Raw genomic sequence first — 55,072 nt, 5'->3', positions numbered from 1 at the left:
ACGAGCATCTGATACGACTGCTCGTGATCCGGCGAGGTGACGATGTTCAACCCGAGCGAGGACTTCTTGTCGGCCGCCTGGATCGCCTGCTCGTTGGTGGTGCCCTTGGTCACCACCACGGTCTTGCCCTTCAGATCGGTCAACGACTGGACCTTTGACGCCTTCGGCACCATCAGCTTGGTACCGGCGACGAACATCAGGGGAGAGAACGCGACACGCTTGGCGCGCTCGGCATTGGCCGTGGTCGAGCCGCATTCCAGGTCGATCTTGTTCTGGAGCACGGCGTCGATGCGGTCGTCCGAGGTGACCTTGACGTAGTCGATCTTGAGATTGGGATCATCGACCTCGACGCCGATCTCCTCGACGATGGCCTCGCAAAGCTCGAGGCTGTAGCCGATCGGACGACCCGACTGGTCGAGGAAGGAGAACGGCGGCGAGCTCTCGCGATAGCCGAGCCGCACGACATGCGCTTTCTTGATCGCCGACAGCGTCGGGCTGAGCCCTTCGCTCCCGGTCTGGGCGGACGCGGTGGTCGCGAGCAACGATGCCGCGAGCCACAGGCAGCCGCCGATCACTGACCTTGTCAGTGTCTGGCCCATGATGTGCTCCTAACCATGGCCGGCCATGGCGGGCACTTCGCCCGGCACCATGTCATCAGGCACGGCGTCGCCGGGCCCCATCGCATGCTCGGGCCCAAGCTCGCCTTCCCACTTCGCCACGACCGAGGTCGCGAGCGTGTTGCCGATCACGTTGGTGGCGCTGCGGCCCATGTCGAGGAAGGTGTCGATGCCCATGATCATGAGCAGGCCGGCCTCGGGGATGTTGAACTGCGCCAGCGTCGAGGCGATCACGACGAGGGAGGCGCGCGGCACGCCGGCGACGCCCTTGGAAGTGATCATCAGCGTCGCCAGCATCGCGAGCTGCGTGCCGAGCGGCATGTCGATGTGATAGCTCTGCGCGATGAAGACGCTCGCGAAGGTGCAGTACATCATCGTGCCGTCGAGGTTGAAGGAATAGCCGAGCGGCAGCACGAAGCTCGAGATCCGCGAGGAGGCGCCGAAGCGGTTGAGGCCCTCCAGCGTCTTCGGATAGGCCGCTTCCGAGCTCGCGGTCGAGAACGCGATCATCAGCGGCTCGCGGATCAGCTTCAGGAGATGACTGTAGCGCGGCCCGATCACGATGAAGCCGACGATCACCAGGATGGTCCACAGGATCGCCAGCGAGAGATAGAAGCCGCCCATGAACACGACGAGCTTCCAGAGCACCAGCAGGCCGTTCTTGGCCACCGTCGCGGTGATCGCGGCCCACACCGCGAGCGGCGCGAACAGCATCACATAGCTCGTCACCTTGAGCATGATGTGGCCGATATCGTCGATCAGCGCCAGGATCGGCTTGGAGCGCTCGGGCATCGCGCCCATCGCCACCGAGAAGAACACGGCGAAGATCACGATCTGGAGGATTTCGTTCTGCGCCATCGCATCCGCGATCGAGGTCGGGATCAGATGGGTCAGGAATTTCTCGATGGAGAAGGCCGAGACCGGCAGGCCGGTCGATTGGCCTGCCGCAGGCAGCGTGCCGGGGAAGTTCGCGCCGGGCTGGAGCAGGTTGACCATCACGAGGCCGAGCAGCAGCGACACGAAGGAGGCGCTGATGAACCAGCCCATGGTCTTGGCGAAGATGCGACCGAGCTTGGAGCCCGAGCCCATATGGGCGATGCCGCCGACCAGGGTCGCGAACACCAGCGGCGCGATGATCATCTTGATCAGGCGCAGGAACATCATGGCGATCAGGTTGATGGACGAGGCCCAGTCGGCGCGCGTATCTGGCAGGAAGTTGTAGATCGCCGAGCCCATGATGATGCCCAGCACCATCGCGCCCAAAATGTATTGCGTAAACCTGTTCGACATTGCTTACCCCCACATACACCGGCGCTTCATGATGTCGCAGATATGACGGCTGCGCAACACGCTTGGCGGGTGGCCGCGTTGGCCGGATGTTCCCGTTGTGAAACTGCTCCCCGCGATCTAGCCTTCATGCAGCGCACAACGAATGCGGCCTGCACGTTTTCTTTGCGGCGGCTGCATCAATAATCGTCAAACAAACGAAGAGGGAAACGCCATGAGCGGCAACATCAATCGCCAGATTCTTTTGGTGGAAAAGCCCAGCGGCAAGCTCGGCCCCGAGCATTTCAAGATGGTCGATGGCGCGATGCCGGAGCCGAAGGACGGCGAGGCTTTGCTGCGCGTGCGTTACATCTCGCTCGACGCCGCCAACCGCGCCTGGATGCATGGCGCCACCTATCGTTCAGCCGTCGAGGCGAACAGCGTGATGGCCGGCGGCGCCATCGCCGAGGTCGTCAGCGCGAAGGCGCCGGGCTTGGCTGCCGGTGACATCGTGTTCGGCGACACCGGCTGGCAGGAGTTTGCCGCGGTGCCGGCCAAGCATCTCACCAAGATGCCGAAGCTCGAGCCGATGACGCATCTGCTCAGCGTGTTCGGCATCGCCGGCCTCACCGCCTATTTCGGCCTGCTGGAGATCGGCAAGCCCAAGGAGGGCGAGACCGTCGTGGTCTCCGCGGCGGCGGGCTCGGTCGGGTCGATCGTCGGGCAGATCGCCAAGATCAAGGGATGTCGCGTGATCGGCATCGCCGGCGGCGCCGACAAGTGCAACTGGCTGACCTCCGAGCTCGGCTTCGATGCCGCCGTCGACTACAAGGACGGCGCGGTGTTCAAGGCCCTGCGCGCGGCCGCGCCAAAAGGCATCGACGTCTATTTCGACAATGTCGGCGGCGACATTCTGGAAGCCTGCCTGCCGCAAATGAACAATTACGGCCGCATCGCCTGCTGCGGCGCGATCTCGCAATATGATGGCGCGCCATCGGCGCACGGTCCGCGCGGCGTGCCCGGCCTGATCGTGGTGAAGCGGCTGGTCATGCAGGGCTTCATCGTGATGGACTACATGAAGGACAGCCAGCGTGCGCTCGCCGATCTCCAGGGCTGGGTCAAATCCGGCAAGCTGAAGGTGCAGGAGGACATCATCGACGGCCTCGCGAACACGCCGAAAGCGCTGATCGGATTGCTCGCCGGCGAGAACCGCGGCAAGCGCATGGTCAAGCTCTGACGACGTATTGTTTGAGCATGATCTCCGCGCAAACGCGTTCCGCGTTTGTCGCGAGGGAAAACCGCTGCACACTTTTCCGGATCATGCTCTAGTTACGTCGCAATTGCGCCGGCATTATCTACTTGCGGTAGAGGCCAAAGCGTCCAAAGATATCGCGCGCGAGACATCACTCGCGACGATTGCGCTTGCATCACATTTGAAAACCGTCGGCACTCCCGACAGGGCAGGAATTCACCCAGATGTTCAACACGTTGAAACATGCATCAACGCGCACGGCGTTGCTCGCGGCAGCGCTCTTCGCAACTGCAACAGGCGCCTTCGCGCAAGCACCGACCGACGCGCAGAAGAGCGCCATGCGGTCCGCATGCAGTTCGGACTTCATGGCGCACTGCGCGAGCGTCACGCCCGGCGGCGTGGAGGCGTATCAATGTCTGGCGAAGAACATGTCCAGCCTGTCGCCAGGATGCCAGACCGCGGTTCGCGCGGTGGAGCCCGCTGCGGCTCCGAAGACCGAAGCCGCTCCCGCCGCACCGAAGAGCGAAGCTGCTCCCAAGGCGGAGTCCAAGACGGAGACGGCGCCTGCGGCGCCGAAGGCTGAATCGGCCCCCGCTGAAAAGCCTGCCGCCGCACCGGCGCCAAAGGCAGCTGCCGCCAAGCAGCCGAGCAGCGCGCAGGTTGCTGCGGTCAAGAGCGCGTGCCGCGCTGACTATCCCAAGGTCTGCGCCGGCGTGCCGCCGGGCGGCGCCCCCGCGCTCGAATGCCTGGAGAAGAACAAGGCCAAGGTTTCGCCCGCCTGCGAGAAGGCCCTGAGCGCCGCGGCCGGCGGCGGTGCGGCAACAACGGCAGCGCCTGCGGGCGCGGCACCTGCAGCGGCGGCAGCACCGGCGGCCGCGCCAGCCGTGATCGTTCTGCGCCCGCTGCGGCCGCGTGAGGAGCTGTTCATCGTCCGATCGGCCTGCGGCGCCGACATCCGCACGCTGTGCGCCGGCGTTGCGCCCGGCGGCGGCCGCATCGTGCAATGCATCTCCAGCAATGCCGCCTCGCTGTCGCCCGCGTGCAAGGAAGTGCTGGCGCCATTCGCGGCGCGATAAAGGCAGCGCACGCCGACGCGCCAAGGCGCACGACACTGATCGGCGGCGTGCGCGAGTGAATTTTCGCACGCCTGCCGCGACAAATCTTTGCGGATATCGATTTCGATCACGACAAGACAGAGAGGACAACATGCGTTCATTGCTGCTCGTTGCTTCTGCGCTCCTCGCCTTCGGGGCGACCATGACGATCGAGGCCACCGATGCCAACGCGGTCGTGTGCGCCCGCGGCGTCTATCGTGCCGGTTGCGCCGGGCCGAACGCCGCCGTCGTGGTCCGCAAGCCGGTTCCAGTGGTCCGCTGCACCAGGGTGCTGGTGAACGGGGTCTACGTGAAGCGCTGCGTCTGATCCCCGGGTGGCCAAGCCGGCGCGCTTTGGCTATGGTTCGCGCCTAACGGTTTCGGACGCACGTAAAGCGCGTGTCCGGAAGCGGGTTTCGGCGTGGCATGCCCGGCCAATAATTCCGCTGGCGCCGGCCGCCGGAGCACATTAGTCTACCCCTAGATAGTAAGTATACTGTCAATTAGGGAGGCAGACGTTGCGGATCGCCGTGATTGGCGGGGGGCCCGGCGGGCTCTACTTCGCCTATCTCTGGAAGAAGCGTCACCCCGAGGATCAAGTCGACCTGTTCGAACAGAACCCGGCCGACGCGACCTGGGGCTTTGGCGTCGTGTTCTCCGACCAGGCCCTGGAGTTCCTGCGCGCCGACGACCCCGAGACGGTCGACGCGATCGCGCCGCACATGGAGAGCTGGGAGAACATCACGCTCAACCTGCGTGGTGGCAGCGTCGCCATCGACGGGGTCGGCTTCTCCTCGATCGGGCGGCTCGAGCTTTTGCAGTTCCTTCAACAGCGCGCGCTCAATGCCGGCGTCGCGCCGCGCTTCGACACGCAAATTCTCGGAATCGACCAGCTCAACGGCCACGACCTGATCGTCGCCGCCGACGGGCTGAATTCGCTGGTGCGCCGCGCCTTCGAGGGCGATTTCGGCACCTCGCTGTCCTATTCCTCGAACAAGTTCGTCTGGTACGGCACCTCGAGGCGGTTCGACACGCTGTCGCAGACCTTCGTCAAGACCGACCGCGGCGCCTTCAACGCCCACCACTACCGCTATTCGTCGACCATGAGCACCTTCCTGGTCGAGTGCGACCACGCCACCTGGCAGGCTTATGGTTTCGCCTACAAGGACGTCGAGCAGTCCAAGGGCGTCTGCGAGGAGGTGTTTGCGGATACGCTCGGCGGCCACTGCCTCGTCTCCAACAAATCGGTGTGGCGCAATTTCCCCTGGGTCTGGAACGAGCACTGGTCGTTCAAGAACATGGTGCTGATCGGCGACGCCCTGCACTCGGCGCATTTCTCGATCGGCTCCGGCACGCGGCTCGCGATCGAGGACGCGATCGCACTGGTCAAGGCCCTGGAGTCGGATGCGCATCTTTCGACCGCGCTGCAACGCTACCAGGCCGCGCGCAAACCGGTCGTGCAGAAGCTCGTCGACGCCGCACGAACCAGCGCCTCCTGGTACGAGAACTTTGCCCAGCACATGCAGCTCGACCTGATGGATTTTGCCTACAGCTACATCACCCGCTCCGGCCGCATCGACGATTCCCGGCTGCGGGCGATGTCGCCGGCCTTCATGGCGCGTTACGAGGCCGAGAGGACCAGCGGAGACGCGGCATGAGCAACGAGATTCGCGACCAGGTGCCCGCGGACAGCGCGGGCGCACGCGAGATCGGCTTTGCCGTTCCGCAAACCTACAACGCCAGCCGCGTGCTGTTCGACAATCTCGCCAGGGGATATGGCGACAAGCTCGCGCTCATCGGGCCGGCGGGCACGCGCAGTTATGCCGAGCTCTGCGCGGAGGCTTGCCGCTGGGGCAACGGGTTCATCTCACTCGGGCTGAAACGCGGCGACCGCGTGCTGTTGTTCCTCGACGACACGCCAGCTTATCCCGCCTCCTTCTTCGGCGCGGTGCGCGCCGGCCTCGTGCCGCTCCTGATCAACACGCTGACGCCGCCGGATCTCCTGCAATTCTATCTCGCCGATTCCGGCGCGACCGTCGCGGTGGCCGAGTCCGAATTCTGCGCACGCTTCAATGCGGAGGCGTGCAAGGACACGAGCCTGCGCATGCTGGTCGTCGTCAATGGCGAAACGGGCGAGCATGCTGCGCCTGCGGCGGTCGCGGCGGCAGGTTGGCTTGCGCAATTCCCGGCCGAGCTGGCGGAAGCGGACACAAATCGCAACGAGATGGCGTTCTGGATGTACTCCTCCGGCTCGACCGGCCGGCCCAAGGGCATCGTGCATCTCCAGCACGACATGGCCTATAGCGAGATGGCCTTCGCGCAGAACGTGCTGAAGCTGACGCCCGACGACATCTGCTTCTCGGTGCCGAAGATCTTCTTCGCCTACGGTTTCGGCAACTCCGTCACCTTCCCGTTCTCGGTCGGCGCGACGACGCTGCTGCTGCCGGGACAGCCGAAGCCGGCAACGATCTTCGCGGCGATCGAGCAGTACGGGCCGACGGTCTTCTTCGGCCTGCCGACGCTTTACACCTCCCTGACCAAGGCCGAGGGCGCGCAACAGACGAACTTCTCGTCGCTGCGCATGGCGCTCTCCGCGGCCGAAGTGCTCTCGGCCGACGTCTTCAACGGCTGGAAGACGCTCACGGGGCTCGAAATCGTCGAAGGCCTCGGCTCGACCGAGGTGCTGCACATCTATCTCTCCAACCGCCCCGAACGGAAGAAGCTCGGCGCCGCGGGCCTGCGCGTGCCCGGCTACGAGGTCGCACTGCGCGACAAGGACGGAAGCGAGGTCGGCGACGACGAGGAAGGCATCTTGTGGGTGCGCGGCGATTCCAACACGCCGCTGTACTGGAACCGGCCGGACAAGTCCGCCGAGACCATCCGCGAGGGCGGCTGGATCTATACCGGCGACCGCTTTGTGCGCGATGCCGACGGCTTCCACTTCTTCCGCGGCCGCGCCGACGATCTCATCAAGATCTCCGGCCAGTGGGTCTATCCGCTCGAGGTCGAGCTGTGCCTCGCCGACCACCCCGACATCCGCGAATGCGCGGTGTTCGCCGCTGAGCTGCCCGACCGTCGCATGACGCTGAAGGCGGTGGTGGTGATGAATAGCCGCGCCGCCGACCAAAGCGAAGCGACACGGCGGCTACAGGATTACGTCAAGGGCAAGCTGCTTCCCTACAAATATCCACGCGAGGTGATCTTCATCGACGAACTGCCGAAGACGGGCACGGGGAAGATCGACCGGCAGGCGTTGCTGCGGATGTGAGGGGACCGGGCCAATTTCTCGGTGTCATCGCCCGCGAAGGCGGGCGATCCAGTATTCCAGAGGCAGCTGTGATTAAGCCGAGAGGCCGCGGCGTACTGGATTCCCCGCCTTCGCGGGGAATGACAGCGGAGATTGAGGCGGCGGCGTCACCACACCCTCAGTGTCGTCCCGAACAAGCGCGCAATTGCGCACGGGGGGCCGGGACCCATACGCCGAGGCAGCCGTGTGGCGCGAGATGGTCATTGCCTGTCTTCGCCAAACCAAGATTCGTGGTTATGGGTCCCGGCCTTCGCCGGGACGACACTGAGAATGAGGTGCCTGCACAGCCTTACAGGCACCTACCCCTCACCCGCCCTTCCCCAGATGCTCCAGCGCGTCCTCGGCCCGCAGCGGCACGCGCGAGACTTCGTTGTTGAGATCGACGAGCTGCACCAGAAGCCCCATCAGCGTCTTGCGGTCGGCGGGCTTCAGCGGCTCCAGCATGCGCGCCTGGGCGCGTTCGACGGCGGGGATGATCTCGCGCAGGATCGCGGCGCCCGACTTGGTCAGATAGAGCAGCTTGATCCGCTTGTCCTCGGGCGCAGGCTTGCGCTCGATATAGTCCTTGGCCTGGAGCCGCTCGATCACGCTGCCGAGGGTGGAGCGGTCGAACGCGATCACCGCCGACAGCCGCGTCGCATCGATGCCGGGATGAGTGTGGATCGCAATCAGCGCCCCATATTGCACCGGCGTGAGATCGAACGCCTTGCACTCCTCCATGAAGATCGAGACCGCGATCTGCTGCATACGCCGGAACAGATAGCCCGGCGCGGCATAGACCGCGTCCATCGTGATCGGAGGGGGAGGCTTACTCGGCATCGGGCTGCTTCTCCGGTGCCGCATTGGCGAATGCCGGCAACGCCTTCGCCGCGGCCTCTGCCTTGAGAAGGCGCGGATAGGCCGAGACATCGACGCCAAAGCGGCGAGCATTGGCAAGCTGGGGCACGAGGCAGAGATCGGCGAGCGTCGGCGCATCGCCGAAGCAGAACGGCCCCGGCTCGTCCCTGATCAGCGTTTCGCAGGCCGACAGCCCCTCGCGGTTGACCCAGGCGGCCCATTCCTGGACCTTCTCTTCCGCAAGGCCAAGCTCGCGCAGCCGCGCCAGCACCTTCAGATTCTGCACCGGATGGGTGTCGCAGGCGATCGCCAGTGCGAACGCCCTCACCTTGGCGCGCCGCAGCGGATCCTTCGGCAGCAGCGGCGGATTGGGGTGCGTCTCGTCGAGCCATTCGATGATCGCCACCGATTGGGTCAGCACGGCGCCGCCATCGCTCTCCAGCGTCGGCACCAGCCCTTGCGGATTGATGGCGAGATAGGCGGGCGCGCATTGCTCGCCCTTGCGAAGATGATGCGGCAGATGCTCGGCGCCGAGCCCCTTCAGATTCAGCGCGATCCGCACGCGATAGGCGGCACTGGAGCGGAAATAGCCGTGCAGCTTCATCGAAAACCTCCCTCTTATTCTCTGTCATTCCGGGGCTCGCGAAGCGAGAGCCCGGAATCCATACTCCCGATCGTGGTTATGGATTCTCAGGTGCGCAATTGCGCACCATAGCTCGACGCTGGCGCGTCGCCCCGGAATGACGGCAACTCGCCAGCGTTGACGCTACCTAGATCGTCAGTATACTGTCAATCAACAAAACGACGGGAGCGCCACCATGGAAGCCGTGACCAAGACGCCGGAACGCGAGGCGTTCTACAAGAAGATCGACGGCGAAAATCTCACCGCGCTGTGGACGGTGATGAGCGATTTGATCACGCCGGAGCCGAAGAGCGCCTGCCGGCCGCACCTCTGGAAATTCGACGTCATCCGCGACTACATGACGGAAGCCGGCAAGCTGATCACGGCCAAGGAAGCCGAACGGCGGGTGCTGGTGCTGGAGAACCCGGGCCTGCGCGGCCAGTCCAAGATCACGACCTCGCTCTATGCCGGCGTGCAGATGGTGGTGCCCGGCGACGTCGCCCCCGCGCACCGGCACAGCCAGTCGGCGCTGCGCTTCGTGCTCGAAGGCAAGGGTGCCCACACCGCCGTCGATGGCGAGCGCACGGCGATGGAGCCCGGCGATTTCATCATCACGCCGTCGATGACCTGGCACGACCACTCCAACGAGACTGACGAGCCGATGTTCTGGCTCGACGGCCTCGATATCCCGCTGGTGCAGTTCTTCGACTGCTCCTTTGCGGAAGGCTCGAAGGAGGACCAGCAGAGGATCACGAAGCCCGCCGGCGACAGCTTTGCGCGCTACGGCCACAATCTGCTGCCGGTCGACGTGAAGCGGAGTTCGAGGACCTCGCCGATCTTCAGCTATCCCTATGCCTACACCCGTGAGGCGCTGGAGAAGGCTCGCGCGAGCCAGGAATGGGACGCCTGCCACGGGCTGAAGCTGAAGTTCAGCAACCCCGAGACCGGCGACTTTGCGATGCCCACCATCGGCACGTTCATCCAGCTGCTGCCGAAGGGGTTCAAGACCGCACGCTATCGATCAACGGATGCGACGGTCTTCTGTCCGATCGAGGGGCGCGGCCGTAGCCGCATCGGCGATGCCGTATTCGAATGGGGCCCGCGCGACCTGTTCGTGGTGCCGAGCTGGCACTCGGTCACGCACGAGGCCGATGACGACGCGGTGCTGTTCAGCTTCTCGGACCGCCCGGTGCAGCAGAAGCTCGACCTGTTCCGGGAAGATCGCGGGAACGCGTGAGGTTGGGCTGCTATAGCCTTACATTCGGTGTCGTCCCGGCGAAGGCCGGGACCCATACCGCGTGATCTATCGGGGAACGGCGGCATTCGTACCGACGAAAGGTAACTACGGGTCTTCGCCAAACCCCTCCCTGGGGTTATGGGTCCCGGCCTTCGCCGGGACGACGGCAGGGTTGTGGCCCGCGCCTCCATCCACATCACCATTGCTAACGTGGCTACCGCCAGTGCAGCAACCGCGTCTCCAGCAGATTGATCACCTTCCCCACCACCAGCCCGAACACCGACAGGATCACCACGCCCGCGAGCAGCTGGTCCGTCTGCATCAGATTGCCGGCCTGAAGCACGAAGGCGCCGATGCCGTATTGCGCGCCGATCATCTCGGCGCTGACGACGAGCAGCAGCGCGACGGAGGCGGTGATGCGGAAGCCGGCGAGGATTGCGGGCAGCGCGCCCGGCCAGATCACCTTGCGCACGATGGTGGCGAAGGGGACGTTGAAGCTCTGCGCCATGCGGATGAGGTTGCGCGGCACCGCATCGACGCCGCTATAGACCGAGATCGCGGTCGAGAAGAACACGCCGAGCGCGATGGTCGCGATCTTCGGCTCTTCGCCGATGCCGAGCCAGAGGATCAAGAGCGGCAGCAGCGCGATCTTCGGAATCGGAAACAGCGCCGAGATGAAGGTGATGCCGACGCTGCGCGCGAGCCGCGACAGGCCGATGGCAAAGCCGACGGCGACGCCGGCCGCCGTTCCCAGCAGCCAGCCGACGCCGATGCGCAGCAGCGAGGCCGAGAGGTGCTGCCAGAGCGCGCCTGACATCGCGAGCTCGTAGATTGCGCGCACGATCGCTGACGGTGCCGGCAGGAACAGCGGATTGACGAGACCGACGCTGCCGGCAGCCTGCCAGAGCGCGATGACGAGCGCGAGCGCGATCCAGCCGCCGAACCGGCTCGACGCGGGCACGAAGCCGGCGCCGCGGAAGCGGACGCGCCGGGTCGCCTCGCTCTTTACAGGTGTCTCCGCCGACGGTGCGCGATCAAGCATGCTGGACCTCGCGCTCGGCATCGATCGCCTCGTGGCGGATGAGCGACCAGATCTGGTTCTGGAGCGCCAGCAGCTTTTCACGCGCCGCCGTTTCGCCGCGCTCAGTGCGCGTCATCGGCACGGTGACGACCTCGCGGATGCGCCCGGGCCGGCGCGACAGCACCACGATGCGGTCGGCGAGCCGCGCCGCCTCTTCGAGATTGTGTGTGACGTAAACCGCGCCCATGCCGCCATCGGCGAGCAGGCGGACGAAATCCTCCATCAGCAGTTCGCGCGTCTGCGAATCCAGCGCCGAAAGCGGCTCGTCCATCAGCAGGATGGCGGGCCTGACCGCAAGCGCGCGCGAAATGCCGACCCGCTGGCGCATGCCGCCAGAGAGCTGCTTTGGATAGGTCTGGCGGAAATCGGTCAGGCCCGTGCGGCGCAGCGCATCCTCGACCAGCGCGCGGCGCTGCGCCGCCGAGAGCTGGGCGTGCAGCAGCGGGAATTCGACGTTCTCCTCGACCGTCGCCCAGGGCAGCAGCGCAAAATCCTGGAACACGAAGGTCAGCGGATTGAGACTGTCAGCCGGCGGCGCCCCGCGCAGCTCGGGCGCGCCCGATGTCGGCTGCAACAGCCCGCCGAGGATCGACAGCAGCGTGCTCTTGCCGCAACCGGAGGGCCCGACGATCGCCACCACCTCGCCGGCACCGACGGTGAACGAGACGTCGTCGAGCACGGCGAGATCGCCGAAGCGGTGGGTGATGTGGTTGGCGATCAGGTCCATCTCACGCTCTCACCTTCGATCCGTCATCCTGAGGTGCTCGACTTGCGGCACGCCGCAAGTCGAGCCTCGAAGGATGTGCGGCCGGGATGCCGCTTGGCCGTTCATCCTTCGAGGCTCTCATTGCGGTGCATTTGCACCGCAATGCTCGCACCTCAGGATGACGGGGATGATTTGAAGCGCGCAGCATCAATCCGCCTTCACATAGTCCTTGGCGATGATCGCATTGGCATCAAAGCCCTTGTCGGCAAAGCCCTGCTCCTGGAGCCATTTGATCTGGTTGTCGACGTTCTTGACGTCGAGCTTGCCGTCGGGATCGATGTAAGCGCAGTTGCCGACCACCTGCTCGACCGGCAGATTGGTGTACTTCGCGATGATCTCCAGCAGCGGCTTGGTCTGCTCGTTGATCGGCGCCACGCCGTCCTTCATCGCGGCGAGGATGACGTCGTGATACTCGCGGTCGGCCTTTGCCAAGGCGCCGAGCAGCTTGGTCACCAGCACCTTGTTGGTCAGCGTCTTCGGCGCGGCGAACACCGCGCCCAGCTGCCACGGCGTCTCGTCGCCGACCCAGCCGAGGAATTTCGCACCGCCCTCGTCCATCAACTTGCGCGCCGTGGAGATCGGCAGCAGCGCCGCATCGACGGTTTCGCCCTTGAGCGCAGCCGCCGCGTTCGACAGCGACTGCAGCGGAACGATCTTCACGTCCGCGAGCTTGAAGCCGTATTTGTCGGCGAGCAGGCCGAGTGAATAATGAAAGGATGATCCGACCTGCGTCATTGCCACGCGCTTGCCCGCGAGGTCCTTCGGCGTCTTCAGGCCGGCGGCATAGGCGTTGTTGCTGGCGAAATAGCCGATCAGGGGGTAGCCGGCCTTCTCGCGGCTCATGCCGCCGATCACCTTCAGCACGCCCTTGCCGGCAAGATTGTAGAGACCGGCCGTGAAGGCGGTGACGCCGAAATCGACATCGCCCGAGGTGGTGGCGACCGCGATCGGCTGCGCCGCGTCGAAGAATTTCAGCTCGACATCGAGCCCAGCCTCGCGAAAATAGCCCTTGTCCTGCGCGATGAAGACCGGCGCGGAGGAGGACAGGCGGAGCACGCCGATCCTGGCCTTCAGCGCGTCCTCAGCCTGCGCCGCGCCCATCGCCATGATCGCCAAAAGGCTCGCAAGCGCGAGCCGCGCAATCCCGATCATCCCGTTTCCTCCGTCGTTGTCTTGCAGCCGTCAAAGCCCTTCGGGTACGGGCTGGTCCCGCCCGATGAAGGCGCCCCGTTGTTTCAACGTTTCCTGCAATTTTTCAATGGGGATGTCACGTGGGACCCGGTTTCCGGAGAGCGCCAGAGCGGCGGCGGAACCGGCCGCCTCCCCCATCACGAAACAGGCACCGGAGACGCGGGCGGCCGACTGGCCCTCATGGGTCATCGAGGCGCAGCGGCCGGCGACCAGCAGATTGTCGACGCCTTCGGGCACCAGCATCCGGTAGGGCAGCTCGTTATAGCCGCGGGATTCCGGGATCGGCGGAAAGGTGAAGACGACGTCGCCGGGGACATGAGCCTCGATCGGCCAGCCGTTGACGCCGATGGAATCCTCGAACGAGGCGCAGCCGAGCACGTCCTCGCCGCTGAGCTGGTAGCCGCCCTTGATCCGGCGGGTCTCGCGGATGCCGAGCTGCGGCGGCAAATCGACGATGTAGGACTTCTCAAAACCCGGCACGGTGCGCAGGAATTCGAACGCGGCGAGCGCCTGCTTGCGGCCCTCGATCTCACCGCGGGTGAGATCGTCGGGCTCGACGCCGTTGATAGCGTGGCCATCCTCGCGCGCCACCTGCGTGAAATTCACCCGCCATTCGATGCCGGATTTCTGCGGCCGCACGATGGCGCTCTTGCGCGGGAATTTGTGGGTGCCGGCGGCGAGCGCCTTTTCCATCAATTGCGGAATGGTGCGCCAGGCCTCGCCCGCCCTCTCGGGATCGATGCCGTTGAGGCGGAGCATCATCGAGGGGTAGAGCGGATGGCCGTGTTCATCGCCGATTTCGAACGGTGCGCCGGCCCAGACCGCGAGGTCGCCGTCGCCGGAGCAGTCGATGAAGATCTCGCCGCGCACCGCCTGCCGGCCACCCTTGGTCTCGACCATCAGCGCGTCGATGCGGCGGTCGTCGCCCATCACCACGCCGGCGCCGAGGGCATGGAAGAGGATGTGCACCTTGTGGCTGGCGAGGAGTTCGTCGGCCGCGATCTTGTAGGCCGCGGTGTCGTAGGCCTGGGCAAAGACCTTGCCGAGGATCAGATGCGGGGTGTTGAGGCCGTTGAGCAGGTCGATCCGCGCCAGGAGCTCGGACGCCATGCCCTGCACCAGCCGGTGGGCCTTGCCGTAGACGTTGCCATGCAGGCCGCAGAAATTGGTGACGCCGGCCGCGGTGCCCATGCCACCAAGGAAGCCGTAGCGCTCGATCAGCAGCGTCTTCCGCCCCGCCCGCGCCGCCGAAGCCGCCGCCACGATGCCGGCCGGGCCGCCGCCAAGCACGACGACTTCATATTCGCCGTAGAGCGGCACCTGGCGCGCTGGTTCTTCGATCGTCGTGGCCCGCATGGCGCGTCCCTTCCCAAAATCTCTTGCTTGGGACCGACTATGAATTAACGCGAGGCAGGCTACAATCCACCAAAATACGCGATCAGCTTTCGCGAATCGAGAAAGGTCGACATGGATATCCTGGTGAATCTTCAGGCCTTCCTTGCCACCGCGGATGCGGCCGGCTTCTCCGCCGCCGCGCGAAAGCTCGATGTCTCGACCTCGGTCGTCGCCAAGCGCGTCACGCAGCTGGAGGCACGGATCGGCACGCCGCTGTTTCACCGCTCGACCCGGCAATTGCGGCTCACCGAAGCCGGGCAGCGGTACGTGCATCGCGCGCGCGGTGTCGTCACTGACGCCACCGACCTGCTGTCGCGCATGGGCGAGAAGGGCCACGATCTCGTCGATCACCTCCGCATCAAGGCCCCGACCTCGCTGACGGTGGCGCGGCTCGCCGACGCCTTCAGCGCCTTCCAGACCCAGAACCCGCGGCTGAAGCTCGAGATCGTGCTGATCGACCGCCCGGTCGATCCCGTCACCGAAGGCTTTGATATCGCCATCGGCGCCTTCCCGCACTCCTTCGGCGGCGTGGTCGACGAGCCGCTGTGTGCGCTGAAGCGGCTGCTCTGCGCTTCGCCCGCCCATTTGAAGAAGCACGGCACGCCAAAGCATCCGCGCGACCTCGTCGAGCATCGCTGCCTCAGCTTTCTGCCGACGGGGCCGGAATGGATCTTTGACGGCCCCCGCGGCCGCATCAGCATCCAGGTCAGCCCGCTGCTCTCCTCCAACGAAGGACATGTGCTGGCGCGCAGCGCGATCGCCGGCAACGGCATCGCGCTGATATCGCAATATCTCGTCGCGGATGCCTTGCGCGACGGCACGCTCAAGCCGGTGCTGCGCGACTTTCCGATTCCGGAATTGTGGGTCAAGGCCGCGATCCCCGAGCGGCGGCGCAATGCCGCCGCGGTGCAGGCATTGCTCACCCTGCTGAAAACGTCACTGGCGCCGTCGCTGTAGGCCGTGTCAATTGTGAGGTGGGGTAGCCCGCATGAGCGAAGCGACATGCGGGACTTTCGCAACATTCCCGGATGTCGCTTCGCTCATCCGGGCTACGCGGTGCGCGCCGTGTCGGGCACCTGTCGCAACATCGCAGTTGCTCTCGCGTGACAGACCTGAGAGAAGGGCCGCCATGGATTCGACATTCGTGAAATACGCATTCGCCGCCCTGACCGCTCTCGCGATCTCAGCCACCGCCGCCACAGCCGTGGAGCAGACCTGCCGCTTCATCCCGGCCAAGGCCGACCGCGAGGCCTGCTACAAGCGGCAGGAGGAAGAGCTGGCCGCAAAGCGCAAGCCCGCCGCGCCGGTCAACGAGAGCAAGACGCTCGAAACGTTGCGCCAGATGCGGCAGGACGACGACGCCGTCTATCGCAGCATCAACAACATCTGCCGCGGCTGCTGAGCGGAGAACGCTCAGCCTGTCCCGCCACCCCAATTCGCCGCCCGCTTTTCGGCAAACGACGCCAGCCCTTCCGCCGCCTCCGCGCTCTGGCGCTTGACCGAATGCAGCTGCACGAGTCGCTTGTAGGCGGCATCGTCCACCGCCATCCCGCCGAACGAGCTCTCCAGCGCGAGCCGCTTGGTCTCGGCCATCGCCTCCGGTCCGTTGGCGAGCAATTGCTCGACCACCTTGGCGCCGGCGGCCTCCAGCTCGGCGAGCGGCACGACTTCGTGGACGAGGCCAATGCGGCGGGCGTCCTCGGCACCAAAGCGTTCGCCGGTCAGCGCGTAGCGGCGGACCTGCCGCACGCCGATGGCATCGCAGAGCTGCGGAATGATGATCGCCGCCGTCAGGCCCCAGCGCACCTCCGTGATCGAGAACAGTGCGTTGTCCGCCGCGATTACGACGTCGCAGGCCGCGATCACGCCGGTACCGCCGCCGAAACAACCGCCCTGCACCAGCGCGACCGTCGGGATCGGCAGCGTGTTGAGCCGCTGCACCGCCTCGAAGGTCGCACGTGAGGCCGCCTCGTTCGCCTCCGCCGATTGCGGCCGCACGCCGTTGATCCATTTGAGGTCGGCGCCGGCCTGGAAATGCTTGCCGTTGCCCTTGAGGACCACGACCCGCAGATTGGGCTTCTTGCCGAGATCATCCATGGCCGCGAGCACGCCGGCAATCAGCGCGCCGTCATAGGCGTTGTTGACCTCCGGACGGTTCAACGTGACGGACGCAACCCCGCGCGCATCAAGGGTCCACAGGACAGGGCTGGCAGTCATCGGCGATCCTCCGCTTGTTTGCCGCGCAGTATGGCCGAGGCAACGCATCCCGATCCATATCTTTCCGCGTAGGGCGGCCGCGTCCATCGCATGGCGGCTTGTGTCATGCTGGCGTTGGGCGGCACCAAGGGATCAGGAACGGTACATCTATGCGCATCTGCATTTTCGGCGCGGGCGCCGTCGGCAGCCATATCGCGGTCAGGCTGGCACGCGCCGGCCATGAGGTGTCATGCGTGATGCGGGGGGCGCATCTGGAGGCGGCGCGCGCGGGCGGCCTGAAGCTGCGCATCGGCGATTCCGAGGTCAGCGCCAAGGTGAACGCATCAGGGGATCCCGCCCAGCTCGGGCCACAGGATGTGGTGATCAGTACGCTGAAGGCCACCGCGCTGACGGGACTGGTCTCCAGCCTCAAGCCGCTGCTGCAAGACGACACCGCGATCGTGTTCGCCCAGAATGGCATTCCCTGGTGGTACGGCATCGGCCTACCACCGCGGCATCCCACCCCGCCGGACATCTCCTTCCTCGATCCGGGCGGGCGCCTGCGCGCCTGCATCCCGAAGGAGCGGATCATCGGCGGCGTGGTCTTCTCCTCCAACGAGGTGATCGCGCCCGGCGTGGTGCAGAACCTCACGCCGGACCGCAACCGCCTGCTGATCGGCGAATGCGACGACCGCAATTGCGAGCGCATCACGAAACTCCGCGGCGTCCTCAACGATGCGCGGCTGGAATCGCCGCCGGTGGCCGAGATCCGCGAGGCGATCTGGTCAAAGCTGCTGACCAACATGTCGCTGTCGGTGCTGTGCCTGCTCACCGGCCAGACTGCACGCGGCGTCCGCGACGACCCCGCGTTTACCGAGGTCATCCCGCGCATGCTGAACGAGGCCAACGACATCGCCCAGCACTTCATCCCCGAGGTGAAGCGCGTGACGCGCAGCGGCCCCGCCCCCAACCACAAGCCGTCGTTGCTCCAGGATTACGAGCTCGGCCGTGCCATGGAGATCGACGTGCTGGTCAGGGCTCCGGCCGCCTTCGCGCGCACCGCCGGCCTGTCGACGCCGACGCTCGACCTGATCGCGGCGCTCGCGATCCAGAAAGCGCGAGACAAGGGACTCTATTCGGCCTGAGCCTCAGGTGCGTTGGTCGATCCAGGCCGCGAGCGTGTCGAGCACCTCCGTGAGCGCCTCGTCATTGGTCCGGCCTGACTTTTTCAGCACCGCGAAGGAGTGATCCCCTCCTTCGACTTCATGCAGCGTTGCCTTCGATCCCAGTGCCGCAATGACAGGCCTGAGATGGCCAAGATCGGCAAGTCCATCGCGCGTGCCTTGCAGGAACAGCATGGGGATGGCGATGCCGGCGAGGTGCTCGGCGCGCTCGGACGACGGTTTCTTGTCGGGATGCAGGGGAAAGCCGAGGAAGGCGAGCCCTTTGACATCAGGCAATGCCGCCCTGGACTGCGCCTGCGAGGTCATGCGCCCGCCAAATGATTTCCCGCCCGCGACGAGCTTCAATCCGGGGCACAGCCGCGTCGCCTCCGCGACCGCCGCGCGGATGGCGGCGTGCGCGACCGCCGGCTGGTCGGGACGTCCCAGCTTCTTTTCCATGTAGAGGAAATTGAAGCGGAGCGTGGCAATGCCGCGGTCCGCGAGGCCGGCCGCGACCTTCTCCATGAACGCATGCCGCATATCGGCACCCGCGCCGTGCGCCAGCACATAGCAGGCGCGCGCGTTGTCCGGCTGCGTCAGGATCGCGGAGACCGTGCCGATGCGCTCGATGTCGAGCTTGAGCTCTTGAGTTTTGGTCGCCACAATCAGCCATCCCGACAGACGCTGCCCCGGCCGCCTTGGTAGCGTCACCGGCGCAGCCTGAAAACACAATAATTGCCGCCGCGGCCTGGCCTACCAAACCGGAGCGCCGCATCAACCGAGGTAATCATGGCCTACCGCTCCTCTTGGATGACCGAAGAGCTCGACGTCTTCCGCGACCAGTTCCGGAAGTATCTTGCCAAGGACCTGGCGCCGCATGCCGAAAAATGGCGCGAGCAGAAGATGGTCGACCGCTTCGCCTGGCGCGGGCTCGGCGAGATGGGCGCGCTGCTGGCGAGCGTGCCGGAGGAATATGGCGGCCTGGGCGCAACCTTCGCCTATGACGCCGCCGTGCTGGATGATCTCGAGAGCACCGTGCCGGAGCTGACGACCGGGGTCTCCGTGCACAGCGCCATCGTCGCCCACTACATTCTCAATTACGGCTCGGAGGAGCAGAAGAAGCGCTGGCTGCCGAAGATGGCGAGCGGCGAGATGGTCGGTGCCATCGCCATGACCGAGCCCGGCACAGGCTCGGACCTCCAGGCCGTGAAGACCACCGCGAAGAAGCAGGGCAATTCCTACGTCATCAACGGCCAGAAGACTTTCATCACCAACGGCCAGGCCGCCGATCTCGTCATCGTCGTCGCGCGCACCGGCGAGCAAGGGGCCAAGGGTATTTCGCTGATCGTGGTCGAGACGTCAGGCGCGGACGGTTACAAGCGCGGGCGCAACCTCGACAAGATCGGCCTGCATGCCTCCGATACGTCGGAGCTGTTCTTCGACAATGTGCAGGTAGCCCCGGAGAACCTGCTCGGCAAGGAGGAGGGTCAGGGCTTCGTGCAGCTGATGCAGCAATTGCCGCGGGAGCGCCTTGCCCTTGCGGTTGGCGCCGTCGCCTCGATGGAGCGCGCCGTCAAACTCACGACCGAGTACACCAAGGAACGGAAGGCCTTCGGCAAGCCGCTGATGGATTTCCAGAACACCGCCTTCACGCTCGCCGAGCGCAAGACCGAAGCGATGATCGCGCGCGTCTTCGTCGACTGGTGCATCGAGCGCCTGGTCGCCAAGGACCTCGACACGGTGACGGCCTCGATGGCGAAATACTGGTGCTCGGACAAGCAGGTCCAGACCGCCGACGAATGCCTCCAGCTGTTCGGCGGCTACGGCTACATGCAGGAATACCCGATCTCGCGCATCTTCGTCGATTCCCGCATCCAGAAGATCTATGGCGGCACCAACGAGATCATGAAGCTGCTGATCGCAAGGTCGCTGTAGCGTCGCTTCACCTCAGGCGAAGGCGTTTGAGGCAATTTGGCATCCACAAAAAACACTGTCGTCCCGGCGAAGGCCGGGACCCATAACCACAGGGAGAAGTTTGGCGAAGACTAGCGGTTTGGTACTCCTACCTTTCGCGATTGATAGATCACGCGGTATGGGTCCCGGCCTTCGCCGGGACGACGCGGGGACATCCAGGCGACAGCGTTGCCACAAGCCGCCCTCACGTAACTTCCCTCATCGCACACGCCAGTCGCGCGGCCGGCAGCCGAAGCGCTGCTTGAAGCGCCGCGTGAAGTGGGAGAGATCCGAAAAGCCCCAGTCGAACGCGATGGCGCCGATCGCGCGGCCGCAGAGTGCCGGATCCTTCAGGTCGGCCGCCGCGCCGACGAGGCGGCGATCCATCACATAGTCCGAGAACGTCGTGCCGGAGCGCTCGAACAGCTTGTGGACGTAGCGCTCGCTGATGCCGACCGCGCCGGCGACCGCCGCGACCGTCAATCCCGGCTCGCGCAGCCGCTCGTGAATGGCACGGCGTAGCGCCAGCACAGTGGCGTCCGCAAAGCTTGCGGCTTCCGCCGTCTGCGCCCGCGAGCGGCGCGACAGGCTGAGCGCAACGAGATCGAGCAGCACGTCGAACAGCCGAACGCTGTCCTCTTCCGTCATCCGCAATGCACCGGCGTTCAGGGAGCGCGCGGTCTCGATGATGAGGTGACCGACATGGGGATCGTCGGACACGCGCTCGGCCCTGAAATCGAACGACGGCGGCAGCCGGTCGCGCAAGGCGCGCGACGGCACCCAGAACGAAGCGACCTTCAGCGTCGGGCCGCGATCGTGCAACAGCGTCACCTCGCGGTCGCTGTCGACGATGCCGACCTGGCCCCGCGACAGGCTGACCTCTCGGCCATCCTGGAGCATGCGGCAGCGCCCGGCGAGCTTGAAGTTGAGATAGAAGCAGCTGTCGCGCGATGCCGCGATATCGGCACGCGAGCGATTGACCGTGTGCTCAGGAAACATCACCCGGTTGATTGCGCCGGTGCCGAGCCCGATCGTCTCCACCTTGGCCGGGAAGCGCGACGTCGTCGCCGATTCCGGCGTCAGGTTCATGAATGCCTGGCAGATCGCCTCGCGGTAATAGGAAAACTGCTCGTCCGGCCGGGTCTCCGCGGTGTTCCAGATCGCGTGCCGCGGCCGGCTCGGGGAATTGACCTGCTCCATCAGTTCGCTCCGAGACCAATCCGGTTCAGCGCCAGACAAGCGCGCGGCATCCCGGCCGGTTCAATATGGCGGCAACAACGACAAAGACCGGCGTTCGGCCGGCAAGGCCATCGCCCCGCCGATCTAACCAGCCTTCCGAGGGAGCTACAATATGTCGACCTACGTTCTCGTTCACGGCGCCTGGCACACCGGTGCCGAGCTCGAACCGGTCGCAGCGCCGATCCGGGCCGCCGGCCATCAGGTCTACCTCCCGACCATCAAGGGCAACCGCCCGGGCGATGCCAAGACGACGGGGCTGAAGGAGGCGATCCAGTCGATCGCGGATTACCTCGCCGAGAACAATCTGACCGACGTGATCCTGCTCGGCCACTCCTATGGCGGCATGGTCATCACCGGCGTTGCCGACCTCGTGCCGGAGCGCATCCGCCGCCTTGTCTACTGGAACGCCTTCGTGCCCAACAATGGCGAGTCGCTCAACGACATGGTGCCGCCGCACTATATCGGGCTGTTCGACATGATCGCGGCCGAGCGCGGCGACGGCTCGGTGGTGCTCCCGTTCCCGATCTGGCGCGAGGCCTTCATCAACGACGCCGATCTCGAACTGGCGCAGCGCGCCTACGACATTCTCAATCCGCATTCGCTGAAGACCTTCAGCGACAAGATTGCGCTGAAGACCAATCCGGCGGAGATGCCGCTGGCAAAATCCTACATCAACTGCACCGAAGACACCGCGCTGCCGCACGGCTATCCCTGGCATCCGCGTCTGTCGGAAAAGCTCGGCCTGTTCCGCCTCGTGCAGGTGGCGGGGAGCCACGAACTGTGCTTCTCCGATCCGGCACGCCTTGCCAGGGCGATCATGGAAGCAGGACGCGACTGACCGGGCTGTTCCAGGCCTTTGATCCCGCGGTCGCTGTAGCCGCTCACCGCATCCGCTTGTCGGCGGCGACGAAGTCGATGAAGGTCCTCACCTTCGCGGAGAGGTATTTGCGGCTCGGATAGACGGCGAACAGGCGCCCGTCGAAGATGACGTCGTCGGGCAGGATGTGAACGAGCCGACCGGCGGCGATGTCGTCGGTGACCAGCCATTTCGGCAGGAAGGCGAAGCCCATGCCTTCCAGCGCGGCCATGTGCAGCAGCGTCTCGTTGCCGCTACGCAGGACCGGATTGAGCTTGACGGTCTCGACCGTGCCATTCCTGTTCAGGGAGAAGCTCTCGCCCGGATAGAGCGCGTAGTGCAACAGCGCCTGGCCGGCAAGATCGGCGAGCTTCGCCGGGCGTCCGGCGCGTTTGAGGAACGCAGGGGCTGCAACCATCAAGAACGGAACCTTGGTGATGGGACGCGCGATCAGCGCCTCGTCCGGCGTGCCGGTCGCGCGCAAAGCGAGATCGAATCCCTCCTCGACCAGATTGACCAGCCGTCCGCTGAGATCGACGTCGAGACACACCTCCGGATAGCGGGCCTGGTAATCCGCCAGCACGCCCGCGAAGATCGCATTCGCCATCCACACCGGCGCGGTCAGCCGCAACGTGCCGCGCGGAACGACCGTCGCCTTGCTGACGGCGGCCTCGACCTCGTCGAGCGAATCCAGCATCTGCCGCGCCTGCTCGAAATAGAGCGCGCCGCTCTCGCTCAGGCTGACCCGCCGGCTGGTGCGGTTGAGTAGCCGCGTGCCCAGCCGCTTCTCGAGCTGCATCACGTGCTTGCTCGCCATGGCGGGAGAAATGCGCAGGCGCTGCGCCGCGGTCGCAAAGCTCTTCAGCTCCGCGACCAGGCAAAACACCCTCATACTGACCAGCGAATCCATGAAATCATCAACATCCAGGAAAGGAATTAATCCTGGAACGCATAATGATCAAATAATGCGAAACCATCAAATGGTGGCAATCCTCACTGGAGACCCCACCATGTCCGCCACCACCTTCGAGACCGCCACCCCGGGCCGCGCCCTTCGTATCGGCCTTTGGGCCGCACAGGGCCTGATCTTCTTCGTGTTCGCCTTGGCCGGCCTGGTCAAGCTGCTCACCCCCATCCCTCAGCTGGCCGCGATGATGCCGTGGGCCGGGCAGTATTCCGAAACCTTCGTCCGAATCATCGGACTGATCGACCTCGCCGGCGGCATCGGCATCCTGCTGCCGGCCCTGACGCGGATCCTGCCGCGGTTGACGGTGCTGGCCGCGCTGGGCTGCACGGTGTTGCAGGTGTTCGCGCTCGCCTTCCACCTCTCGCGCGGCGAGGCTGACGTCACGCCGCTCAATGTCGTCCTGCTTGCGCTCAGCCTGTTCGTATTGTGGGGACGCGGCCGCAAGGCGCCGATCGCGCCGCGTCAGTTCTGAGCGGCAGGAACGCCGCCGCCATGATCTCAGCCAATGGATGGTCCCGGAGGGGCCTGCTCGCAGGCACCGCGGTCCTCACCGCGGGCGGCGCCGCCGCCAGGGAGGACCGTCTCGCCGACGGCGTCGTGATCCTGATCGACAGCAACGAGCCCTATGTCATGGGACATGCGATCAGCTACTCGGCGAACCTCGCAAAGCACTTCGCCGAGAAGGGCGCGCGATTGCTGATCGAGGTCGTCGCCAACGGCAAGGGCATCGACGTCTTCCGGGCGGACAAGACCCCGCTGGTCGAGCCGCTCGCGACGCTGCGGCAGTCGCTGCCCAATCTCACCTACAGCATGTGCGCGTCGTCAAAGGCGATCGCCGAAGCCAAGGAGCAGGTCTCGATTCCGCTGATATCAGGCGCCAGCCTCGTCCCCTTCGGTATCGGCCGCGTGGTCGATCTGCAACTCAAGGGCTGGGCGTATATCCATGCGTGAGAAGCCCAGGGCGCGAGGCGCGACACTGTCCAGGCGCGCGCTGCTGATGGCCGCGCCTGCGATCCTTGTCCCTCCGCGCGCAAGCCGCGCGCAGGGCGATCCCGCCTGGCCGCCGGTGTTTGAGGCCGGCCGCAGCCAGTTTACCGTCGTGCGGCCGCGCGCAACGATGCCACAGCTCAGGCTTCAGGACCTGCATGGAAAAGACGTTGTGCTGACGGCACGGCCGGGCCGGATCACGCTCGTCAATTTCTGGGCGACGTGGTGCGCGGCCTGCCGGCTCGATCTGCCCGTGCTCGCAAGCCTCGCGGGAGCGCGGCCGGACCGGCTCGACGTCGTCGCGATCTGCACCGACACGAAGGACCTGCGCAAGATCCGCGCGTTCCTCGGCGGTCTCGCCGTGCAGAACCTCGCCTGCTACGTCGATGCGTATGGCACGGCGGCGGAAGCCTCAGCCTCGGTCTTCACGCTCGTCGGCATGCCCGTGACCTATCTGGTCGGCGCGAGCAATCACGTCGAGGGTTACATCACCGGCGCACCCGACTGGCTCTCGCCGGCGGGCGCGCGGTTGCTGCAATTCTATCGCGAGCAAGCCTGACCCGCTCAATTCGGATGCCACCAGCGGCCGCCGATGACCACGCCCTCCGAAACGATCTTGCGATCCCCGATCAGGTGCTCGCCGACGACGTCCTCATAGTCGAACTGGCCTCGGCTGACCGAGATCAGCGTGGCGTCGCCGACGCAGCCCGGCTTGAGGCTGCCGAGCTCGGGGCGCCGCAGCGCCATCGCCGCGTTCACCGTCGAGGCGGCGATCACATCGGACAGCTCCATGCCCATGCACAAGAACTTCGACATGGTCGTCACCTGGTCGAAGGCCGGGCCATCGATGCAGAGCTGATGGATGTCGGAGGAGATGGTGTCCGGATAGAAGCCGTTGGCGAGCATCGCGCGCGCGGTCTTGAAGGCGAACGAGCCCTTGCCGTGGCCGATGTCGAACAACACGCCGCGCTCGCGTGCATCCAGCACCGCCTTCTTCACCGTGCCTTGCGCCGTCGCCGGCGTGTTGGGGAAGGGACGGAACGCATGGGTCAGCACGTCGCCGGGACGCAGGCGGGCCAGCACGTCCTCATAGCTCGGCGGCGGATGGTCGATATGCGCCATCAGGGGCATGCCGACCTCGTTCGCGACCTCGAGCGCGATGTCGAGCGGCACGACCCCTGAGGTGCCGGAGGAGTGCAAGCCCACGCGCACCTTGATGCCGACGATGAGGTCGCGGTTGGCATCCGCCACCTTGGCCGCCTCAATCGGATTCATCAGCCGCAACTCCTCGCTCTCGCCGACCATGATCCGGTGCGAGAAGCCGAAGATGCCGGCATGCGAGACGTGCAGATAGGCGAGGATGCGGACCTGGCTCGGCTCGATCACATGCTTGCGAAAGCCTGCGAAATTGCCGGGCCCCGCGCTTCCGGTGTCCACCGCCGTGGTGACGCCGGAGAGGCGGCAGAATTCCTCGGCGTCGATGCCGAGCGAGGTGCCGCCCCAATAGACATGGGTGTGCAGATCGATCAGCCCCGGCGTCACGATGTAGCGTGACACATCGCGCACCTCCGTGCCCGGATCCGCCTTGAGCCCGCTGCCGACCGCCGCCACCTTGCCGCCGGAAAAGGCAACGTCGGTCACGGCATCGAGCTTCTGGGACGGGTCGACCACACGGCCGCCGCGCAGGATCAGGTCGAAAGGCATCATCGTCTCCGGATGGGGCAGTAAGGCGCGGCCGACATGTCGGCGGGGCCAGGAGGGAAGTCTGTTGCCTGTAGCAAATTTTGCGCCGAAGGGCCCGCCAAATGGCAGCTATTGCCCATGACAAAATGGCGATCCCGGGATGACTCGAACATCCGACCTACGGTTTAGGAAACCGCCGCTCTATCCGGCTGAGCTACGGGACCGCGGAACCCGCGGGGGCGGGTTCGGCCTCCTCATACCAGAGCAGGATACGGTTCGCCAGCCGCAAGGCGGGCCGGATCATCGTCAACCTGAACAAGGCGGCTGTACAATCGCGCCCAGGTCCCTCTCGGCGGAGCAGCTCACATGATCGAAAGCATCAGCGCCATCACGCTCGGCACGCATGACATGGGGCGCGCCGTGCACTTCTACCGTTCGCTGGGGTTCGAGCTCCTGTATGGCGGCGAAGCCGCTGCATTCACCAGCTTTCGCGCCGGCACCGGCTATCTCAACCTGACGGCGCAGCCGGACGACAAGCGCTGGTCCTGGTGGGGCCGCATCATCTTCTACGTCGACGACGTCGACGGGACCTACGAGCGCGCACGCGCCGCCGGATGGCGGCCTTCGACCACGCCGCGCGATGCAGAATGGGGTGAGCGCTACTTCCATCTCACCGACCCCGACGGCCATGAGCTCAGTTTCGCGCGGCCGATGTCCTGACCGAATAAGTCACATCCGCTGTCCCAACGCGCGAGTAGCGCTATCTCAGCCACCGTGGCAAGCTTCGGTGCGGTTGCCTCAAGCGAGAATTGTATCTGGGTTCTAACCAGGGAGGACGACCATGGTAACCTATGTCGTGCTGGGAAGCTTCACTGATCAGGGAGTCCGAAACGTCAAGGACTCGCCGAAGCGGGCCGACGCCTTCAAGGAGATGGCCAAAACGTTCGGCGTGACCGTGAAAGAGATCGTCTGGACGCAGGGACGATATGACGTTGTAACCGTTCTCGAGGCTCCAGATGAGGCTGCCGCGATGTCGCTCAGCCTTAGTCTCTGCGCGCTCGGCAATGTCCGCACCGAAACGCTGCGCGCGTTTTCGGCGGCAGATATGACAAAGATCGTCGGCAAGATGCTCTGACGCTCAAGCCCGCGCGAACGCACTGGACCCGGGATGACAATCCCGGGAATAGGCCTCTCATGCCCTGATATTGTTCTCGCGCACCACCTTGCCCCAGTAGCTGACCTGCTTGTCGAAGAAGGTCTTGAACGCTGCGCCGTCCTGAAGCAGCAGCGTCATATGCTGCGTCTCCTTGAGCTGGGCGGCGGTCGCGGGCTCGCTCAGGATCTCCTTGGACGCCGTCGCCATGGCGGCGACGATGTCGGGCGGCGTGCCCGCGGGCGCGAAGATGCCCCACCAGGCCAGCGTCTCGAAATCAGGAAAGCCCGCTTCGATCGCGGTCTGCGTGTCCGGCAGCGCCGGCAGCCGCTCGCGGCCGAGTTGCAGGATCGGGCGCAGCATGTTGGAGCCGAGCTGGGCTGCGACCAGCGCCGCCGATCCCGCGATCAGATCGACATGGCCGCCGAGCACGTCGTTCATCGCAGGGCCGCCGCCGCGATAGGGCACGTGCATGATCTCGACGCCGGCCTTGTTGCCGAGCACGGTCATGGCGAGATGGCCGAGCGTGCCGATGCCGACGGAGGCGTATTTCACCGCGCCGGGGGTGGCCTTGCAGGCCGCGACCACGTCGGCAAAGCTCTTGTAGGGACGGCCGGCGCCAGCCGCGATCACGTAAGGCGCGGTGCCGACCAGGAGCACCGGCATCAGCTCGCGCTCGACATCGACCGGCGGCTTGTCGAGGATGGACGGGATCACCGCGTGGGAATCGAAGGTGACCAGGAACGTCGAGCCGTCCGGCGGGCTCTTGGCGACCTGCGCCGCGCCGAGCGCGCCGGCGGCGCCCGACTTGTTCTCGACCACGACGATGCGGCCAAGCTTGGTTTGCAAATTGCTCTGGAGCAGCCGCGCCATCGCATCGGTCGAGCCGCCCGGTGGGAACGGCACGACCAGCGTGATCTTGCCGGCCTGCGCCGCCGCGGGCGCCATCGCCAGGATTGCGGGCGCTGCCAGCAGCGCGCGTCGTGTGATCGTCATCGTCCCCTCCCTTGTGTTTCCGCGCCCGGCTTTTGCTCTTTGGCGCTTAGGTCGTCCCGAAGCCCGACCCCGCTTTTTTGTATTCTGGCCGTGGTGGACTGAAAATGTCCAGCACGCGGGCGCCCTCGGGGCCGGCGCGCATGGTGTGCGGCACATTGCCCGGCGTGCGCCAGAAGTCGCCCTTCTTCACCGGGATTTCCTCATCGCCCTGGACGCGGATGGCGGAGCCGTCGAGCAGCACGCCCCATTGCTCCTCGGGATGATGATGCAGCGTGCCCTGCGCATGCGGCGCCAGCGTCACCACCGACAGCATCGCCTGCTCGCCGGAGAAGATGCGCGTGGTCACTCCCGCCGCGAGCTCGCGGAACAGCCCATCGTCGGGATTGTCGATGTTGTGGAATTCTTCCTTCTGGCTCACGCCATCCTCCCCTTCGTCCTCGTCCGATCAGGCTTTGCCGTATGAGCCCTGATAGCGGCCCTCGCGGATCGCCTTCAGCGTCTCCTCCTCGCGCGCGACCTGGGCGCGCACCGCTTCCAGCAGCGCAGCCGCGCCGGCGGCGGGAAACGACACCACGCCATCCTCGTCGCCGACGACGATGTCGCCGGGCGAGATCACGCTGCCGCCGACCGACACGGGCACGTTGATTTCGCCGGGGCCGTTCTTGTAGGGCCCGCGGTGGATCACTGCGCGGGCATAGCAGGGAAAGTCGTCCGCGGCGAAGGCCGCAACGTCGCGGATCGCGCCGTCGATCACGTAGCCTTCGGCTTTGCGCCACTGCGCGATGTTCTTCATGATCTCGCCGACCAGCGCGCGGGTCTCGTCGCCACCGCCATCGACCACGATGACGTCGCCGGGACCGACCAGCTCGAGCGCGCGGTGGATGGCGAGATTGTCGCCGGGCCGGGTGCGCACCGTGAAGGCCGTGCCCACCAGCTTGCCGCCGCGATGATACGGTTTGAGCCCCACCGCGCCCGGCAGCCGGGCGAGATTGTCCGAGATCACGGACGTGGGCGCACCTCGAAAGCCCTCGATGATATCGGCCGGCGGCTTCGGCACGCTGTTGGCTGCGATCGTGATGGTCATGTCCCAAGATCCTTCCGTAATCTTCTCACTCGGCGTGCGCCCGCGCCTTCGCCGGCCAGATCCGGAAGGCGCGCCCTTCCTTCATCCACGCTGCGCGCTCGTCGCGCAACAGCGTGCGACGAACTTTTCCGGAATCATCGCGGCGGGGCGCCGACGATCTCGAAACTCTCGGGGTGCTTATAGCGGCTGAGCCTGTCCCTCAAGAAGTCCGCCATGCAGCAGCATCAGGCATTTCCACTTCGTCTTCTTGGCGTCGCCTCGGGGTGAGGCGCCCGCGGTGCGAAGTGTAACAGCCAGAGCCGGAGCTTCAAGGCAGCGGCGTCAGCGCTCGGCGCCGCAGCCCGGAATATCGAACAGGGCCGCGAGCCCGCATTTCGAGGTCAGCATCTTGTCGCCGTCATGGCCGACGCCGGCGACATCCCAGACCCTGTGATTGGGCGTGCCGTGATCGCGCTTGGCCATCGCGTCCGCATAGGCGTGGCCGCGGGCGTAACGATAAGGCCCCTGCGCCTCCGCCATGCAGCTCTTGTCCAGCGCGGAATGCTTCGGATTGGTGTCGAGCGTGCCAAGCAGATAGATCACCTCGCGCTCGACATAGCGCTGCTCGAGCGCCGTCGGCGTGGCGTCGGCGAGATAGGGCGGCCGGTCGCCCATGCCGTATTTCCAGTTGTTGTAGCCCGGACAGGATGCGGCAATTGCGGGCACCGGCCGGTCGGCGCTGAAATAGGCATAGGACGAGGGGTTGGCGACGACATAGCGGACGTCGATGTGCTGGCGCGACAGCGCCGCCTCGCCCTTGCCGGCGATGGCATAGCGTTGCACGACCTGGCCGCCGCCGGAATGGCCGGCGACCACGACCTGCTTCAGGTTCGGGAAGATGCGCCGGTCGGAGAGTTTTGCGAGGATCGCATCGAGTGCCTCGAACGAGGAGACCGGATTGGGCGCAAGCGCGGCATCGCCGCCCTCCCATCCCTCCAGCGACCAGCGCAGCGTCTCCTCCGGCAGCTTGTGCGCTTCGATATCGATCTCGGCGAGAAACTGCGGCACGATCATCAGTGCGGCCTTGCCGTCGTCGCCCGCCGCGGCCTGCGCGTTGTTGGCCGATATGTAATATTCGTCGGCGTTGCGCAGGCGTCCGTGCAGCACGATGATGGCGCGCGAGATCGCGGGCTGCGGCATCGACCAGTCGCGGGAGAGGTAGAGCGGCAGCATTCCCCGGCCGCCGACCGAGAGCCGCGCATCGCCGATCGCCTTCACCGGCTTGCGGTTGGGCGCATCTTCGTCCGCCGCGAAGGCATGGCCGCACGTCAGCACCAAGGCGAGTGCGGCAAATCGGGCCAGCGCTCTCATGACGGAGATTCTCCCCCAAATTCAGATCGATCAAACTGTAAGCGCATCCTATGCCGCGCGGCTGTGACTCCCGCGCCACGTCAAGCAAAAAATGTCAGCATTGCAGCCATGAAATTCCCGGGTTCCATGGGTGACAAGCCGGCGATAAAGGGGCAAAAATTGGCCCGACTCAGTTCGGGTTGAGTTTTGCAAGGAATGCACTCGTAGAATGTCGGTCGTCGTTGCATCGCGTCGTGCGGCGCTTCTCGTTGCCGCAGCAGGATTTTTTCTGCTGACGCACACGCATGCCCAGGCGCAATGGTGGAAGCGCGCGCCCGTCGACTTCGAGGAATGCGCTGATACAGCCGAGAAGGCCGCAACCAAGGCCGAGAAGACATCCGCACTTGCCGACTGCAATGCCAAGTTCGCCGGCCGCCGCAAGGCAGGCGGCGGCTACACCTATTACGATTTCCTCCAGGACCGCTCCTTCGACATCGCAGGTCCCAACCCGACGCCGGAAGAGCAGAAGAAGATCGACGAAGCCTACACCGCCTATCTCGCCAATCAGCGCCGCAGCAACGAAGCGGCCCAAGCCACCGCGCGTCAGCAGCGCGAGCAGCAGGAACGACAGGCGCAGCAGCTCCAGCAGGTCGCGCTGCGGACCGACGTCGAGCGCGTGCCCGTTCCGGTCGAGCGGCCGAAGGTGCAGCAGACTGTCGGCCAGCGACCGAAGGGCACACCCTGCACCAAGGGCTCGTTCTCCTGCGAATGGCCGCGGCTGTCGGAAAGCCTGAACGATCTGAAGAAGCTGTTCAGCCCGACGCCGAGCAAGCCGGCGGCGAAGAAGGGGTGAGCTGAGGGCTCAGCCGTCATTGCGAGCGCAGCGAAGCAATCCAGAGTCTTTCCGCGGAGGGATTCTGGATTGCTTCGCTACGCTCGCAATGACGGGCTGGATGGAGATTCGCACCCACATTCTCAGTTCGGATGCTTCTTTTTGCTGTGCTTGGGTCTGACTGCGGGCGTATTCGCCGGCGCCGTCGCCGGTGAACTGCCCAACTGCGACCGGCTCTCCTGCAACCGCCTGTCATAGCCGGGGGAGTTCATGACAGTCGGCGGCCGGGCTTCCGCAAGCGTGGACGCGCCGCAGAGCACGGCCAGTGCGAATCCGATCATCGAGAAACGCCTCATCGTTGCTCCTCCGGTCGCGCGGCATGCGCTCAGGCGCTACCCGCGAATCTGCTGCGGCGTCAGCCCGGGCGGGCCGTTGCCGGCGACTTCAGCCTCCTTGATCAGCGCAACAATGCGGCGCATCAGCGGCACCGTAACATTGTTCTGCTCGGCAAGCGCGATGACCGCGCCCTGGAGATAATTGATCTCGGTCTTGCGGCCCTGCTTCAGATCCTGCCACATCGAGGAGCGCGCCTCGGGATCGATCTTCATGGTCCGCCCCAGGATCGCGTTGAAGATCATGTCGGGCAATTTCAGCAATGCCGGCGTCCAGTTCAGCGGGATCGGCGTCGCGGAGACCGGATTGAGGCCGGCGGCCTTCATCGCGGCCAGCCCCTCTGCCATCTGGTCGGCGAACAATTTTCGCCAGTCGCGGTTTGCCAGTTGCGCGGCGAGCGGCATGTCCGACAAGGCGCTGAGCGCGTTGTTCAGGTTGATGATCAGCTTGCCCCATTGCACGCCGGTGATGTCGCGGCTCGCGCGCATCGTGAGGCCAGCCACCGAGAGCGTCGCGGCCGTGTTCCCGGCGTCCTCTCCGACATGGATGTCGCCGGAGGTCGAGCGGTGGAAGCGGCCCTCGCCCATCGCGATCACGTTGAAAGGCACCATGCCGGCCAGCACGCGCCGGCCGCCGAGACGCTCGCGCAGCACCGCGACATTGCCGACGCCGTTCTGAAGCGAGACGATGACGGCATCCTGTGGCGCATGCTGCGCGATCTGCACCGCGACATCGGCGGTGTCGGCGCTCTTCACGGTCACGAGCACGATGCCGGCGCTATGGAAGATCGAAGGGTCTTCCGACAGCGCGAGCTGGCCGGCCCCGAGCTTCTTCTCGGAGCCGTCGAAATCGGTCAGCCGCAGGCCGAACCGCTCGATCTCGGTCTTCACCCGCGGCCGCACCAGCAGCGCGACGCGGCGGCCGGCAGCCGCCAGCATGCCGCCGACGAAACAGCCGATGGCGCCGGCGCCGGCCACCACGATCGGTCGATCCGCAACCACCTGACCTCAACTCCCTGAATGACCGGCCTTCGATAGCAGAGGCGAGGCTAGCTGCCCATCGCGTCGCAGCCGCCTTGTAACCGTCATGAGTGCCCCATATGTTCTCGCCCCGGGGGCAGTCAGCGGCGAGCACTCGCCGAACGAGACGCCAAAGGAGAGCACCATGGGTCTACTCGACGTCCTCAACGGCATGCAGAACGGCCCGCGCGGCCCCAGCACACCCAGCTCCGAGAAATCCTCCGGCGGCATGTCGCCGATGACCATGGCGCTGCTCGGCCTGCTCGCCTGGAAGGCGTTCAAGCATCTGACGGCAGGCCAGCCGGGTGCGGCGCCTGCCCCGCAGCAGCGCTCACCGCTGCCGCCTCCGACGCCTGTAAATACTGGCAACGCCACGCTTCCCGGAGGGAGCGGCGGCGGTCTCGGCGATCTGCTCAAAGGCGGCCTCGGCGGCCTGCTCGCAGGCGGCGCGGCCGGCACCGTGCTGAGCGGCGGGCTCGGCGATCTCCTCAATCAGCTCCAGCAGGGCGGCCACGGCGAGGCCGCGAATTCCTGGGTCGGCAAGGGCGAGAACAAGCCGATCGAGCCCGGCGATCTCGCCAGCGCACTCGGCGCGGACCAGATCGAGAGCCTGTCCGCCCAGAGCGGCCTGTCGCGCGAGGAGCTGCTCTCCGGCCTCAGCCAATATCTGCCGCAGGTGATCGACCACCTGACGCCGGACGGACGGCTGCCGACCGAGAACGAGCTCTCGGGCCGAATTTAATCGAAGATCGATCTGCGCGTTCTCGGGAAGGGGAGCATTGTCATGAGCATGGGCGGCCTGTTGTGGATCATCGTCGTCGGCTTCATCGCCGGCCTCATCGCGCGCTGGCTCGCGCCGGGGCCGAACAATCCGAGCGGCTTCATCCTCACCACCATCCTCGGCATTGCCGGTGCGTTTCTGGCGACCTTCATCGGCCAGGCGATCGGCCATTACGGTCCGGACCAGGGCGCCGGTTTCATCATGGCCACGATCGGCGCGGTGGTGGTGCTGTTCATCTGGCACCGGCTGGTGACGAGCGGCGTGATAAAAGGCTAAACACACTCGGTGTCATCCCGGACAAGCGCGCCCAAGCGCGCGCAGATCCGGGATCCATAACCACAGGGAGGAGTTTGGCGAAGACTCGGAGTTACCAGTCTCGCGCCAAACTCCTCCCTGTGGTTATGGGTCCCCGCTTTCGCGGGGACGACATTTGAGTGTGCTGCGCGATCTCACGTAATCAAATGCATCCCCGCATCCATGCGCACGACCTCGCCGGTCATGTTGCTGGAGGCCGGCATCGCGAGGAAGCAGACGAGCTGCGCGATGTCTTCCGCGCTCGAGGCGACCTTGAGCGGCACCTTCGCCACCACGCTGTCACGCACCTGCTTTGCGCCGGCCTCGCCGCGGCCCTTGGTGAACCAGGGCGTGTCGATATAGCCGGGGCATACCGTGTTGACGCGGATCAGCGGCGCCAGCGCGCGCGACAGCGACAGCGTCATGGTGTTGAGCGCGCCCTTGCTCGCGGCATAGGCGATCGACGAGCCGACGCCGCTGATGCCCGCCACCGACGACACGTTCACCACCGCCGACGCCCGCTCCGACGCCTTCGCGCCGGCTTCCAGCAGGCTGCGCGCGGCGCGCACCATCTGGAACGGGCCGATGGTGTTGACGCCGTAGAGGCGCTGGAAATCCTCCGCCGACAATCCGTCGAGATCGGCATGAGCGACGTGCTTGGTGGTGCCGGCATTGTTGACGAGCACGTCGAGCCGGCCCCAGCCGCTGGCTGCCGCAACGATCTTGCGGCAATCCTCATCCTTGGAAACGTCGCCCTGCGCGACCAGCACTTCCGCCGCGCCGGCCTTGCGGCAGAGCTCCGCCGTGGCCTCGGCTTCCTTCTGGCTCGACGAATAGTTGATGACGAGCCGCGCCCCGCTCCGTGCGAGAATTTCCGCGGTCGCTGCACCCAACCCGGATGCCGACCCCGTCACGATTGCGCACAAGCTGTCTTTGGCCATCCGGATTTCCTTCCCCTGTATCTGATGCAAGCCTTAAGTCGCTGGCCCTGTTAAGCGAGTTTGCCGCACCCTGCAAATCGAGCAAACTCCGCTAAGCGGAATTAGTCCAGACCGGTTCTTGCCCCCATGCCTGCGCCGCAGATGGGCTTGCGATCAACGCTTGTCAGGGCCATGGCTTTTTCAGATCATCCGGCGCAAGAAGAGACCGCGCGCCGGCTTGACCTGGCGGGACGCGCCAATGGCAAAACACGGGGAACGCTGTGGCGGAGAGTGACAATATCGTCGTCGAGACCGCGGAAAAAATCTTCGCCGATCTCGCCGATCCGCAAACCATCAACAACGACAAGAAGGATTCCTGGCAGGCGCCGCTGTGGCAGGCGCTGAGCGAGGCCGGGCTGCCGCTGTCCTGGGTGCCCGATGATCTCGGCGGCTCCGGCGCGAGCCTTGCCGACGGCTTTGCGCTGCTCAACGCCGCCGGCCGCTTCGCGGTCGCGGTCCCCCTCGCCGAGACCATGTTGGCGGGCTGGCTGCTGGCGCAGGCCAGGATCGCCTCGCCCGAAGGCGAGATGACGGTCGTCCCGGCGTCGCCGAAGGATCGCATCACGCGCGATGCCGACGGCGCGCTCTCCGGCCGGGCTCGCGGCGTGCCATTTGCCAAGGCCGCGAAGCATTTTGCCGTGCTGGCGCATGGCAAGGACGGCGCCGTGATCGCGCTGGTCGACGCGAGCAAGGGCCGGATCGAATCCGGGCTCAATGTCGGCTACGACCACAGCGACACCGTCACGCTCGACAAGGTCCAGCCAATCACGACCAAGCCGGCGCCGAAGGGCTTTGACCAGACCACCCTGATGCTGATGGGCGGCGTCGCGCGCAGCCTTCAGATCGCGGGTGCGCTGGAAGCGATGCTCGACATCTCCGTGCGCTACTCCAACGAGCGCGTCGCCTTCGAGAAGAAAATCTCGAAATTCCAGGCGGTGCAGCACAGTCTAGCGCGCCTTGCCGGCGAATCCGCCGCAGCGCTCGCGGCCGCAACGTCCGCGGCCGACGCCATTGCAAACGCAAAGTCGTTCAACGACGAGGTCTACCTGGAGGCCGCCTCGGCAAAGATCCGCTGCGCGGAAGCCGCCGAAAAAGGCGGTGCCATCGCGCATCAGGTCCATGGCGCGATCGGCTTCACCATGGAGCACATCCTGCACCGCTATTCACTGCGCGCGCTGGCCTGGCGCGACGATTTCGGTTCGGAAAGCCACTGGGCCGTAGAGCTCGGCAAGCTGGTGGCCAGGCGCGGCGCCGACGAATTGTGGCCGCTCGTAGCTTCGCGTTGATCGGGAGACGAAACACATGACCGCTGCCCTCCGTTTCGATCCGATCCGCCTGCCCGAGAAATGCGAGCAATTGCGCAAGGAAGTCCGTGCCTTCCTCGCCGAGGAAATCGCCGCCGGCACCTTCGATCCGCACAAGCCCAACCGCGAAGACACCGACGCGCCGGAATTTTCCCGCCGGGTCGGCGCCAAGGGCTGGCTGGGCATGACCTGGCCGAAGAAATACGGCGGCCAGGAGCGCTCCTTCCTCGAACGCTACGTGGTGACCGAGGAGATGCGCGTGGCCAATGCGCCGACGCGGCGCTTCTTCGTCGCCGACCGCCAGAGCGGGCCGGTGCTGCTGAAATACGCGCCCGAACACATCAAGATGGAGATCCTGCCGCGGATCTGCCGCGGCGAGATCTGCTTTGCGATCGGCATGAGCGAGCCGAACTCCGGCTCGGACCTGTTCGCGGCGAAGACGCGCGCGACCAAGACCGACGGCGGATATCTCGTCAACGGCACCAAGATCTGGACCTCGTCGGCGCATATCGCCGACTACATGATCGCGATCTTCCGGACCTCGCCGCCGACCAAGGAAAACCGCCGCCACGGCCTGACCCAGTTTCTGGTCAAGATGAAGCAGCCGGGCATCCAGGTGAACCCGATCGGCCAGATCACCGGCCAGTACGAGTTCAACGAGGTCGTCTTCACCGACTTCTTCGTCCCCGACGATCACGTGCTCGGCGAGGTCGATGGTGCCTGGAAACAGGCCACGAGCGAGCTCGCCTATGAACGTTCGGGCCCCGAGCGCTTCCTGGAAACCTACTACGTGCTGACCGAGCTGGTCCGCGCGGTCGGTCCCAATCCGGACACGCGCAGCGCCGAAGGCATCGGCCGGCTGGTGGCGCAGCTCCACACCATGCGGCGCATGTCGGTCTCCGTCGCCGGCATGCTGCAAGCCGGCAAGGAGCCGGTGGTGGAAGCGTCCATCGTCAAGGACATCGGCACGGTCTGGGAGCAGCAGCTTCCGCATCGCGTGCGCGACCTCGCAGCCTTCGTCGAGGAGACCGCGACCAACCGCGAGACGCTGGAGCGGCAGCTCGACTTCGCCATCAAGACCGCACCGAAACTCACCATCCAGGGCGGCACCACCGAGGTGCTCCGCGGCATCATCGCCCGCGGGCTTGGCTTGCGCTAGTCGCGCGGACCTGGCTTGCACTAATTCAATCGAGGACCATCATGAGCACGTATACAGATATCGGCGTCGAGAAGGTCGGGCATGTCGGCACCATCGAGATCCGCCGCCCTCCGCTCAACTTCTTCGACATCTCGCTGATCAACCAGATCGCGGATGCGCTCGACGAGTTCGACCGCGACATCGAGATCCGCGCCTCGGTGCTCTCGGCGCAGGGCAAGGCGTTCTGCGCCGGCGCCAATTTTGGCGACCCGGCGCGACAGGCCCAGGAAGCGCGCGCGGCCGAGAAGAAGGGCGATCCGGCCGACAATCTTGGCCCGATCAGCCATCTCTACATCCAGGCCGTGCGCATCTTCCGCGCCAAGAAGCCGATCGTCGCCGCCGTGCAGGGCGCGGCCATCGGCGGCGGCCTGGGTCTCGCGGTGTCCGCGGATTTCCGCGTCACCTGCCCCGAAGCACGCTTCTCCGCGAACTTTACAAAACTCGGCTTCCATCCCGGCTTCGGTCTGACCGTGACGCTGCCGGAGCTGATCGGCAAGAACAACGCCGAGCTGATGTTCTACACCAGCCGCCGCGTCACTGGCGAAGAAGCGGTCAAATGGGGCCTCGCCAACGAGCTGGTGCCGCAGGACCAGGTGAAGTCGGCCGCGATGAAGCTCGCCGGCGAGATCGCCGAGTGCTCGCCGCTCGGCCTGCTCTCGACCCGCGCGACCATGCGCGCCAGCCTCGCCGACCGCGTCATGGCCGCGACCAACCACGAGCTCGCCGAGCAGACCCGCCTGCGCGCGACGGAAGATTTCAAGGAAGGCGTCAAGGCGACGGAAGAACGGCGCGCGGCGAATTTTAAGGGGCGGTGATTGTTGTTACGCCCCGCTGCGGCTTCGCTCTCCGCCGTCGTCCTGGCGAAAGCCAGGACCCATTACCCCAGGGAGACGTTGTGGCGCGAAGCTGGTAACCACGAGTCTTCGCCAAACCACTCCCCGGGGTAATGGGTCCTGGATCAGCGCTCGCTATTGGACAACGCTACGCGTTGCCAAACGCTCGCTTGTCCAGGACGACGAGAGAGAAATTGATGCCGCCGCCTCATACTCTCCTGTCGTCTCGGCGAAGGCCGGGACCGATTACCCCAGGGAGAGGTTATGGCGCGAAGCTGGTAACCACGAGTCTTCGCCAAACTGCTGCCTGTGGTTATGGGTCCCGGCCTTCGCCGGGACGACAGTTGTGTTTGTGGCTGCTATTTCCTTCCCGCCACCAGCGCATCCACGATCGTCACGCCCTGCCCTTCGGCGTGCACCAGCACCGGGTTGAGCTCGATCTCCGCAATCTGCTTCGCGTGCCGCGCGGCGAGCACGGAGATGTCGGCGATCAATTGCGATAGCGCCGCAACGTCCGCCTTCGCTGCTCCGCGAAAACCGTTCAAGAGCGGCGCCGCCTTCAATCCGGCCAGCATCGCGCTCGCTTCTTCCGCGCCGACTGGCGCCGGGCGATAGGCGACGTCACGGAACAGTTCCGTGGTAATCCCACCGAGACCCACCATCACCATCGGACCAAAGGTCTCGTCCGTCATCGTTCCCACGATGATCTCGACGCCCTGCCTTGCCATCGGGCCGACCAGAACGCCCTGGATCACGGCCTCCGGCCGGTGCTTGCGCGCGTTGCCCAGCAGCGCCTCGAACGCCAGAAACACCTCGCCCTTCGTGGCGATGTTGACGCGCACGCCGCCGACCTCGCTCTTGTGCGCGATATCGGGCGACTGGATCTTCATCACCAGCGGGAAGCCGACGCAGGCGACCGCTTCATCGAGCCCGGCCTTGTCCTTCACCAGCACTTCGTCCGGCAACGGGATGCCGGCGGCGCGCAGCAACGCCTTGCTGTCGGCCTCTGACAGAACCGGCGAGGTCAGATGTGCGGAGAGGTCGCGTGACGGCAGCCGCACCTCGTCCGCAGGCTTCGGCAGCTCGAAACGGGCGTAGTCGACGAGCTGCCGCATCGCGACGCCGACATGAGTCAGGCCCGAGAGCACGACGACGCCGGATTTGGCAAGCTCGCGCCGCGCGAAGTCGGATGGCACCGTGTAGGAATAGAACACCACCGGCTTGTGCTGCGCCGCCAGCACCGGCGTCAGCTCGGCCTCGTTGAACGGCTTGCGCACCTCGCCCGACAGCGACAGCACGACCAGGATCGCGTCGACCTCGTCGGATGCCGTGAGCAGATCGACGCTCTTCTGGAGACCGCCCGACGTGACGCCCTGCGCGGTGACGTCGATCGGATTGCGCGCGGTGCCATAGGACGGCATCAGCATCTTGATCTCCGCCTGGATCCGCCCGGACAATTCCGGCACCTGCAAGCCCCGTAGCGCCACCGCATCAGCGCCCCAGATGCCGGCGCCGCCGGAGACGGTGACGACGGCGACGCGATCGCCCTTCGGCAACGGGTTGCTCGCCAGCACCGCGGCAATCGTCAGCGCTTCGTCGAGATCGTTGGAGACGATGAAGCCGTATCTCGCGAACACCGCGTCATAGGCTGCCGACCAGCCGGCCATGCTCGCGGTATGCGAGGCCGCGGCGCGTTGGCCTGCGCCGGAGCGGCCGACTTTCGTCACGATGACGGGCTTCTTCATTTCAGCCGCCCGCCGCGCCGCCGCGAGAAACTTGTCGACGTCGCGGATGCCTTCGATGAACAGCAGGATCACGTCGGTCGCGGCGTCCTGCACCAGGTAGTCGAGGAATTCGCCGGCGCCGAGATCGGATTCGTTGCCGGCGCTGACGACGTAGCTCACGGCGACACCGAGCGCCCGGGCGCGGTGATAATAGGCAAAACCAATGCCGCCGCTCTGCGCGACGATGCCGATCCGCCGCTTCGTGGCCGCGAGCGGCACGACTCCCGGCTTGACGTCCACGGCCGGACTGAACGTCGCCGCCACGCGCTGCACCTGGCTGAAGAAGCCCTCGGCATTCGGGCCTGAGATCCGCATGCCGGTGCGCTTGGCCAGTGCCGCGATCGCATCCTGCATCGCCGCACTGTCGCCGCCCTCCTCCGCGAACCCGGACGAGATGATGACCGCATTCTTGACGCCAGCGGCGGCGCATTGCTCGAGCGCAGGCAGCACGGCGCGGGCGGGAATGATGATGACGGCGAGATCGATTGCTGCGCCAATCTCCGCGATCGATTTGTAGCAGGCGAGCCCGTCGATCTCCGCGTAGTTCGGGTTCACCGGATAGATCTTTCCGGGATATTCGTTCTTGCGCAGCATCGACAGGAGCCGCCCCGGGATCTTCTCGTGATCGCGGGAGGCGCCGATCAGCGCGATGCTGGCGGGCGAAAAGAAGCTATCGAGCGGATGCGGCATGTTGGGTGTTTCCTCGTTTTTAGTAGAGCCGCAGCACTCTCTCGAACCGTCATCCTGAGGTGCGAGCCGCTCGGTGTGCAGCACCGTGCGGGGAACCTCGAAGGATGAGCGGCCCCGCCCGTGGCCGTCGCCCTTCGAGGCTCGCCGAAGAGGCGAGCACCTCAGGGTGACGGATCACGACCAAGCAATCAACTGACCCGGAACGTGACCCCGCCCAGCAGGAACTCGTTGCCCGCCACCGCATGGCCCTTCGTCCTCGCCGCATGCAGCACAGCGGCTACATCGGCGACCCGAAACTCCAGCGCGCTCATGATCTCGCTCGCGCCCTTGACGAACCGGAAGCTGGCATTGGGCAGCTTCAGTTCGGCGTCGCCACTCGGCGCAACGCCGATGATCCTCCCCCAATGCTCCGCCAGCCCTCGCGGATCCGGGCTCTGCATCTCCACGCCGGTCAGCGCCTGCGTCACATCCTTGCGGATGAATTTCTGCCAGTCCGGTCCCGCCGGCGGATAAGGGCCGAGAATGTCGTCGCTGCCTTCGGTGTGGTTGAACTCGATGAAGGCCGCGCGGCAGTCGCGCGGATGGAGTTGCACGCCGTGATAGGGCGCATGGTCGATCACGTTCGCCGTGCGCACGCCAAGCGCGTTGGCGTTGCGACCGCGCTCGTCCGGATCGTCGCAGCAGAAGATCGCCATATAGCCGCCGCGGCCGCCGGTCTTCTCGATGAAGCGGCCGGCGGTGGTGCCGTCCTTGAACGGCGCCACCACTTCCAGCAGGATCGTGTCGACCGGGAGCAGCGCGTTCTCCAGGCCGTATTTCGCGACATTGCCGTCGCGATAACAGACGGCGAGGCCCATGATCTCCGCGATGTCGGAGATCACGGGCGCTAGCTGCGGCGCGACCAGGCAGATCTGCCGCAAGCGGATATACGAAGACATCGTCATTCGCCCCTGAAGGCGGGCTTGCGCTTCTCGACGAAGGCCTTCGCGGCCTCCTTGTGATCGGCGGTGTCGCCGCAGCGGGTGTGATGGATCGCCTCGCCGTCGAAGCAATCCTCCAGCGCCAGGTGCTCGGCATTGTTGATGTTGCGCTTGATGAAGCCGAGTGCGATCGAGGGGCCCTGTGCCAGCGACAGCGCGAGCTCGTGGGCAGCAGTGTCGATCTCGGCGTCGGGCACGACCTTGGTCACCATGCCGATCGCGTGCGCTTCCTTTGCCGTCAGCACCGGCGACATCAGATAGAGCTCGCGCGCCCGCGCGCTGCCCAGCAGCTGGGTCAGGAAATAGGTGCCGCCGTAATCGCCGGAGAAGCCGACCTTGGCGAAGGCGGTCGTGATCTTGCAGGATTCGCTGGCGATGCGCAGATCGCAGGACAGCGCCATCGAGAGGCCGGCGCCGGCCGCGGCGCCGTCGAGCTGCGCCACCACGGGTTTCGGCATCTGGTGCAGGATGCGCGAGACCTCCATGCCGCGGCGCAAATTCGCGAGCTTCTGCTCGAACGGCAGCGGCGCGCGGCCCTCCGCCATCGACTTGACGTCGCCGCCGACGCAGAACGAGCCACCGGCGCCCTTGAACAGCACCGCGCGCACCTCCGGATCGTCGGCCGCGCGCCGCGCCGCCTCGACCAGCCCGCGCACCATGTCGGGGTTGAGCGCGTTCTTCCGTTCGGGGCGATTCATCGTGATGGTGAGCAGCCCGCCTTCGAGCTTTTGCAGGACCATGTCGTTGCTCATGGGACGTCTCCCTCTTGTTGTTTGTTTCGTCATTCCGGGGGCGCGACGATCGTCGAACCGTCGTTCCGGGGCTCGCGAAGCGAGAACCCGGAACCTCGAGATCCCGGGTTCTCGCTTCGCGAGCCCCGGGATGACGGCGTGACTTCGTCACGCCGTCACTTCTTCACCAGCGGGCAGCGCGACTGCTCCAGCGACTGGAACGCTTCGCTGCCGGGCACGGTGGCGAGCAACTTGTAGTCGTCCCAGCGGCCCTTGGACTCCGACGGCTTCTTCACCTCGAACAGGTACATGTCGTGGATCATGCGGCCGTCCTCGCGGATCTTGCCACCCTTGGCGAAGAAATCGTTGATCGGCGTCTCCTTCATCACCTTGATGACCGCAGCCGCATCCGTCGTGCCCGCCGCCTTCACGGCCTTCAGGTAATGCGTCACGGACGAATAGACGCCGGCCTGCGCCGAGGTCGGCGGCCGCTTCATGCGCTCGGTGAAGCGCTTCGAGAATGCACGGGTGTCGTCGTTGAGGTCCCAGTAGAAGGCTTCCGCCAGCAGCAGGCCCTGCGCCGTCTCCAGTCCGATCGAATCGATATCGGTCACGAAGGCGAGCAGCGGCGAGACCTTCTGGCCGCCCTTGGTGATGCCGAACTCGGCCGCCTGCTTGATGGCATTGACGGTGTCGCCGCCGGCGTTGGCAAGGCCAATCACCTTGGCCTTGGAAGCCTGGGCCTGAAGCAGGAAGGACGAGAAATCCGACGTGTTGAGCGGATGGCGCACGCCGCCGAGCACCTTGCCGCCGGTCTTGGTGACGACGGCGCTGGTGTCCTTCTCCAGATCCTGGCCGAAGGCATAGTCGGCGGTGAGGAAGAACCAGGTGTCGAGGCCCGATTTCACCGCCGCAAGGCCGGTCACGTTGGCCTGGCCGTAGGTGTCGAACACGTAGTGCACGGTGTAGGGACCGCAGGCCTCGTTGGTGAGACGGATCGAGCCCGGGCCGTTGAACATGATGATCTTGTTGCGCGCCTTCGCGATCTCGCCCGCCGCAAGCGCTGTCGCGGAGGCCGCGACGTCGTAGATCATCTCGACGCCCTGGTTGTCGAGCATGTCGCGGGCGATGTTGGCGGACAGATCCGCCTTGTTGAGATGGTCGGCCGCCAGCACCTGGATCTTGCGTCCCAGCACCTCGCCGCCGAAGTCTTCGACGGCCATCTTGGCCGCAGTCTCGCTGCCGGGACCGGTGATGTCGGCATAGAGGCTCGACATGTCGAGAATGCCGCCGATCTTCAGTGGCGGCTTGTCCTCGGCCTGCACGGCGCTCGCACTCAGGGCCAACGCAGCGGCAAAAATGCCCGGCAAAATTCTCTTCATCGAAAAAGACCTCCCTTATCGCGCCGTGCTCTGATGGCGGCTTGGTTATTGCTCTTGGCTGTCGCTATTGCCTATCGCTATTGCCGCAATCATGCCGCATGCGCGAGAGGGCAGCAAGCGCGAGGGGCGTGCAGGTCGCGCGATCGTCACGCGTTTTCCGCAAAGCGGAATGGTGGGATGACGCAAGATGTTTCCACATCGTCATTGCGAGCACAGCGAAGCAATCCAGAATCTTTCCGCGGAGGGACTCTGGATTGCTTCGCTGCGCTCGCAATGACGGAGTGTGAGGAAGCCTCTTCGCGACCCGCTACGCATGGGTTAAAGCTGGAGCGTAACGCAACCTCTTCGGGCAACGTGACGCGACCACTCATCCGCATCGCCGCAGCGCTACTCTTCCTCGCGTCTTGTGATGCGTTCGCGGCGCCGTGCCAATTCGAGTCGCAGGGCGATGGCCGCGTCGCCGCGATCGTCGATGCCCGCAGCGTGCGTCTCGATGACGGCCGCGAGATCCGCCTCTCCGGAATCGAACCGACCGCGACGACGAAGCAGGCGCTGGCCTCGCTGCTCGTCGGCCGCGACGTGACGCTGCGGAGCGCTGACGACACGCCCGACCGCTATGGGCGCCAGGGCGGGCTGGTCTTCATCGGCGAAAGCGACACCCCGGTGCAGGCGATGCTGCTGGCCCAGGGCGAGGCCATCGTCTCCGCCGAGATCGCCGACAAGGACTGTGCGGCTGCCCTGATGTCGTCGGAGGCCGAGGCGCGGCGCCAAAAAAAGGGCAACTGGGCTGACCTGTCGGCCATAAAAAACGCGGAAAGTCCGGACGATATTTTGGCCGGGATCGGGCGCTTTATGGTGGTCGAGGGCAAAGTCCTGTCGGTCCGGCAAGCTGGGGCAATGACCTACCTCAACTTCGGACGGAACTGGACACGTGGCTTTGCCGTGACTATTTCAAGGCGCGCGGTACCGGCGTTCGAAAACGCCGGGGTTGCCCTTAAGTCCCTGGAAAATCGACGTATTCGAGTCCGGGGCTGGGTTGAGGGGAATACGGGGCCGCGTATCGATGTGCTCCGGGTGGGACAGGTCGAGTTGCTGAGTGCAAACGAGCCGACAGGGGTAAGGCCTTAAACGGGCCGGGCACGGGTTAACGACGTGAATGGGGTGCTAGAACAGCACAAAACGAGTGAAGGCCGCCGCCTTCGGGCTGCGCCGGCCGTGCTATGCCTCATGCTGGGCACGGTGCTCGCCGGCTGCGGCGATATGGGCCGGTTCCAGACCGCGGCAGCCCCGCCGGCAGTCGCGATGCCCAAGCCGAAGCCCGCGGTCGCCCAGACCCCCGCCACCGAAAAGGAGCACGAGCGCATCCTGGCGAGCTACGGCGGCACCTATGACGACCCCAGGCTCGAATCGCTGGTCACCAAGACCGTCGACCGGCTCGTCGCCGCCTCCGACCGCCCCGACCAGGGCTACCGGGTCACCATTCTCAATTCCGGCGCGGTGAACGCCTTCGCGCTGCCGAACGGCCAGCTCTATGTCACGCGCGGTCTTCTTGCGCTTGCCAGCGATACCTCGGAATTGTCCTCCGTGCTCAGCCACGAGATGGCGCATGTGCTGTCCAAGCACGCCGCGATGCGCGAGGACCAGGCGCGCCAGGCCGCGATCGTCACCCGTGTCGTCACCGACATGAGCAACGACCCCGATCTCACCGCGCTCGCGCTGGCCAAGACCAAGCTCACCATGGCGAGCTTTTCGCGCAACCAGGAGTTCGAGGCGGACGGCATCGGCGTCGGCATCTCCGCCAAGGCACATTTCGACCCTTATGGCGCCGCACGGTTTCTTTCGGCGATGGAGCGCAACGCCGAGCTGAAGGCCGGCAAGACCTCCTCGCTCGATCCGCGCGCGCAGGACTTCACCTCGTCGCATCCGGCAACCCCGGAGCGCGTGCAGAACGCACAAACCATCGCGCGGCAGTACGTCGCTCCGGAAGGCGGCGAGCGCGACCGCGAGAGCTATCTCGCTGCGATCGACAACCTCGTCTATGGCGAAGACCCGAGCGAAGGTTTTGTCCGCGGCCGCCGTTTCCTGCATCCGAAGCTCGGCTTCACCTTCCAGGCGCCGGACAATTTCACGCTCGACAACACCGCGCAGGCGGTGATCGGCGTGCGTGACGGCGGCTCGCAGGCGATGCGCTTCGACGTGGTGAGGGTGCCGGCCGAGCAGTCGCTCGGCGATTACCTCAATTCAGGCTGGATGGAAGGCGTCGAGAAGGCGTCCACGGAAGACATCACCATCAACGGCTTCCCGGCCGCGTCCGCCACCGCCAAGGGCGACCAGTGGCAGTTCAAGGTCTATGCGCTGCGCTTCGGCAGCGACGTCTACCGCTTCATCTTCGCCGCACGGCAGAAGTCGACCGAGAGCGAGCGCAACGCGCGCGAGACCGTCAACTCGTTCCGCCGCCTGACCCTCGACGAGATCCAGGCCGCGCGCCCGCTGCGCATCAAGGTCATCACCGTGCAGCCCGGCGACACCGTGGAATCGCTCTCCCACCGCATGGCCGGCGTCGATCACCCCGCCGAGCGCTTCCGCGTGCTCAACGGCCTCGATCGCAACGCGCAGGTGAAGGTGAGGGATCGCGTGAAGGTCGTGGCGGATTGACGCTGCGCTGAGCGCGCGTCGTCCCCCGGGCGCGCTTGGCGCGAACCGGGGATTTCGCTCGGCAAATTCCGCCGTCGTCCCGGGCAAGCGCGCACAAAGCGCGCCGATCCGGGACATAGCCACAGGATGAAATTTGGCGAAGACTCGGAGTTGCCCGCTCGCACCATAACCCCTCCCTGGGGTTATGGGTCCCGGCCTTCGCCGGGACGACATCTGCTTATGCCGCGCCAGATCGAGCCCGACTAACCGCCCGCGTCCATATCGCCTGCCTCGCGCTGGCCGCTGAGCCAGAGCGCGAGCAGCGTCCAGAACGCACCGGAGAGCAGATACGCACCCGAGGCGATGACGCCGAGATTGGTCGCGAGCAACAGAGCGACGAGCGGGGCGAAGCCGGCGCCGAACAGCCAGGCCATGTCCGAGGTCAGCGCCGAGGCCGTGTAGCGATACGCCTGCCTGAAGTTCGAGGCGATCGCGCCCGAGGACTGACCGAAGGACAGGCCGAGCAGGATGAAGCCGATCACCATGTAGATGGTCTCACCGAACGCGCCGGCATCGAGCAGCTGCGGGGCGAAGCCGCTGTAGATCGCGATCGCGATCGCCGATCCCATCAGAAGCGACTTGCGGCCGACCCGGTCGGCGATGACGCCGGAGGCCACGATCGCGGCGACGCCGAACACGGCGGCGACGATCTCGATGATCAGGAAGCGCACCGGGCTTTCGCGGGTGAACAGGAACACCCAGGACAGCGGAAACACCGTGACCATGTGGAACAGCGCGAAGCTCGCGAGCGGTGCGAACGCGCCGAGCATGATGTTCTGGCCTTCGCGCGCGACCGTTTCGGAGATGCGCGCGGGCTGCAATTCGCGGGTCTCGAACAGCGAGGCATATTCCTCCGTCGTCACCATGCGCAGGCGGGCGAACAGCGCCACGACGTTGATGGCGAAGGCGACGAAGAACGGGTAGCGCCAGCCCCAGTCGAAGAAATCATCGGCCGAGAGGTTGCCGGCGAAATAGGCGAACAGCGCGCTCGCCACGATCAGCCCGAGCGGAGCCCCGAGCTGCGGCACCATCGCGTACCAGCCGCGCTTGGAGGGCGGCGCGTTCAGCGCCAGCAGCGAAGCCATGCCGTCCCAGGCGCCGCCCCAGGCCAGACCCTGCGCGATGCGCGCCAGCGCCAGCAGCCAGATCGCCGCAACGCCGATGTCGTGATAGCCGGGCAGGAACGCGAGCGCCACGGTGGCGGTGCCGAGCAGGAACAGCGCCGAGACCAGCTTGGCCGTCTTGCCGTACTCCCGGTCGACCGTCATGAAAATGACGGTGCCGATCGGCCGGGCCATGAAGGCCAGCGCGAAGATCATGAAGGAATAGAGGGTGCCGGTCAGTTCGCTCGCAAACGGGAACACCAGGCGCGGGAACACGATCACCGAGGCGATCGCGAAGACGAAGAAGTCGAAGAATTCCGAGGTGCGGCCGATGATGACGCCGATGGCGATCTCGCCGGGACTGGCCTGGTCGTGGCCGTGCTCGCCCGAGTGGAGGTCTGCCATTGCAGGGGTCTGTGCCGTCGCCATTCGTGCGCCCTTAACGTCCTGAAAACCAAAGCCGACTGCCCGGCGGGGCGCCAGGCAATCCGGGCTTGTCTGACCCAACATTCCGCACTGCAACATTGGACAAATTGTCCAATGTCCGGATTGCTGCGCCGCAGCTACCCGTTGGTCCCGCAAAGGAAACTCATTCTCAAAGGCTCGGCCCGTGTCCCGTCTCAAGATCCTGGCGCTGCTACCCCTGGCAGTTGCGCTCAGTGGCTGCAACTACGTCGTGCTGGCGCCAGCCGGCGACATCGCTGCCCAGCAGCGCGACCTCGTCATCATCTCCACCGTCCTGATGCTCCTGATCGTCGTCCCCGTGATGGCGCTGACGGTGCTGTTCGCCTGGCGCTACCGCCAGTCCAACACCTCGGCCCGCTACGAGCCGGATTGGGATCACTCGACCAAGCTCGAGCTGGTGATCTGGTCGGCGCCGCTGCTGATCATCATCTGCCTGGGCGCGCTGACCTGGATGGGCACGCATCTGCTCGACCCCTATCGCACGCTCGGCCGCATCCACGCCGACCGCGCCGTGGACCAGTCCAAGGCCCCGCTCGAGGTCGACGTCGTCGCGCTCGACTGGAAGTGGCTCTTCATCTATCCGGACTACGGCATCGCCACCGTCAACGATCTGGCAGCGCCGGTCGATCGTCCGATCAACTTCCGCATCACCGCCTCCTCGGTGATGAACTCGTTCTACATCCCCGCGCTCGCCGGCCAGATCTACGCGATGCCGGGCATGGAGACCAAGCTCCACGCCGTCGTGAACCACACCGGCACCTACAAGGGCTTCTCGGCGAACTACAGCGGTGCCGGCTTCTCCGGCATGCACTTCAATTTCCAGGGCCTCGACGACAAGGGCTTTGACGCCTGGATCGCCAGCGCCAAGTACGCCGGCGGCTCGCTCGGCCGCGCCGAATATCTCCAGCTCGAAAAGCCGAGCCAGAACGAGCCGGTGCGGCGCTGGGGCAGCATCGATTCCGATCTCTATCGCCTGATCCTCAACATGTGCGTCGAGACCGGCAAGATGTGCCAGAGCGAGATGATGGCGATCGACGCCCATGGCGGTCGCGGCCATGAGGGCCTGAACAACACCCTGCCGCTCGCCTACGACAAGTACGCCCGCCGCGGCACCGCGCTCGGGCCCGAGCCGACCTTCGTCGCCGGCACCTGCACGCCGGATGCGCCGCAAGGCGCCGCGACCACCGCGTCGATCAAGGCTCCGACCGACACCGCGCCGCTGCTCGGCGCCGGCCTGAAGCGGCCGATTTTCACGCCGCTCAAGTCCTCGTCCTTCTTCCTCGGACAGCGTCCGAAGTCAGACTCCTAAAGAGAGCTCGCATGTCTCCTGATCTTCTCAAGCTCATCTTCGGCCGGCTCGGCCTCGAGTCACTGCCATTGCACGAGCCGATCGTCGTCGGCACCTTCGCGGTGGTCGCGCTCGGCGGCGCCACGCTGCTCGGCGGCCTCACCTATTTCCGTCTGTGGGGCTACCTCTGGCGCGAATGGTTCACCACGGTGGACCACAAGCGCATCGGCATCATGTACATGATCCTCGGCATCGTGATGCTGCTGCGCGGCTTCGCGGATGCGCTGATGATGCGCGGTCAGCAGATGCTCGCGTTCGGCGGCTCCGAAGGCTATCTCAACGCCCATCACTACGACCAGGTCTTCACCGCCCACGGCGTGATCATGATCTTCTTCGTGGCGATGCCGCTGGTCACGGGCCTGATGAACTACGTCGTGCCGCTCCAGATCGGCGCGCGCGACGTGTCGTTCCCGTTCCTGAACAATTTCAGCTTCTGGATGACGGTCGGCGGCGCGGTGCTGGTGATGGCCTCGCTGTTCATCGGCGAATTCGCCCGCACCGGCTGGCTCGCCTATCCGCCGCTGTCGAACATCGGCTACAGCCCCGATGTCGGCGTCGATTATTACATCTGGGCGCTTCAGGTCGCCGGCGTCGGCACGACCTTATCCGGCATCAACCTGATCTGTACCATCGTCAAGCTGCGCTGCCCCGGTATGACCATGATGAAGATGCCGGTGTTCACCTGGACGTCGCTCTGCACCAACATCCTGATCGTCGCCTCCTTCCCCGTCCTGACCGTGGTGCTCGCGCTGCTCTCGCTCGATCGCTACGTCGGCACCAACTTCTTCACGAACGATTTCGGCGGCAGCCCGATGATGTACGTGAACCTGATCTGGATCTGGGGCCATCCCGAGGTCTACATCCTGGTTCTCCCCGCCTTCGGCATCTTCTCGGAAGTCACCTCGACCTTCTCCGGCAAGCGGCTGTTCGGCTACACCTCGATGGTCTACGCCACGGTCGTCATCACCATCCTGTCGTACCTGGTGTGGCTGCACCACTTCTTCACGATGGGCTCGGGCGCCAGCGTCAACTCGTTCTTCGGCATCACCACGATGATCATCTCGATCCCCACGGGCGCGAAGATGTTCAACTGGCTGTTCACGATGTATCGCGGCCGCATCCGCTACGAGCTGCCGATGATGTGGACGATCGCCTTCATGCTGACCTTCGTGCTCGGCGGCATGACCGGCGTTCTGCTCGCAGTGCCGCCGGCCGACTTCGTCCTGCACAACAGCCTGTTCCTGATCGCGCACTTCCACAACGTGATCATCGGCGGCGTGGTGTTCGGCGCCTTTGCCGGCATCAACTACTGGTTCCCGAAGGCGTTCGGCTTCAAGCTCGATGTCTTCTGGGGCAAGCTGTCGTTCTGGTTCTGGGTCGTCGGCTTCTACCTCGCCTTCATGCCGCTCTATGTGCTCGGCCTGATGGGCGTGACCCGCCGTCTGCGCGTGTTCGACGATCCCAGCCTCCAGATCTGGTTCGTCATCGCCGCGATCGGCGCCGGCCTCGTCTTCCTCGGCATTCTCAGCATGCTGATGCAGTTCGCGGTCAGCTTCCTCAAGCGCGAGCAGCTCAAGGACGTCACCGGCGATCCCTGGGATGCGCGCACGCTGGAATGGGCGACCTCCTCGCCCCCGCCGGACTACAACTTCGCCTTCACCCCCGTCGTTCACGACAATGACGCGTGGTGGGACATGAAGAAGCGCGGCTACCAGCGTCCGCTCACCGGGTTCAGGCCGATCCACATGCCCAGCAGCACCGGCACCGGCATCATTCTCGCCGGCTTCGCCACCGCGATGGGATTCGGCCTGATCTGGTACATCTGGTGGCTGGCGGCTGCGAGCTTCATCGCGATGCTCGTCGTCGGGATCGGTCACACCTTCAACTATCACCGCGACTTCGACATTCCGGCTGACGACGTCATCCGGGCCGAGGACGCGCGCACCAAACTGCTCGCCGGAGTCAAGTAAATGACTGTCGCCGTCAATCCCTCGCAAACCGGCGAGCCGGTCTTCTATCTCGCCGACGAACATCCGCATCCGGAAGGCTACAGCACCTCGCTGGGCTTCTGGATCTACCTGATGAGCGACTGTCTCATCTTCGCGATGCTGTTCGCCGCCTTCGGCGTGCTCGGCGCCAACTACGCCGCCGGGCCCGCGCCGAAGGACCTGTTCGACCTCGACCTGGTCGCGGTGAACACCTCGATGCTGCTGCTGTCGTCGATCACCTACGGCTTCGCGATGCTGACGATGCAGCAGAACAAGATCGCCCAGACGCAGATGTGGCTGGCGATCACCGGCCTGTTCGGCGCCGCCTTCATCGGCATCGAGCTGACCGAGTTCGCCCACATGATCCATGAAGGCGCAACGCCCCAGCGCAGCGCCTTCCTGTCCGCCTTCTTCACCCTGGTCGGCACCCACGGCCTGCACGTCAGCTGCGGCCTGATCTGGCTGGTGACCCTGATGGTGCAGGTCTGGAAGTTCGGCCTGATCGAGGCCAACCGCCGCCGCCTGATGTGCCTGTCGATGTTCTGGCACTTCCTCGACGTGGTCTGGATCGGCGTCTTCACCTTCGTCTATCTCCTGGGAGTTCTGCGATGAACACCGATACTCACGCCGCCCACGCGGGCGATCATCACCACGGCGATGGTCACGCCCACGGCACGTTCTCGACCTATCTCCTCGGCTTCGTGCTCTCGGTCGTGCTTACCGCGATCCCGTTCTGGCTGGTGATGAGCGGCGCGCTGCCGAGCAAGCAGATCACCGCGCTGGTCATCATGGCCTTCGCGGTCGTGCAGATCGTCGTGCACATGATCTACTTCCTGCACATGAACACGAAGTCCGAGAACGGCTGGAGCATGATGGCGCTGATCTTCACCATCGTCATGGTGGTGATCGCGCTGTCCGGTTCGCTGTGGGTGATGAATCACCTCAACAGCAACATGATGCCGATCCACCAGATGAGCGGAATGAAGTGAACGAGGCTCTGGCGTGAGCAAGACCGGGACCGTGATAGGCAAGGCAGACGGGGCGCGCGGCAAGGCTGCGCGGTCCCCGTCCCTGTGGCTCACGGTCCTCTCGCTCACGGCCATTGCAGTTCTGATCGCGCTCGGCGTCTGGCAGATCGAACGCCGCGCCTGGAAGCTGGCGTTGATCGACCGCGTCGAGCAGCGCGTCCATGCCCCGGCCCAGCCGATCCCCTCGCCCGCGGCGTGGCCTGCGGTCTCCACCGCAAGCGACGAATACAGGCACGTCACCGTCAGCGGCCGCTTCCTGCATGACCGCGAGACGGTGGTCCAGGCCGTTACCGAGGAAGGCCCCGGCTACTGGGTGCTGACGCCGCTCAAACGCGACGACGGCACGCAGGTCCTGATCAACCGCGGCTTCGTGCCGTCCGAGCGGCGCGACGCATCGACACGCCGGGATGGCAATCCGGACGGCGAGGTCGTGATCACCGGCCTGCTGCGCATGACGGAGCCGAAAGGCGGCTTCCTCAGGAACAACGTTCCCCAGCACAACCGCTGGTACTCGCGAGATGTCGCCGCGATCGCGGCGGCACGCGGCCTCCATGATGTCGCACCCTTTTTCGTCGATGCCGATGCCGGATCACAAACCGCCCAAGGCCCCATCGAAGGCCCCATCGGCGGATTGACCGTGATCCGCTTTCCCAATAACCACCTGATCTACGCGCTGACGTGGTTTGCCCTGGCTTTCATGCTGGCCGGTAAACTTTTCGTCACATTCGGCGGCGGGCTGTTCCGCCGCGGGCGCTTCGTCCACGAACCGGCCGGCGGCTCCGATGCTGCCGCCCGCAGGACGGGATCAGATGCTGGAACGATCGTCGAACAGGCCTGACGACGGAAGAACGCCTCCCCAGGCGTTTGGCGCGCTTGCCGTCACGCTGCAATCGCAGGCGGACGCGCGCAGCGAGCTGGTCGGCGCTACGCCGACCGACGACGAGACCAACCGCAAGAACATGGCGCTGCTGATCCAGCTGCGCTGGACCGCAGTGGTCGGCCAGATCGTGACCATCGGCGGCGTGCATTTCTGGCTCGGCATTCCCCTGCCGCTGGAGCGGATGGGCGCGGTGATCGGCGCGCTGGTGCTGCTCAACGTCTCGAGCCTGGTCTGGGTGCGCCATCGCGCCGCGATCTCCAGCAACGAGCTGCTGGTCGCCTTGATGCTCGACGTCGCGGCACTGACCGCGCAGCTCTATCTCAGCGGCGGTGCCACCAATCCCTTCACCTCGCTATTCCTGCTCCAGGTGACGCTGGGCGCCGTGCTGCTCGATGCGCGCTCGACCTGGTCGCTGGTGGCGCTGACCTGCGCCAGCTTCGTCTGGCTGACGCTGGCGTACCGGCCGCTCGACCTGCCGCCGAACCCGATCAGCGAGACCTACAGCCTCACCGTAACAGGCATGCTCCTGGGCTTCGTGCTCAATGCCGTGCTGCTGGTCGTGTTCGTCACCCGCATCAACAGGAACCTGCGCGAGCGCGACGCGCATCTGGCGGCGCTGCGCCAGCATGCGGCCGAGCAGGACCACATCGTCCGCATGGGCCTCCTGGCATCCGGTGCGGCGCACGAGCTCGGCACCCCGCTGGCCTCGCTCTCGGTGATCCTCAGCGACTGGCGCCGCATGCCGGATCTCGCGGCCGATCAGGAGCTCGCCGAGGATCTCGCGGAGATGGAGACCTCGCTGCAACGCTGCAAGTCGATCGTCACGGGCATTCTGGTGTCGGCGGGGGAAGCGCGCGGCGAAGGGTCCTCGCCGACGACGGTGACGGCCTTCGTCACCGCGCTGGTCGATGAGTGGCGCAACGCCCGTTCGGCGCGCACGCTCTATTTCGTCAACACGTTCGGCGAGGACGTCGCCATCGCGTCCGACGTGGCGCTGAAGCAGGTGATCTTCAACGTGCTCGACAATGCCTATGAGGTCTCGCGCGACTGGGTCGAGCTTCTGGCCGAGCGCGAGGGCGACAATCTCGTGTTGTCGATCAGCGACCGCGGCCCGGGCTTTGCGCCGGAGATGCTGGCGCAGCTCGGCAAGCCCTATCACTCGAGCAAGGGCCGCGCCGGCGGCGGGCTCGGCCTGTTCCTGGTGGTCAACGTGGTGCGCAAGCTAGGGGGCAGCGTGACCGCCGAGAACCACCGGAAGCGCGGCGCCACCGTCCGCCTCACCCTGCCGCTCGCAACGCTCGCGATCGGAGGCAGCTTTGACGCCTGACCGTTCGCTCATCGTCGTCGAGGACGACGAAGGCTTTGCGCGCACGCTGAAGCGCTCGTTCGAGCGCCGCGGCTACGATGTCGTGCTGGCGGCCTCGATCGAGGAGGTTCGCAAGGTGCTGGAGGAGCGATCCTTCGGCCATGCCGTGGTCGACCTCAAGCTCGGCGGCGCCTCGGGGCTCGCCTGCGTCGAGCTGCTGCACACCCACGATGAGGAGATGCTGATCGTGGTGCTGACCGGCTTTGCCAGCATCTCGACCGCCGTCGAGGCGATCAAGCTGGGCGCCTGCCACTATCTGGCCAAGCCGTCGAACACCGACGACATCGAGGCCGCCTTCAACAAGGCCGAAGGCAATGCCGAAGTCGCGCTCGATGCGCGGCCGACCTCGATCAAGACGCTGGAATGGGAACGCATCCACCAGACCCTGATCGAGACGGATTTCAACATCTCGGAAGCGGCAAGAAGGCTGGGCATGCACCGGCGCACGCTGGCGCGGAAGCTCGAGAAACGCCCGGTGAAATAAACCTAGGCTCTCTCCCTCGTCGTCCCGGCGAAGGCCGGGACCCATAACCACAGGGAGTAGTTTGACGAAGACCCGTGGTTACCAGCCCGCGCGACAACTGCGCCTTGAGGGTATGGGTCCCGGCCCCCCGTGCGCAATTGCGCACTAGGTGTGGTCTTTCAGGAGGTTGTCCATCTGGTCTGAACCGAGGAAGCTGAGGTTGCGAAGCTTCAGTGTTCCAAGGAGAGACCAGATGAACGTCCAC

General features: G+C 65.5%; 56 protein-coding genes, 1 tRNA gene and 1 pseudogene (1 of these 58 cut by a window edge). 31 read left to right on the top strand and 27 right to left on the bottom strand.

Translation table 11 applies throughout. The annotated features are described in order from the left end of the window. Positions 1–599: the 5' portion of an amino acid ABC transporter substrate-binding protein gene (locus tag BM118_RS19370; RefSeq protein WP_092187109.1), read on the bottom strand. The gene continues 328 nt to the left of window position 1, outside the view; only the first 599 of its 927 coding nucleotides appear in the window; the start codon lies at positions 597–599; the stop codon falls past the left edge of the window. A 9-nt stretch (positions 600–608) separates the two neighbouring features. After that, on the bottom strand, positions 609–1,907 hold the full coding sequence (locus BM118_RS19365) for a dicarboxylate/amino acid:cation symporter (RefSeq protein ID WP_092187108.1): 1,299 nt from the start codon (positions 1,905–1,907) through the stop codon (positions 609–611). Positions 1,908–2,118: 211 nt separating this feature from the next. On the opposite strand from BM118_RS19365, the gene BM118_RS19360 reads away from it, so the two are divergent. From BM118_RS19360 to BM118_RS19340, 5 genes are all read left to right on the top strand, one after another. Further along, entirely contained in the window at positions 2,119–3,120 is a 1,002-nt protein-coding gene (locus BM118_RS19360; protein ID WP_092187107.1) for an NADP-dependent oxidoreductase, read from the top strand. Positions 3,121–3,359: 239 nt separating this feature from the next. After that, positions 3,360–4,211, top strand: a complete 852-nt coding sequence (locus BM118_RS19355) for a hypothetical protein (protein WP_092187106.1) — start codon at positions 3,360–3,362, stop codon at positions 4,209–4,211. Between the two features lie 130 nt (positions 4,212–4,341). Further along, a complete protein-coding gene (locus BM118_RS19350; protein WP_092187105.1) occupies positions 4,342–4,557 on the top strand; it encodes a hypothetical protein in 216 nt (71 codons plus the stop codon). 190 nt (positions 4,558–4,747) lie between these two features. Continuing rightward, positions 4,748–5,887, top strand: a complete 1,140-nt coding sequence (locus BM118_RS19345) for an FAD-dependent monooxygenase (protein WP_177234461.1) — start codon at positions 4,748–4,750, stop codon at positions 5,885–5,887. Next, a complete protein-coding gene (locus tag BM118_RS19340; RefSeq protein ID WP_092187104.1) occupies positions 5,884–7,497 on the top strand; it encodes a benzoate-CoA ligase family protein in 1,614 nt (537 codons plus the stop codon). The genes BM118_RS19345 and BM118_RS19340 overlap by 4 nt, the downstream gene beginning before the upstream one ends. A gap of 345 nt (positions 7,498–7,842) precedes the next feature. Here the strand turns inward: BM118_RS19340 and BM118_RS19335 are convergent, their stop codons facing one another. Then, positions 7,843–8,355, bottom strand: a complete 513-nt coding sequence (locus BM118_RS19335) for a MarR family winged helix-turn-helix transcriptional regulator (RefSeq protein ID WP_177234460.1) — start codon at positions 8,353–8,355, stop codon at positions 7,843–7,845. Further along, positions 8,345–8,977: a maleylacetoacetate isomerase gene (gene maiA / locus BM118_RS19330; protein WP_092187102.1), complete on the bottom strand. Its 633-nt coding sequence runs from the start codon at positions 8,975–8,977 to the stop codon at positions 8,345–8,347. Before maiA ends, BM118_RS19335 begins: the two co-directional genes overlap by 11 nt. 214 nt (positions 8,978–9,191) lie before the next feature. Between maiA and gtdA the strand changes: the two genes are divergently transcribed. Beyond that, complete coding sequence (gene gtdA / locus BM118_RS19325; protein WP_092187101.1) at positions 9,192–10,232, top strand: gentisate 1,2-dioxygenase; 1,041 nt, start codon at positions 9,192–9,194, stop codon at positions 10,230–10,232. A 214-nt stretch (positions 10,233–10,446) separates the two neighbouring features. On the opposite strand, the gene BM118_RS19320 is transcribed toward gtdA, so the two are convergent. From BM118_RS19320 to BM118_RS19305, 4 genes are all read right to left on the bottom strand, one after another. Continuing rightward, positions 10,447–11,274 (bottom strand): ABC transporter permease, encoded by an 828-nt coding sequence (locus BM118_RS19320; RefSeq protein ID WP_177234459.1) that lies wholly within the window; start codon positions 11,272–11,274, stop codon positions 10,447–10,449. After that, complete coding sequence (locus tag BM118_RS19315; protein WP_092187099.1) at positions 11,267–12,040, bottom strand: ABC transporter ATP-binding protein; 774 nt, start codon at positions 12,038–12,040, stop codon at positions 11,267–11,269. The genes BM118_RS19320 and BM118_RS19315 overlap by 8 nt, the downstream gene beginning before the upstream one ends. Positions 12,041–12,226: 186 nt before the next feature. Further along, the gene (locus BM118_RS19310; RefSeq protein WP_092187098.1) at positions 12,227–13,231 is read right to left on the bottom strand and encodes an ABC transporter substrate-binding protein; all 1,005 of its coding nucleotides are present in this window, start codon (positions 13,229–13,231) and stop codon (positions 12,227–12,229) included. 30 nt (positions 13,232–13,261) lie between these two features. Then, complete coding sequence (locus tag BM118_RS19305; RefSeq protein WP_092187097.1) at positions 13,262–14,626, bottom strand: FAD-dependent oxidoreductase; 1,365 nt, start codon at positions 14,624–14,626, stop codon at positions 13,262–13,264. Between the two features lie 111 nt (positions 14,627–14,737). Between BM118_RS19305 and BM118_RS19300 the strand changes: the two genes are divergently transcribed. Both BM118_RS19300 and BM118_RS19295 read left to right on the top strand, forming a co-directional pair. Next, entirely contained in the window at positions 14,738–15,622 is an 885-nt protein-coding gene (locus BM118_RS19300; RefSeq protein ID WP_092187096.1) for a LysR family transcriptional regulator, read from the top strand. 172 nt (positions 15,623–15,794) lie between these two features. Next, positions 15,795–16,067 carry a hypothetical protein gene (locus tag BM118_RS19295; protein ID WP_092187095.1) on the top strand — a complete coding sequence of 91 codons (273 nt, stop codon included), beginning with the start codon at positions 15,795–15,797 and terminating at the stop codon, positions 16,065–16,067. Positions 16,068–16,078: 11 nt separating this feature from the next. Here the strand turns inward: BM118_RS19295 and BM118_RS19290 are convergent, their stop codons facing one another. Continuing rightward, positions 16,079–16,882 carry an enoyl-CoA hydratase-related protein gene (locus tag BM118_RS19290; RefSeq protein ID WP_092187094.1) on the bottom strand — a complete coding sequence of 268 codons (804 nt, stop codon included), beginning with the start codon at positions 16,880–16,882 and terminating at the stop codon, positions 16,079–16,081. Between the two features lie 149 nt (positions 16,883–17,031). Here BM118_RS19290 and BM118_RS19285 point away from each other — a divergent pair, with 149 nt between their 5' ends. Beyond that, the gene (locus BM118_RS19285; protein WP_092187093.1) at positions 17,032–18,006 is read left to right on the top strand and encodes a ketopantoate reductase family protein; all 975 of its coding nucleotides are present in this window, start codon (positions 17,032–17,034) and stop codon (positions 18,004–18,006) included. A gap of 3 nt (positions 18,007–18,009) precedes the next feature. Here the strand turns inward: BM118_RS19285 and BM118_RS19280 are convergent, their stop codons facing one another. Further along, positions 18,010–18,687, bottom strand: a complete 678-nt coding sequence (locus tag BM118_RS19280) for an alpha/beta hydrolase family protein (RefSeq protein ID WP_177234458.1) — start codon at positions 18,685–18,687, stop codon at positions 18,010–18,012. A gap of 126 nt (positions 18,688–18,813) precedes the next feature. On the opposite strand from BM118_RS19280, the gene BM118_RS19275 reads away from it, so the two are divergent. After that, positions 18,814–19,959, top strand: coding sequence for an acyl-CoA dehydrogenase family protein (locus tag BM118_RS19275; RefSeq protein ID WP_092187091.1), 1,146 nt, complete (start codon positions 18,814–18,816; stop codon positions 19,957–19,959). 237 nt (positions 19,960–20,196) lie between these two features. Here the strand turns inward: BM118_RS19275 and BM118_RS19270 are convergent, their stop codons facing one another. Then, positions 20,197–21,177, bottom strand: coding sequence for a helix-turn-helix domain-containing protein (locus tag BM118_RS19270; RefSeq protein WP_092187090.1), 981 nt, complete (start codon positions 21,175–21,177; stop codon positions 20,197–20,199). Positions 21,178–21,328: 151 nt separating this feature from the next. Here BM118_RS19270 and BM118_RS19265 point away from each other — a divergent pair, with 151 nt between their 5' ends. After that, positions 21,329–22,054 carry an alpha/beta hydrolase gene (locus BM118_RS19265; protein ID WP_092187089.1) on the top strand — a complete coding sequence of 242 codons (726 nt, stop codon included), beginning with the start codon at positions 21,329–21,331 and terminating at the stop codon, positions 22,052–22,054. Between the two features lie 43 nt (positions 22,055–22,097). Here BM118_RS19265 and BM118_RS19260 read toward each other — a convergent pair whose 3' ends face one another. Further along, the gene (locus BM118_RS19260; RefSeq protein ID WP_092187088.1) at positions 22,098–22,982 is read right to left on the bottom strand and encodes a LysR family transcriptional regulator; all 885 of its coding nucleotides are present in this window, start codon (positions 22,980–22,982) and stop codon (positions 22,098–22,100) included. Positions 22,983–23,082: 100 nt separating this feature from the next. Between BM118_RS19260 and BM118_RS19255 the strand changes: the two genes are divergently transcribed. Genes BM118_RS19255 through BM118_RS19245 form a run of 3 tightly spaced genes read left to right on the top strand, consistent with a single transcriptional unit; the run spans position 23,083 to position 24,585 of the window. Next, positions 23,083–23,511 (top strand): DoxX family protein, encoded by a 429-nt coding sequence (locus BM118_RS19255; RefSeq protein ID WP_177234457.1) that lies wholly within the window; start codon positions 23,083–23,085, stop codon positions 23,509–23,511. Positions 23,512–23,531: 20 nt separating this feature from the next. After that, on the top strand, positions 23,532–23,990 hold the full coding sequence (locus BM118_RS19250) for a DsrE family protein (protein WP_177234456.1): 459 nt from the start codon (positions 23,532–23,534) through the stop codon (positions 23,988–23,990). After that, positions 23,983–24,585, top strand: coding sequence for a TlpA disulfide reductase family protein (locus tag BM118_RS19245; protein ID WP_092187086.1), 603 nt, complete (start codon positions 23,983–23,985; stop codon positions 24,583–24,585). The genes BM118_RS19250 and BM118_RS19245 overlap by 8 nt, the downstream gene beginning before the upstream one ends. A gap of 5 nt (positions 24,586–24,590) precedes the next feature. Here BM118_RS19245 and BM118_RS19240 read toward each other — a convergent pair whose 3' ends face one another. Both BM118_RS19240 and BM118_RS19235 read right to left on the bottom strand, forming a co-directional pair. Then, on the bottom strand, positions 24,591–25,730 hold the full coding sequence (locus BM118_RS19240) for an amidohydrolase/deacetylase family metallohydrolase (RefSeq protein WP_092187553.1): 1,140 nt from the start codon (positions 25,728–25,730) through the stop codon (positions 24,591–24,593). Between the two features lie 126 nt (positions 25,731–25,856). Then, positions 25,857–25,933 (bottom strand) — tRNA-Arg (locus BM118_RS19235). 142 nt (positions 25,934–26,075) lie between these two features. Between BM118_RS19235 and BM118_RS19230 the strand changes: the two genes are divergently transcribed. Further along, positions 26,076–26,429: a VOC family protein gene (locus BM118_RS19230; protein ID WP_092187085.1), complete on the top strand. Its 354-nt coding sequence runs from the start codon at positions 26,076–26,078 to the stop codon at positions 26,427–26,429. Positions 26,430–26,550: 121 nt separating this feature from the next. Next, on the top strand, positions 26,551–26,844 hold the full coding sequence (locus BM118_RS19225) for a GYD domain-containing protein (protein WP_092187084.1): 294 nt from the start codon (positions 26,551–26,553) through the stop codon (positions 26,842–26,844). A gap of 57 nt (positions 26,845–26,901) precedes the next feature. Here BM118_RS19225 and BM118_RS19220 read toward each other — a convergent pair whose 3' ends face one another. From BM118_RS19220 to BM118_RS19200, 5 genes and pseudogenes are all read right to left on the bottom strand, one after another. Beyond that, on the bottom strand, positions 26,902–27,858 hold the full coding sequence (locus tag BM118_RS19220; protein WP_092187083.1) for a tripartite tricarboxylate transporter substrate-binding protein: 957 nt from the start codon (positions 27,856–27,858) through the stop codon (positions 26,902–26,904). 46 nt (positions 27,859–27,904) lie between these two features. Continuing rightward, a complete protein-coding gene (locus tag BM118_RS19215; RefSeq protein ID WP_092187082.1) occupies positions 27,905–28,276 on the bottom strand; it encodes a cupin domain-containing protein in 372 nt (123 codons plus the stop codon). Between the two features lie 27 nt (positions 28,277–28,303). Beyond that, positions 28,304–28,942 carry an RraA family protein gene (locus BM118_RS19210; RefSeq protein WP_092187081.1) on the bottom strand — a complete coding sequence of 213 codons (639 nt, stop codon included), beginning with the start codon at positions 28,940–28,942 and terminating at the stop codon, positions 28,304–28,306. Between the two features lie 25 nt (positions 28,943–28,967). Next, positions 28,968–29,157: pseudogene (locus BM118_RS42355) on the bottom strand (AMP-binding protein); the annotation flags it as partial. A 106-nt stretch (positions 29,158–29,263) separates the two neighbouring features. After that, positions 29,264–30,292 (bottom strand): alpha/beta hydrolase, encoded by a 1,029-nt coding sequence (locus BM118_RS19200; RefSeq protein WP_177234455.1) that lies wholly within the window; start codon positions 30,290–30,292, stop codon positions 29,264–29,266. A gap of 208 nt (positions 30,293–30,500) precedes the next feature. Between BM118_RS19200 and BM118_RS41500 the strand changes: the two genes are divergently transcribed. Then, a complete protein-coding gene (locus BM118_RS41500) occupies positions 30,501–31,124 on the top strand; it encodes a hypothetical protein (protein ID WP_177234454.1) in 624 nt (207 codons plus the stop codon). A gap of 122 nt (positions 31,125–31,246) precedes the next feature. Here the strand turns inward: BM118_RS41500 and BM118_RS19190 are convergent, their stop codons facing one another. Continuing rightward, positions 31,247–31,459 (bottom strand): hypothetical protein, encoded by a 213-nt coding sequence (locus tag BM118_RS19190; RefSeq protein WP_092187079.1) that lies wholly within the window; start codon positions 31,457–31,459, stop codon positions 31,247–31,249. A 36-nt stretch (positions 31,460–31,495) separates the two neighbouring features. Continuing rightward, positions 31,496–32,497 carry a 2-dehydropantoate 2-reductase gene (locus tag BM118_RS19185; protein ID WP_092187078.1) on the bottom strand — a complete coding sequence of 334 codons (1,002 nt, stop codon included), beginning with the start codon at positions 32,495–32,497 and terminating at the stop codon, positions 31,496–31,498. Positions 32,498–32,660: 163 nt separating this feature from the next. Here BM118_RS19185 and BM118_RS19180 point away from each other — a divergent pair, with 163 nt between their 5' ends. Beyond that, positions 32,661–33,257 carry a YidB family protein gene (locus tag BM118_RS19180; RefSeq protein WP_092187077.1) on the top strand — a complete coding sequence of 199 codons (597 nt, stop codon included), beginning with the start codon at positions 32,661–32,663 and terminating at the stop codon, positions 33,255–33,257. Between the two features lie 42 nt (positions 33,258–33,299). Beyond that, positions 33,300–33,572 (top strand): GlsB/YeaQ/YmgE family stress response membrane protein, encoded by a 273-nt coding sequence (locus tag BM118_RS19175; RefSeq protein WP_177234453.1) that lies wholly within the window; start codon positions 33,300–33,302, stop codon positions 33,570–33,572. A 173-nt stretch (positions 33,573–33,745) separates the two neighbouring features. Here BM118_RS19175 and BM118_RS19170 read toward each other — a convergent pair whose 3' ends face one another. After that, a complete protein-coding gene (locus BM118_RS19170; protein ID WP_092187076.1) occupies positions 33,746–34,531 on the bottom strand; it encodes an SDR family NAD(P)-dependent oxidoreductase in 786 nt (261 codons plus the stop codon). A 260-nt stretch (positions 34,532–34,791) separates the two neighbouring features. Here BM118_RS19170 and BM118_RS19165 point away from each other — a divergent pair, with 260 nt between their 5' ends. From BM118_RS19165 to BM118_RS19155, 3 genes are read left to right on the top strand one after another with little or no spacing between them, the layout of a single operon-like run. Then, on the top strand, positions 34,792–35,856 hold the full coding sequence (locus BM118_RS19165; protein ID WP_092187075.1) for an acyl-CoA dehydrogenase family protein: 1,065 nt from the start codon (positions 34,792–34,794) through the stop codon (positions 35,854–35,856). Between the two features lie 16 nt (positions 35,857–35,872). Beyond that, positions 35,873–37,033 (top strand): acyl-CoA dehydrogenase family protein, encoded by a 1,161-nt coding sequence (locus BM118_RS19160; protein WP_092187074.1) that lies wholly within the window; start codon positions 35,873–35,875, stop codon positions 37,031–37,033. A gap of 41 nt (positions 37,034–37,074) precedes the next feature. Next, positions 37,075–37,887 (top strand): enoyl-CoA hydratase/isomerase family protein, encoded by an 813-nt coding sequence (locus BM118_RS19155; RefSeq protein WP_092187073.1) that lies wholly within the window; start codon positions 37,075–37,077, stop codon positions 37,885–37,887. A 377-nt stretch (positions 37,888–38,264) separates the two neighbouring features. On the opposite strand, the gene BM118_RS19150 is transcribed toward BM118_RS19155, so the two are convergent. The 4 genes from BM118_RS19150 to BM118_RS19135 all read right to left on the bottom strand — a co-directional run bounded on the left by BM118_RS19150 (position 38,265) and on the right by BM118_RS19135 (position 43,472). Further along, positions 38,265–40,379 (bottom strand): acetate--CoA ligase family protein, encoded by a 2,115-nt coding sequence (locus tag BM118_RS19150; RefSeq protein ID WP_092187072.1) that lies wholly within the window; start codon positions 40,377–40,379, stop codon positions 38,265–38,267. A gap of 188 nt (positions 40,380–40,567) precedes the next feature. Beyond that, positions 40,568–41,317 (bottom strand): VOC family protein, encoded by a 750-nt coding sequence (locus BM118_RS19145; RefSeq protein ID WP_177234452.1) that lies wholly within the window; start codon positions 41,315–41,317, stop codon positions 40,568–40,570. 2 nt (positions 41,318–41,319) lie between these two features. Then, the gene (locus BM118_RS19140; RefSeq protein ID WP_092187070.1) at positions 41,320–42,111 is read right to left on the bottom strand and encodes an enoyl-CoA hydratase; all 792 of its coding nucleotides are present in this window, start codon (positions 42,109–42,111) and stop codon (positions 41,320–41,322) included. A 155-nt stretch (positions 42,112–42,266) separates the two neighbouring features. Beyond that, entirely contained in the window at positions 42,267–43,472 is a 1,206-nt protein-coding gene (locus BM118_RS19135; protein ID WP_092187069.1) for an ABC transporter substrate-binding protein, read from the bottom strand. Positions 43,473–43,745: 273 nt separating this feature from the next. Here BM118_RS19135 and BM118_RS19130 point away from each other — a divergent pair, with 273 nt between their 5' ends. Both BM118_RS19130 and BM118_RS19125 read left to right on the top strand, forming a co-directional pair. Beyond that, positions 43,746–44,600, top strand: coding sequence for a thermonuclease family protein (locus tag BM118_RS19130; RefSeq protein ID WP_092187068.1), 855 nt, complete (start codon positions 43,746–43,748; stop codon positions 44,598–44,600). Positions 44,601–44,699: 99 nt separating this feature from the next. Beyond that, positions 44,700–46,127 (top strand): M48 family metalloprotease, encoded by a 1,428-nt coding sequence (locus tag BM118_RS19125; RefSeq protein WP_143099495.1) that lies wholly within the window; start codon positions 44,700–44,702, stop codon positions 46,125–46,127. Between the two features lie 242 nt (positions 46,128–46,369). Here the strand turns inward: BM118_RS19125 and BM118_RS19120 are convergent, their stop codons facing one another. Further along, positions 46,370–47,698 (bottom strand): MFS transporter, encoded by a 1,329-nt coding sequence (locus tag BM118_RS19120; RefSeq protein ID WP_092187067.1) that lies wholly within the window; start codon positions 47,696–47,698, stop codon positions 46,370–46,372. A 181-nt stretch (positions 47,699–47,879) separates the two neighbouring features. On the opposite strand from BM118_RS19120, the gene cyoA reads away from it, so the two are divergent. The 7 genes from cyoA to BM118_RS19085 are packed head-to-tail and all read left to right on the top strand — an operon-like array spanning position 47,880 to position 54,828. Next, complete coding sequence (gene cyoA / locus BM118_RS19115) at positions 47,880–49,043, top strand: ubiquinol oxidase subunit II (protein WP_092187066.1); 1,164 nt, start codon at positions 47,880–47,882, stop codon at positions 49,041–49,043. Between the two features lie 11 nt (positions 49,044–49,054). Then, positions 49,055–51,052, top strand: a complete 1,998-nt coding sequence (gene cyoB, locus BM118_RS19110; protein WP_092187065.1) for a cytochrome o ubiquinol oxidase subunit I — start codon at positions 49,055–49,057, stop codon at positions 51,050–51,052. Beyond that, positions 51,053–51,682, top strand: coding sequence for a cytochrome o ubiquinol oxidase subunit III (cyoC, locus tag BM118_RS19105; protein WP_011082983.1), 630 nt, complete (start codon positions 51,053–51,055; stop codon positions 51,680–51,682). Next, a complete protein-coding gene (cyoD, locus tag BM118_RS19100; RefSeq protein ID WP_092187064.1) occupies positions 51,679–52,059 on the top strand; it encodes a cytochrome o ubiquinol oxidase subunit IV in 381 nt (126 codons plus the stop codon). Before cyoC ends, cyoD begins: the two co-directional genes overlap by 4 nt. A 13-nt stretch (positions 52,060–52,072) precedes the next feature. Next, positions 52,073–52,936, top strand: a complete 864-nt coding sequence (locus BM118_RS19095; RefSeq protein ID WP_092187063.1) for an SURF1 family protein — start codon at positions 52,073–52,075, stop codon at positions 52,934–52,936. Continuing rightward, a complete protein-coding gene (locus BM118_RS19090; protein WP_177234451.1) occupies positions 52,908–54,305 on the top strand; it encodes an ATP-binding protein in 1,398 nt (465 codons plus the stop codon). Before BM118_RS19095 ends, BM118_RS19090 begins: the two co-directional genes overlap by 29 nt. Further along, complete coding sequence (locus BM118_RS19085; protein ID WP_092187061.1) at positions 54,295–54,828, top strand: response regulator transcription factor; 534 nt, start codon at positions 54,295–54,297, stop codon at positions 54,826–54,828. The genes BM118_RS19090 and BM118_RS19085 overlap by 11 nt, the downstream gene beginning before the upstream one ends. The last annotated feature ends 244 nt before the right edge of the window (positions 54,829–55,072 follow it).

Source organism: Bradyrhizobium sp. cf659 (genome assembly GCF_900113725.1).
GTDB lineage: Bacteria > Pseudomonadota > Alphaproteobacteria > Rhizobiales > Xanthobacteraceae > Bradyrhizobium.
The sequence above is the reverse complement of the archived record's forward strand: the minus strand, read 5'-3'. Positions and strand labels throughout refer to the sequence as shown.

What these genes read in the sequence shown, in the direction of transcription:
- BM118_RS19175 (WP_177234453.1), top strand. Translation starts at nt 33,300, where the DNA reads ATGAGCATGGGCGGCCTGTTGTGGATCATCGTCGTCGGCTTCATCGCC.
- maiA (WP_092187102.1), bottom strand. Translation starts at nt 8,977, where the DNA reads ATGAAGCTGCACGGCTATTTCCGCTCCAGTGCCGCCTATCGCGTGCGG.
- BM118_RS19320 (WP_177234459.1), bottom strand. Translation starts at nt 11,274, where the DNA reads ATGCTTGATCGCGCACCGTCGGCGGAGACACCTGTAAAGAGCGAGGCG.
- BM118_RS19220 (WP_092187083.1), bottom strand. Translation starts at nt 27,858, where the DNA reads ATGACGATCACACGACGCGCGCTGCTGGCAGCGCCCGCAATCCTGGCG.
- BM118_RS19305 (WP_092187097.1), bottom strand. Translation starts at nt 14,626, where the DNA reads ATGCGGGCCACGACGATCGAAGAACCAGCGCGCCAGGTGCCGCTCTAC.
- gtdA (WP_092187101.1), top strand. Translation starts at nt 9,192, where the DNA reads ATGGAAGCCGTGACCAAGACGCCGGAACGCGAGGCGTTCTACAAGAAG.
- BM118_RS19160 (WP_092187074.1), top strand. Translation starts at nt 35,873, where the DNA reads ATGACCGCTGCCCTCCGTTTCGATCCGATCCGCCTGCCCGAGAAATGC.
- BM118_RS19170 (WP_092187076.1), bottom strand. Translation starts at nt 34,531, where the DNA reads ATGGCCAAAGACAGCTTGTGCGCAATCGTGACGGGGTCGGCATCCGGG.
- BM118_RS19310 (WP_092187098.1), bottom strand. Translation starts at nt 13,231, where the DNA reads ATGATCGGGATTGCGCGGCTCGCGCTTGCGAGCCTTTTGGCGATCATG.
- BM118_RS19225 (WP_092187084.1), top strand. Translation starts at nt 26,551, where the DNA reads ATGGTAACCTATGTCGTGCTGGGAAGCTTCACTGATCAGGGAGTCCGA.
- cyoD (WP_092187064.1), top strand. Translation starts at nt 51,679, where the DNA reads ATGAACACCGATACTCACGCCGCCCACGCGGGCGATCATCACCACGGC.
- BM118_RS19365 (WP_092187108.1), bottom strand. Translation starts at nt 1,907, where the DNA reads ATGTCGAACAGGTTTACGCAATACATTTTGGGCGCGATGGTGCTGGGC.
- BM118_RS19355 (WP_092187106.1), top strand. Translation starts at nt 3,360, where the DNA reads ATGTTCAACACGTTGAAACATGCATCAACGCGCACGGCGTTGCTCGCG.
- BM118_RS19265 (WP_092187089.1), top strand. Translation starts at nt 21,329, where the DNA reads ATGTCGACCTACGTTCTCGTTCACGGCGCCTGGCACACCGGTGCCGAG.
- BM118_RS19260 (WP_092187088.1), bottom strand. Translation starts at nt 22,982, where the DNA reads ATGGATTCGCTGGTCAGTATGAGGGTGTTTTGCCTGGTCGCGGAGCTG.
- BM118_RS19090 (WP_177234451.1), top strand. Translation starts at nt 52,908, where the DNA reads ATGCTGGAACGATCGTCGAACAGGCCTGACGACGGAAGAACGCCTCCC.
- BM118_RS19290 (WP_092187094.1), bottom strand. Translation starts at nt 16,882, where the DNA reads ATGACTGCCAGCCCTGTCCTGTGGACCCTTGATGCGCGCGGGGTTGCG.
- BM118_RS19200 (WP_177234455.1), bottom strand. Translation starts at nt 30,292, where the DNA reads ATGAGAGCGCTGGCCCGATTTGCCGCACTCGCCTTGGTGCTGACGTGC.
- BM118_RS19360 (WP_092187107.1), top strand. Translation starts at nt 2,119, where the DNA reads ATGAGCGGCAACATCAATCGCCAGATTCTTTTGGTGGAAAAGCCCAGC.
- BM118_RS19125 (WP_143099495.1), top strand. Translation starts at nt 44,700, where the DNA reads ATGCTGGGCACGGTGCTCGCCGGCTGCGGCGATATGGGCCGGTTCCAG.
- BM118_RS41500 (WP_177234454.1), top strand. Translation starts at nt 30,501, where the DNA reads ATGTCGGTCGTCGTTGCATCGCGTCGTGCGGCGCTTCTCGTTGCCGCA.
- BM118_RS19350 (WP_092187105.1), top strand. Translation starts at nt 4,342, where the DNA reads ATGCGTTCATTGCTGCTCGTTGCTTCTGCGCTCCTCGCCTTCGGGGCG.
- BM118_RS19210 (WP_092187081.1), bottom strand. Translation starts at nt 28,942, where the DNA reads ATGACCATCACGATCGCAGCCAACAGCGTGCCGAAGCCGCCGGCCGAT.
- BM118_RS19180 (WP_092187077.1), top strand. Translation starts at nt 32,661, where the DNA reads ATGGGTCTACTCGACGTCCTCAACGGCATGCAGAACGGCCCGCGCGGC.
- cyoB (WP_092187065.1), top strand. Translation starts at nt 49,055, where the DNA reads ATGTCTCCTGATCTTCTCAAGCTCATCTTCGGCCGGCTCGGCCTCGAG.
- BM118_RS19135 (WP_092187069.1), bottom strand. Translation starts at nt 43,472, where the DNA reads ATGAAGAGAATTTTGCCGGGCATTTTTGCCGCTGCGTTGGCCCTGAGT.
- BM118_RS19190 (WP_092187079.1), bottom strand. Translation starts at nt 31,459, where the DNA reads ATGAGGCGTTTCTCGATGATCGGATTCGCACTGGCCGTGCTCTGCGGC.
- BM118_RS19145 (WP_177234452.1), bottom strand. Translation starts at nt 41,317, where the DNA reads ATGTCTTCGTATATCCGCTTGCGGCAGATCTGCCTGGTCGCGCCGCAG.
- BM118_RS19130 (WP_092187068.1), top strand. Translation starts at nt 43,746, where the DNA reads ATGACGGAGTGTGAGGAAGCCTCTTCGCGACCCGCTACGCATGGGTTA.
- BM118_RS19255 (WP_177234457.1), top strand. Translation starts at nt 23,083, where the DNA reads ATGTCCGCCACCACCTTCGAGACCGCCACCCCGGGCCGCGCCCTTCGT.
- BM118_RS19335 (WP_177234460.1), bottom strand. Translation starts at nt 8,355, where the DNA reads ATGCCGAGTAAGCCTCCCCCTCCGATCACGATGGACGCGGTCTATGCC.
- BM118_RS19120 (WP_092187067.1), bottom strand. Translation starts at nt 47,698, where the DNA reads ATGGCGACGGCACAGACCCCTGCAATGGCAGACCTCCACTCGGGCGAG.
- BM118_RS19140 (WP_092187070.1), bottom strand. Translation starts at nt 42,111, where the DNA reads ATGAGCAACGACATGGTCCTGCAAAAGCTCGAAGGCGGGCTGCTCACC.
- BM118_RS19150 (WP_092187072.1), bottom strand. Translation starts at nt 40,379, where the DNA reads ATGCCGCATCCGCTCGATAGCTTCTTTTCGCCCGCCAGCATCGCGCTG.
- BM118_RS19315 (WP_092187099.1), bottom strand. Translation starts at nt 12,040, where the DNA reads ATGGACCTGATCGCCAACCACATCACCCACCGCTTCGGCGATCTCGCC.
- BM118_RS19155 (WP_092187073.1), top strand. Translation starts at nt 37,075, where the DNA reads ATGAGCACGTATACAGATATCGGCGTCGAGAAGGTCGGGCATGTCGGC.
- BM118_RS19270 (WP_092187090.1), bottom strand. Translation starts at nt 21,177, where the DNA reads ATGGAGCAGGTCAATTCCCCGAGCCGGCCGCGGCACGCGATCTGGAAC.
- BM118_RS19295 (WP_092187095.1), top strand. Translation starts at nt 15,795, where the DNA reads ATGGATTCGACATTCGTGAAATACGCATTCGCCGCCCTGACCGCTCTC.
- BM118_RS19230 (WP_092187085.1), top strand. Translation starts at nt 26,076, where the DNA reads ATGATCGAAAGCATCAGCGCCATCACGCTCGGCACGCATGACATGGGG.
- BM118_RS19300 (WP_092187096.1), top strand. Translation starts at nt 14,738, where the DNA reads ATGGATATCCTGGTGAATCTTCAGGCCTTCCTTGCCACCGCGGATGCG.
- BM118_RS19250 (WP_177234456.1), top strand. Translation starts at nt 23,532, where the DNA reads ATGATCTCAGCCAATGGATGGTCCCGGAGGGGCCTGCTCGCAGGCACC.
- BM118_RS19340 (WP_092187104.1), top strand. Translation starts at nt 5,884, where the DNA reads ATGAGCAACGAGATTCGCGACCAGGTGCCCGCGGACAGCGCGGGCGCA.
- BM118_RS19275 (WP_092187091.1), top strand. Translation starts at nt 18,814, where the DNA reads ATGGCCTACCGCTCCTCTTGGATGACCGAAGAGCTCGACGTCTTCCGC.
- BM118_RS19245 (WP_092187086.1), top strand. Translation starts at nt 23,983, where the DNA reads ATGCGTGAGAAGCCCAGGGCGCGAGGCGCGACACTGTCCAGGCGCGCG.
- BM118_RS19240 (WP_092187553.1), bottom strand. Translation starts at nt 25,730, where the DNA reads ATGCCTTTCGACCTGATCCTGCGCGGCGGCCGTGTGGTCGACCCGTCC.
- BM118_RS19285 (WP_092187093.1), top strand. Translation starts at nt 17,032, where the DNA reads ATGCGCATCTGCATTTTCGGCGCGGGCGCCGTCGGCAGCCATATCGCG.
- cyoC (WP_011082983.1), top strand. Translation starts at nt 51,053, where the DNA reads ATGACTGTCGCCGTCAATCCCTCGCAAACCGGCGAGCCGGTCTTCTAT.